Source organism: Butyrivibrio sp. MC2013, from assembly GCF_000424585.1.
Lineage (GTDB): Bacteria > Bacillota > Clostridia > Lachnospirales > Lachnospiraceae > Butyrivibrio.
This window is the reverse complement of record NZ_AUKE01000005.1, coordinates 1-57,671: the sequence shown is the minus strand read 5'-3', so window position 1 is coordinate 57,671 and position 57,671 is coordinate 1. Positions and strand designations below refer to the sequence as shown.

Annotated in this window: 49 protein-coding genes, 2 pseudogenes and 1 riboswitch (1 of these 52 running past the window's edge); of the genes and pseudogenes, 41 read left to right on the top strand and 10 right to left on the bottom strand. The window is 44.6% G+C overall.

What is annotated here, in order from left to right; all coding sequences use genetic code 11:
- The 6 genes and pseudogenes from hxsB to hxsD form a co-directional block, all read right to left on the bottom strand.
- Positions 1–685, bottom strand: the beginning of a protein-coding gene (hxsB, locus tag G636_RS0102885; RefSeq protein WP_051226437.1) for a His-Xaa-Ser system radical SAM maturase HxsB. 710 nt of this gene lie to the left of the window's left edge; the window shows 685 of its 1,395 coding nt (coding positions 1–685); its start codon is at positions 683–685; the stop codon falls past the left edge of the window.
- Positions 682–1,785: a His-Xaa-Ser system radical SAM maturase HxsC gene (gene hxsC, locus G636_RS17085; RefSeq protein ID WP_051226435.1), complete on the bottom strand. Its 1,104-nt coding sequence runs from the start codon at positions 1,783–1,785 to the stop codon at positions 682–684. Before hxsC ends, hxsB begins: the two co-directional genes overlap by 4 nt.
- Positions 1,782–2,090 (bottom strand): hypothetical protein, encoded by a 309-nt coding sequence (locus G636_RS20800; protein WP_242826906.1) that lies wholly within the window; start codon positions 2,088–2,090, stop codon positions 1,782–1,784. Before G636_RS20800 ends, hxsC begins: the two co-directional genes overlap by 4 nt.
- A 402-nt stretch (positions 2,091–2,492) precedes the next feature.
- Positions 2,493–2,813, bottom strand: a pseudogene (locus G636_RS21245) (prepilin peptidase); the annotation flags it as partial.
- Positions 2,810–3,013 carry an HxsD-like protein gene (locus G636_RS0102870; RefSeq protein WP_026506794.1) on the bottom strand — a complete coding sequence of 68 codons (204 nt, stop codon included), beginning with the start codon at positions 3,011–3,013 and terminating at the stop codon, positions 2,810–2,812. The gene G636_RS0102870 and the pseudogene G636_RS21245, both read right to left, overlap by 4 nt.
- Entirely contained in the window at positions 3,003–3,353 is a 351-nt protein-coding gene (gene hxsD / locus G636_RS0102865) for a His-Xaa-Ser system protein HxsD (protein ID WP_035778629.1), read from the bottom strand. Before hxsD ends, G636_RS0102870 begins: the two co-directional genes overlap by 11 nt.
- Positions 3,354–3,514: 161 nt before the next feature.
- On the opposite strand from hxsD, the gene G636_RS17080 reads away from it, so the two are divergent.
- The 6 genes from G636_RS17080 (at position 3,515) to G636_RS0102835 (ending at position 7,499) form a co-directional block, all read left to right on the top strand.
- Complete coding sequence (locus tag G636_RS17080; RefSeq protein ID WP_155832306.1) at positions 3,515–4,504, top strand: hypothetical protein; 990 nt, start codon at positions 3,515–3,517, stop codon at positions 4,502–4,504.
- A 135-nt stretch (positions 4,505–4,639) separates the two neighbouring features.
- A complete protein-coding gene (locus G636_RS0102855; RefSeq protein ID WP_026506792.1) occupies positions 4,640–4,933 on the top strand; it encodes a DUF4298 domain-containing protein in 294 nt (97 codons plus the stop codon).
- Positions 4,934–5,142: 209 nt separating this feature from the next.
- Positions 5,143–5,475: a helix-turn-helix domain-containing protein gene (locus G636_RS0102850; RefSeq protein WP_035778625.1), complete on the top strand. Its 333-nt coding sequence runs from the start codon at positions 5,143–5,145 to the stop codon at positions 5,473–5,475.
- A 12-nt stretch (positions 5,476–5,487) separates the two neighbouring features.
- Positions 5,488–6,306 carry an ImmA/IrrE family metallo-endopeptidase gene (locus G636_RS0102845; protein WP_026506790.1) on the top strand — a complete coding sequence of 273 codons (819 nt, stop codon included), beginning with the start codon at positions 5,488–5,490 and terminating at the stop codon, positions 6,304–6,306.
- Between the two features lie 8 nt (positions 6,307–6,314).
- Positions 6,315–6,965 (top strand): PIN domain-containing protein, encoded by a 651-nt coding sequence (locus G636_RS0102840; protein ID WP_242826905.1) that lies wholly within the window; start codon positions 6,315–6,317, stop codon positions 6,963–6,965.
- Positions 6,966–7,115: 150 nt separating this feature from the next.
- The gene (locus G636_RS0102835; protein WP_026506788.1) at positions 7,116–7,499 is read left to right on the top strand and encodes a hypothetical protein; all 384 of its coding nucleotides are present in this window, start codon (positions 7,116–7,118) and stop codon (positions 7,497–7,499) included.
- A gap of 95 nt (positions 7,500–7,594) precedes the next feature.
- On the opposite strand, the gene G636_RS17075 is transcribed toward G636_RS0102835, so the two are convergent.
- Entirely contained in the window at positions 7,595–7,987 is a 393-nt protein-coding gene (locus tag G636_RS17075) for an ABC transporter permease (protein WP_330363886.1), read from the bottom strand.
- Between the two features lie 204 nt (positions 7,988–8,191).
- Positions 8,192–8,617: a MarR family winged helix-turn-helix transcriptional regulator gene (locus G636_RS0102825; protein WP_026506787.1), complete on the bottom strand. Its 426-nt coding sequence runs from the start codon at positions 8,615–8,617 to the stop codon at positions 8,192–8,194.
- A 279-nt stretch (positions 8,618–8,896) separates the two neighbouring features.
- Between G636_RS0102825 and G636_RS0102820 the strand changes: the two genes are divergently transcribed.
- The 23 genes from G636_RS0102820 (at position 8,897) to G636_RS0102700 (ending at position 43,349) form a co-directional block, all read left to right on the top strand.
- On the top strand, positions 8,897–10,075 hold the full coding sequence (locus G636_RS0102820; RefSeq protein WP_196803019.1) for a GGDEF domain-containing protein: 1,179 nt from the start codon (positions 8,897–8,899) through the stop codon (positions 10,073–10,075).
- 221 nt (positions 10,076–10,296) lie between these two features.
- Positions 10,297–12,729 carry a toll/interleukin-1 receptor domain-containing protein gene (locus tag G636_RS0102815; RefSeq protein WP_026506785.1) on the top strand — a complete coding sequence of 811 codons (2,433 nt, stop codon included), beginning with the start codon at positions 10,297–10,299 and terminating at the stop codon, positions 12,727–12,729.
- Between the two features lie 80 nt (positions 12,730–12,809).
- Entirely contained in the window at positions 12,810–14,636 is a 1,827-nt protein-coding gene (locus G636_RS0102805) for a hypothetical protein (RefSeq protein WP_026506784.1), read from the top strand.
- Between the two features lie 718 nt (positions 14,637–15,354).
- A complete protein-coding gene (locus G636_RS0102795) occupies positions 15,355–16,059 on the top strand; it encodes an ABC transporter ATP-binding protein (RefSeq protein WP_026506783.1) in 705 nt (234 codons plus the stop codon).
- Positions 16,060–16,123: 64 nt separating this feature from the next.
- On the top strand, positions 16,124–17,779 hold the full coding sequence (locus G636_RS0102790) for an efflux RND transporter periplasmic adaptor subunit (protein WP_026506782.1): 1,656 nt from the start codon (positions 16,124–16,126) through the stop codon (positions 17,777–17,779).
- A 27-nt stretch (positions 17,780–17,806) separates the two neighbouring features.
- Positions 17,807–19,015 carry an ABC transporter permease gene (locus tag G636_RS0102785; RefSeq protein ID WP_026506781.1) on the top strand — a complete coding sequence of 403 codons (1,209 nt, stop codon included), beginning with the start codon at positions 17,807–17,809 and terminating at the stop codon, positions 19,013–19,015.
- A gap of 79 nt (positions 19,016–19,094) precedes the next feature.
- Positions 19,095–20,303, top strand: a complete 1,209-nt coding sequence (locus G636_RS0102780) for an ABC transporter permease (RefSeq protein ID WP_035778623.1) — start codon at positions 19,095–19,097, stop codon at positions 20,301–20,303.
- Positions 20,304–20,376: 73 nt separating this feature from the next.
- Positions 20,377–23,568 (top strand): glycoside hydrolase family 2 TIM barrel-domain containing protein, encoded by a 3,192-nt coding sequence (locus tag G636_RS0102775; RefSeq protein ID WP_026506779.1) that lies wholly within the window; start codon positions 20,377–20,379, stop codon positions 23,566–23,568.
- Between the two features lie 756 nt (positions 23,569–24,324).
- Complete coding sequence (locus tag G636_RS0102770) at positions 24,325–25,053, top strand: queuosine precursor transporter (RefSeq protein ID WP_026506778.1); 729 nt, start codon at positions 24,325–24,327, stop codon at positions 25,051–25,053.
- A 14-nt stretch (positions 25,054–25,067) separates the two neighbouring features.
- Entirely contained in the window at positions 25,068–25,832 is a 765-nt protein-coding gene (locus G636_RS0102765) for a hypothetical protein (RefSeq protein ID WP_026506777.1), read from the top strand.
- Positions 25,829–26,317 carry a QueT transporter family protein gene (locus G636_RS0102760; protein WP_026506776.1) on the top strand — a complete coding sequence of 163 codons (489 nt, stop codon included), beginning with the start codon at positions 25,829–25,831 and terminating at the stop codon, positions 26,315–26,317. The genes G636_RS0102765 and G636_RS0102760 overlap by 4 nt, the downstream gene beginning before the upstream one ends.
- A 153-nt stretch (positions 26,318–26,470) precedes the next feature.
- A complete protein-coding gene (locus tag G636_RS0102755) occupies positions 26,471–26,905 on the top strand; it encodes a hypothetical protein (protein ID WP_026495089.1) in 435 nt (144 codons plus the stop codon).
- Positions 26,906–27,266: 361 nt separating this feature from the next.
- Positions 27,267–29,357: a DUF4118 domain-containing protein gene (locus G636_RS0102750; RefSeq protein ID WP_026506775.1), complete on the top strand. Its 2,091-nt coding sequence runs from the start codon at positions 27,267–27,269 to the stop codon at positions 29,355–29,357.
- 5 nt (positions 29,358–29,362) lie between these two features.
- Entirely contained in the window at positions 29,363–30,265 is a 903-nt protein-coding gene (locus G636_RS0102745) for a hypothetical protein (protein ID WP_026506774.1), read from the top strand.
- Complete coding sequence (locus tag G636_RS0102740) at positions 30,262–32,070, top strand: DUF2194 domain-containing protein (RefSeq protein ID WP_026506773.1); 1,809 nt, start codon at positions 30,262–30,264, stop codon at positions 32,068–32,070. The genes G636_RS0102745 and G636_RS0102740 overlap by 4 nt, the downstream gene beginning before the upstream one ends.
- Before the next feature lie 6 nt (positions 32,071–32,076).
- Positions 32,077–33,486 (top strand): GT4 family glycosyltransferase PelF, encoded by a 1,410-nt coding sequence (pelF, locus tag G636_RS0102735; RefSeq protein ID WP_026506772.1) that lies wholly within the window; start codon positions 32,077–32,079, stop codon positions 33,484–33,486.
- Positions 33,487–33,551: 65 nt separating this feature from the next.
- Complete coding sequence (pelG, locus tag G636_RS0102730; protein WP_026506771.1) at positions 33,552–35,003, top strand: exopolysaccharide Pel transporter PelG; 1,452 nt, start codon at positions 33,552–33,554, stop codon at positions 35,001–35,003.
- Positions 35,000–36,805, top strand: coding sequence for a CotH kinase family protein (locus G636_RS0102725; protein ID WP_026506770.1), 1,806 nt, complete (start codon positions 35,000–35,002; stop codon positions 36,803–36,805). Before pelG ends, G636_RS0102725 begins: the two co-directional genes overlap by 4 nt.
- A gap of 2 nt (positions 36,806–36,807) precedes the next feature.
- Positions 36,808–37,536 carry a polyphosphate polymerase domain-containing protein gene (locus G636_RS0102720; protein ID WP_196803018.1) on the top strand — a complete coding sequence of 243 codons (729 nt, stop codon included), beginning with the start codon at positions 36,808–36,810 and terminating at the stop codon, positions 37,534–37,536.
- Positions 37,533–38,204, top strand: coding sequence for a DUF4956 domain-containing protein (locus tag G636_RS0102715; protein ID WP_026506768.1), 672 nt, complete (start codon positions 37,533–37,535; stop codon positions 38,202–38,204). Before G636_RS0102720 ends, G636_RS0102715 begins: the two co-directional genes overlap by 4 nt.
- 81 nt (positions 38,205–38,285) lie before the next feature.
- Complete coding sequence (locus G636_RS17070; protein WP_051226429.1) at positions 38,286–39,653, top strand: DUF4832 domain-containing protein; 1,368 nt, start codon at positions 38,286–38,288, stop codon at positions 39,651–39,653.
- Between the two features lie 123 nt (positions 39,654–39,776).
- Positions 39,777–40,622 (top strand): GIY-YIG nuclease family protein, encoded by an 846-nt coding sequence (locus tag G636_RS0102705; protein WP_035778621.1) that lies wholly within the window; start codon positions 39,777–39,779, stop codon positions 40,620–40,622.
- 282 nt (positions 40,623–40,904) lie between these two features.
- On the top strand, positions 40,905–43,349 hold the full coding sequence (locus tag G636_RS0102700; protein ID WP_026506766.1) for a leucine-rich repeat domain-containing protein: 2,445 nt from the start codon (positions 40,905–40,907) through the stop codon (positions 43,347–43,349).
- Between the two features lie 5 nt (positions 43,350–43,354).
- Here the strand turns inward: G636_RS0102700 and G636_RS0102695 are convergent, their stop codons facing one another.
- Positions 43,355–44,230, bottom strand: a complete 876-nt coding sequence (locus G636_RS0102695) for a LysR family transcriptional regulator (protein ID WP_026506765.1) — start codon at positions 44,228–44,230, stop codon at positions 43,355–43,357.
- 461 nt (positions 44,231–44,691) lie between these two features.
- On the opposite strand from G636_RS0102695, the gene G636_RS19290 reads away from it, so the two are divergent.
- The 12 genes from G636_RS19290 to G636_RS17055 all read left to right on the top strand — a co-directional run bounded on the left by G636_RS19290 (position 44,692) and on the right by G636_RS17055 (position 57,447).
- Complete coding sequence (locus G636_RS19290) at positions 44,692–46,203, top strand: carboxylesterase/lipase family protein (RefSeq protein WP_196803017.1); 1,512 nt, start codon at positions 44,692–44,694, stop codon at positions 46,201–46,203.
- Between the two features lie 13 nt (positions 46,204–46,216).
- Positions 46,217–47,269: an AbrB family transcriptional regulator gene (locus tag G636_RS0102685; protein WP_026506764.1), complete on the top strand. Its 1,053-nt coding sequence runs from the start codon at positions 46,217–46,219 to the stop codon at positions 47,267–47,269.
- 74 nt (positions 47,270–47,343) lie between these two features.
- Positions 47,344–48,114: an SDR family NAD(P)-dependent oxidoreductase gene (locus G636_RS0102680; protein ID WP_026506763.1), complete on the top strand. Its 771-nt coding sequence runs from the start codon at positions 47,344–47,346 to the stop codon at positions 48,112–48,114.
- 26 nt (positions 48,115–48,140) lie between these two features.
- Positions 48,141–49,742 carry an extracellular solute-binding protein gene (locus tag G636_RS17060; protein ID WP_051226424.1) on the top strand — a complete coding sequence of 534 codons (1,602 nt, stop codon included), beginning with the start codon at positions 48,141–48,143 and terminating at the stop codon, positions 49,740–49,742.
- Positions 49,743–49,762: 20 nt separating this feature from the next.
- Positions 49,763–50,659, top strand: a complete 897-nt coding sequence (locus tag G636_RS0102670; RefSeq protein WP_035778619.1) for an ABC transporter permease — start codon at positions 49,763–49,765, stop codon at positions 50,657–50,659.
- Between the two features lie 9 nt (positions 50,660–50,668).
- Positions 50,669–51,538, top strand: a complete 870-nt coding sequence (locus G636_RS0102665; protein WP_026506761.1) for a carbohydrate ABC transporter permease — start codon at positions 50,669–50,671, stop codon at positions 51,536–51,538.
- Between the two features lie 442 nt (positions 51,539–51,980).
- Entirely contained in the window at positions 51,981–52,901 is a 921-nt protein-coding gene (locus G636_RS0102660; RefSeq protein WP_051226422.1) for an alpha/beta hydrolase-fold protein, read from the top strand.
- 216 nt (positions 52,902–53,117) lie between these two features.
- Positions 53,118–53,705 (top strand): type IV toxin-antitoxin system AbiEi family antitoxin domain-containing protein, encoded by a 588-nt coding sequence (locus G636_RS0102655; protein WP_026506759.1) that lies wholly within the window; start codon positions 53,118–53,120, stop codon positions 53,703–53,705.
- On the top strand, positions 53,702–54,598 hold the full coding sequence (locus G636_RS0102650) for a nucleotidyl transferase AbiEii/AbiGii toxin family protein (RefSeq protein ID WP_026506758.1): 897 nt from the start codon (positions 53,702–53,704) through the stop codon (positions 54,596–54,598). Before G636_RS0102655 ends, G636_RS0102650 begins: the two co-directional genes overlap by 4 nt.
- A gap of 134 nt (positions 54,599–54,732) precedes the next feature.
- Positions 54,733–54,807, top strand: a riboswitch (cyclic di-GMP riboswitch).
- Between the two features lie 151 nt (positions 54,808–54,958).
- Entirely contained in the window at positions 54,959–55,549 is a 591-nt protein-coding gene (locus G636_RS0102645; RefSeq protein WP_155832304.1) for a hypothetical protein, read from the top strand.
- Positions 55,550–55,650: 101 nt separating this feature from the next.
- Positions 55,651–56,277 carry a hypothetical protein gene (locus tag G636_RS0102640; protein ID WP_155832303.1) on the top strand — a complete coding sequence of 209 codons (627 nt, stop codon included), beginning with the start codon at positions 55,651–55,653 and terminating at the stop codon, positions 56,275–56,277.
- A gap of 363 nt (positions 56,278–56,640) precedes the next feature.
- The gene (locus tag G636_RS17055; protein ID WP_051226421.1) at positions 56,641–57,447 is read left to right on the top strand and encodes a hypothetical protein; all 807 of its coding nucleotides are present in this window, start codon (positions 56,641–56,643) and stop codon (positions 57,445–57,447) included.
- A gap of 38 nt (positions 57,448–57,485) precedes the next feature.
- On the opposite strand, the pseudogene G636_RS20720 reads toward G636_RS17055, so the two are convergent.
- A pseudogene (locus tag G636_RS20720) lies at positions 57,486–57,671 on the bottom strand (hypothetical protein); the annotation flags it as partial.

Below are 57,671 nucleotides of genomic sequence, written 5' to 3'. Positions count from 1 at the left end.
GCGCTCTTAGCTTTTCAATACCTTTTTGAACGGTTGCGAAACTACCTCCTCCTAAACGAAAAGGACGATTGCTGTCATGTATAAATTCATTTCCGTCCAATGAGACAGAAACTTGAACCTTGTGATCTGCAAGGTAATCAGCTATTTCGTCAGTTAACAGTGACAAATTGGAGACAAGGCTATAAGTAATATTTTTGTTACTATTGTTTGTATCGACATAATCGATGATTTTTTTAATTATATGGAAGTTGATTAGGGGTTCTCCACCTTGAAATTCGATATTAATAGATGGAGATGGGGATTGTAGTACTATTTCTGCACCCATTTCAGCAATTTCTTCTGTCATTGATCCTTTGATGGCGCTATTCTCTGATTGGGCTTGGCAATATACGCAGTTGAGATTGCACGTATTGGTTAATACAAAAATAAACAGACTGGTAGGTTGAAGAAGGTGATTTTTTATATCTCGTATATGTGGAATGCTTTTTTCAAGATAACTTTGCCTCGGTTCGTCAATAATAAAGAAATCCGTAGAGAGTCTTTGGATAGCGCTATCTGAAATTTCATGTTCATTTCCTTGTATAAGCTTTTTGAGGGTAGGTAAATCAACAAAGCTATATCGCCCAAAATCATTAGTAATAAGGTAATCATTTTCAAATCTTTTAAAATTGAAATAATTGATCATAATGTTATTGGTTGCACTTTATCAGATAAATATTTATCTGTTCCAGTGAACATTCCTCCACACGCTTTTTTTTCGATGCAATCATTACAAAACGTTGAATACTTGATTTTGTGTTTTGTTATACTATTCATGCATATGTGCCAGTATGGGCGGTCAACAAAGCAAAGCGGGAAATTATAAATAGCAACATCTATGGCGTTTGATATAAGAAGATTAATAGCTGGTTTAATGTATAAAAAAGCATCTTTATAATCTATCCATACTTTGTCTGAATTAATAATTGCATTTCCTAGCATTTCCATACCCATGAATTTGATGCTGTGTATTGAAGGAAAATTAAGAATTATAAAATGAGCTAGTTCTAAAAGGTATGGGGCGTTGATTTTGTTTACAACAATTCTGATTTCAACCGACATCATTTGAGTTGATAACAAATTCTTAATTCCATTTGTTGTTTGTTCAAAACTACCTGGGGTTTGGGTGATTGTGTCATGAATTACAGGATTTGGACCGTGTAGCGGTATGCCAACTAGGAAATCTTCAGGGACACTTCCGGCTAGCATGTGACAATAGTTCTGATTTGCAAATATACGACCATTTGACAATAATAAATATGAGTGTGCCTTATTTCCTGACTTTAATTTTGTTAGTATATCAAACATTTTTTCTCTGATATAAAAAGGCTCACCCCCAGTTATTGTTAAATGCTCCATGTTGCAAGGCATATACTCTATCAACTCATCTAGTATTTCAAATGGTGTTGATTGTCCATTTTTGCGTGCAGGCTCCGCCATTGGACACATTATGCAGTTTGAATTGCATTTATCAGTGATATACAAAGTGTTATCGTTGTTTTTTCCAAAAGTACTGCAGATTTTTCCGTGCGTATCTAGTTCTATGCACGCACCTTCTCCTAACTCGTTTAGAATTGAATAACTATTGTAGTCAGTCTCAAAACGAAGCTGCTCATGTGGAATGACTATATGGGTTCCTGATACTAAAAGAACATTATAAGAAGGACTTATAACATTGGTGTTACTGCTGAATGATATCTTGTATATATTATTTTTTCCATTAAAGCCAAGTATTGAAGTATTCAATTACTAATCCCCCATATAGTGGAATAGATAAGAAGTCCCAAAAAGATAAAAATAGCAAAAGGCATCTTGCGGACAATTTGAATTGTCTTGAGACTGCCTTTAGTTTTACCCCATTGTATTATTGCATCAGCTTCTTCTTGCGTTAATCTGCTTCTCATGTCCTCGTGTGATATTTGTGGCAATCCTTTAATTTTTGAATTTGACATTACTATTGATGAAAAGCTTGATATAATCATTCCTTTTTTGACTTCGGAAGTAGGAATAGTGGTATAATTGTATTCGCTGATTATTATTTTGATTATCATAATAATGCTTATTATGATAAAGTACTGCAATCGGTTATGGCTGAAAAACCAAACATTTGTTATTGGCGATAATATAATTGAAAACAACAATACTCCGATTACAAAGACTTTATTTTGAGTGATCTTTAATGAGGATATAAGAAGTATAAAACTTAAGTTGATAGCTAAAATGGCCCATTCGTAATGATCAATCCACTCTCTGAAAAAAAGTGTTTCTATTTTGATTGCTAATGAAATATAAATCATATTTATGATATATGATTGAATAAACTGTTGAATCTTGTTTTTGACATTTTGAATAGAAAACGAGCCTTTATGATTTATAAACATCCATATCGATTCTACGAATAAATATAAAAAACTTATAGAAAAACTTAGCGAGACTACGATTATGCTCCAAGGTATTATTCGGCCAAATAACATACAGTAATTGCCAGGAATTAAAATTCCTAGGATGATTAGAAGCTTGCTGTCTCCAGCTGCCCAAATATGTAAAATATACAATGTGATTGAAAAAACGAACACTAATGATAAATTAAATAAATAAGCCTCCCATAAAAGATTTGTTTTTAGAATGTATTGGATAAATGTAAGACACACCCCCAATGTACCAAATAGCAATAAAATACTGTTGGTGATGCGGTTGTATTTTATATCTGTTATGGATGCGATGATACCTAGAACATGTGCAAGTATTACAGATAATAATGGCCAAATAATCATGTATTCATTAATCCTATAATGTAGTTTTCAAATTCACATAAAACTTGCATTGGTTCATAGATCGATGACAGTACTACACATAAATAATATTGTTCGGTCTCAGATATTTTAATTTTTGCAATATCTTCATAAGCTGCTTGAGCAGCTGATATTTTAGTGTAATCAAAAAAACTTTTGAGCAGCTGGATTTCATTGTTCATCTTCAAACCAATCCTTTAGTATTTCTTCAATATTATCAAAATTGTCTGCCTCATTGTTGATGGAGGGATTCTCTATGATGGTTGAAGCTAAAGCTCTTCCTAATGTGATTTCACGTATATTTTTTGTTCGTTGTGAAATAATGTATCGTGCACTTTGCGCTATCATTTCATTATCAAAATCATCCGCAGAGATAGTGGAGTTGCTACTTTTTTCTTTTATGTTTACTATATAGTTCGTTCCTTCTTTGTCAATATGAATATACACCTTATCCAAAAAATGATATGCTGCTTTTACGAGAACTTCTTTGGGGTAGATATCTTCAGGATATTTTATAATCATGTTGAATCCTCTAAAGAACGATATATTGTTAATCTGTATACTCTATTATATATCATTCGTGCAGAATGGCCAATGGATTGTTTTAATATTATTATTTACAACTATCGTTTGATTTATGAGGCTATTTAAAGATAAAAGCATAAGTATATGTGGTGATGATAATGATTCCTAAAAAAAGAATTCCTGTTATGCGAGGCGTTAAACAAGTATTATTTTTTACTTTTTTTATAATTATAGTGTCTTTTGTAATTTACTCTATAGAAGTCCGTGCGGATAATGGAGGTACTATAGTCCATATCACAGCAACGGGGAAGTGTTATCACAGAGAAGATTGTTATCATTTACGTAGTGATTATGAGATTACTTTATATGAAGCGGTGATAATAAAGGGATATAATCCTTGTCTAGATTGTGATCCTCCTATATATGATGGGTCAGAACCTTTACATGAGAAGATGGAAAAAAGCCAAGGTGGCTCATCAAGCGGAAACAGGAGTCGTCCGTCTGTATCTCAGAAGAAAAGCTCTCCAACAAAGTCGCTTTCTACTGATAAAGATTCCGGGGAAGTAATTAAAACTAAGGAAGAGGGGAAAATTGAAGAGAAATCTTTATCTACAAAATCTGAAGAGAATAATAAAACGAATACATATTATGTAATAATATTAGCAGGTATTCTGCTTTGGACTAGTGTAAGGATAGTTGCTTTGTTTAAAGACAAAGATGAAACAAATGACCGGAAATCTCTTGAAAAGAATAAAATAAAGGATGATATAAAACAATCAACCGATAAAAAATTAGATGATCAAGATCCAAACCTGTTTTTCGAACTATATTCTTACAAGGATCCTATCTCACTCGTAAAAGTGCCTAAAGGCATGTTTATAAAAAACGGTTTTCCTTGTACTTTGAATAGCAATAAAGGGATTTATGGTGATTTCACTGTATATGTATCTCAAAGAAATCCACGAGTGTTACATATGAATTCTAAGTGTAGTGGAACAACACTAGTCCCTGTGAATTTTTTTCAAGTTTGTAAGCTTCCTAGGTGCAAAAAATGTGCTACAGGATATAGAATTGTCCCTGGAAACACTGATTGGTATGATGAATATTTGAAAATTGTTGAAGCAAAGACGAAGTATAACATTCCATGAGTGTAAATAAATTAAGAATGATAATACAATTAAGATGATTGTTTCCCAGTTGCATGAATAATTATAATTGAAATTATAATAATTCATAATATAATTGTATTCGCATCTCATCTAGATTGATCAAAGGAGCCCTATATGACAGGATCAAAGAATTTCAAGCGTATATCCGATATGGAGAAACTCTATGATGATGTCTTGCAGGCACAGGATTCATTGTATAAGGCTATAGAATACTATAAGGGTCTGCAGCCGGGGGTGAAAAAGCTTGAACGCTATTATTCCGGCCGGCAGTGGAAGGACGATTTTGCAGCTGATGAGATAGGGGAGATTCCTGCTGATATAAAGAGGGGAGTGCTCTCCGAGGATGGTCTCTATGACCTTTTGGAAAATGATCGGGAGATAATGAATATGCTGGGCAGAGGACTATGATCTTTGCCCAGCATATTCATCTCGTTAGTGAGCAAGAAATAGAGCCATCATATGACTTTTGCGGAAGATAACGTAGATTTCTTGAGTGTAACGCAGACATAACATATGGCTACAGCAATGTCACAAAAATATAACATATTATATTGACGCTTGTTTCGAAAATGATACAATTAAGGTAGAAATATTTTTGTTGAAATGGAGGGATTGGCATGAATGAGTTATTAGGCAGCCGAATCAAGGCTTTACGATGTGCTAAGAACTTTACTCAGGAACAAGTCGCTGATCAGATTGGAGTGAGCAGGCAGAAATACGCCCGAATCGAAAATGGGGCAAATAGCATTACTTTGGATGTTCTTACGAAAGTTGCATCGGTGCTGGATGTGAATGTCGGGGATATTACTCGCGTGCTGGATGAAACTCCTTCTGCACAATATAGATATGGTTCAGAAGATGCTTCCTCTGAAATGATATTTGATATGTTGGATCTCTTTTATGCTAATAAACATATGTATGAAAAACTTCAGCATAGAAATATGGAATAGGGGGGAAGTTAAATGCTAGATAACCGGAAGAGGCAGATCCGTATTATTGCTGATGCTTTTAGAGAAAAATGTAAGGTTGGAAGATATGGAATAATCGACTTGTTTAAGGAGTGCGAACGATGTGGATACAAGCTGGTTCGATACCCTATGGGAGACAGCGCAGACCTTGGTTTTGCCCTAAAAAAAGACAACGACATAATAGTATATACAAACAGTAGCAGTAGATTGTCTAGAGAGATTTTTACGCTTGCACATGAAATTGGTCATGTTGTATTACATTTGAATGATGTTAAATCCTTTATAGATGATTCAATGACTATAGCAGATAGAAGTGATGATGAAAGAGAACGAGAGGCCAATTATTTTGCGGCTTGTCTATTGATGCCGGTAGATGAGATAGATAAGTTTATTGATTTGGAATTACCTGACTTTGAAAAGAATAGTATTTCAGCTATGGATATAGCAAGGATGATGTCTGAGTTCAATGTAAGCTATGAAATGGTGCTGAATAGATTGGAGAGTCTGAGTCTAATAGATTCAAATAAAAGAATTCAGCTCGATACAGAGCGAAATATTACACGTGTGGGTAATCTGCTTAGGAGTATAGGAGGCAATGCAAAGCTGAACATTTGCAGTGAAGAGATATATTTGCCTTATGAATACATAGAATATGTTATTTATAATTACAATCATAATGCAGTTCCCAGAGAGACTTTAGAGAAGGTACTGTCATATTACAAACTCACTTTTGAGGATGTAATTGATCGTGTGATCGAACCCTCTGAGATGCAAGTAGACCTGGATGAATTGATGGGAGGTTTAGAAGATTGAGAGCCTCTTTGGATACAAATGTAATAATTCATCTTTATCGAGGAGGCCATCAAAATATTCTGTTTGAACTTTTTGACGAAGGTGTTTTCATTTATGAACAGATACGTAGTATAGAGCTTGAGAATCATGGAAAAGACATTCTTAACTCCTTGGATAATGATATACGTTCAGGTAAATTGGAAATATACTCAGATCAGAAGCTAAAGGATATGGCCGTTTTTAAGATTTTTGAAAACAATGTAAAGGAAAATAGATATCTTTATGGCCCTGGAGACCTTTGTGAGGTGTATGCTATTTCCCTAGCTCAGACTTTGGGAGCGTATTCACTAGTTACAAATGATACAAAACAGGGCGGGCCGTATATGTCGCTTCTTCAATTTGAAGATGATATTATGCCTTTTACATTTGCAGATCTTCTGATCATAAGATTTCTTATAGGACAGGCCGATGAAAATCAGACAGTAAGGGCCTTTGATGATATCAATTCAGCCTCGGATCTGAATTGGAGCTTTAGAAGCCAGCTTTCGAAGTTTATTAGGAGATTTTTTATCGATCCGTATAGGAAAGAAGATACGGTGTGGATCAAGAGTCTTGCAAAAAAATATGATATAAAGATAAAGACTAAACTTCAAATATTGAGGGATGCAATTGATATGTAATAAAGAAAATGGTACAGATATTTCTGATATATAACTGGCGTATGACTATCAAACAAGGATTATTATATTTTGGATTATTATAATTGAAAATATAACTTTTTGATGCATCAAGACTAATAGGATGTCATAAATGTGATGATGAGAAAAAATATGAATAAAGAATATTTGTATCATGGAAGCCCTGTTAAGGTGGACAAGCTTGTGCCAAGCCAGGCATATGATACAGGTTTTGAATCCGGATGTCAGTATGCTGTTTATGCTACGAGTAGCAAGATAATGGCTACTTGCTTTGCATTAGGATGTGTGGAGGAAAATAAAGATGCTGAGCGCATAATGCTTCCGCAATATGGAAATAAAATGTTGTTTAGGAACTGCCACCCCAACTATGGTGGGAAAGGATATATATACCTGTTGGATAAAGATAAATTCTCCCATGCTATGGGAACGCAGTGGGTATGTCATCATGAAATAGTACCGGATAAAATAATAGAAATCAATGTAGACGATTACCTGGAATATTGTATTGTGGAGTAGTGTGTATGAAATCATACCGGGCGAAGTAGTACTTCGCCCGGTATTTTGAATATTGTCACTCTCTGCAACTCACTTTATATAGGAACAGCGTTCTATTATGATGACATATCGACTTTATCAAATTTTTTGACGCAGGCTATAAATATGACAGTGCCTATCAGTACTACTACGATCCAGCTGTATATAGGCATGATGGTCACAGGCCCTGCAGATATGGCCACTCCCTGGGATATGAGATAGTCCCTGTTCATCCCGTGCATACCAAGAGTCACGTATCTAAAGGCGGCAGTGAGGTATGTAAGGGGATTGATGTAGACTATGGGGAGCAGGATGCGGGGCAGAGCTGTAATGGGCAGATAAGCTCTTGACAGATATATCATGGGCATCATGACAAACATGCTGATCATCTGAAATGTCGCCTGATTGCCGGATATCAGGGACAATAAAAGCGCAGCCGAAGCCGAAGATCTCTCCCGGGAATATATCAAAAGATATATTGTCTACAGCGATATGATCTCCGTATTTTTTGGTGAAATTCCTGATCTTGATGATGGGTGTATTCTTATCCATGGCTTTCTCCTTTCACTGATCCTGATAATATGATCCGGGTGCTGAAAATAGCTTTTGGCATCATATGAATGCAGGATTGCTAACTATATTGCTAATAGTATTAGCTAAATGGGCAAAAAATTTTACATCCAAAAGAGGCTTGATCTCATGAGCTTTCTGTGAATGCGAACATAAGCCTCAGCATCCTCTTCACCCAGATACTCCAGCATGGCTGTCATCCTCTCCAGCATTCTCTCCTTCTGGATAGCAACGAGCCTGCGGCCCTCTTCTGTGATGGTCACTACGATCTGTCTGCTGTCGCTGTCATCTGCAAGGCGCTTTATCAGGCCCTTCTTCTCCATGGAGCCCAGCATGGCAGCTACTCTTGCTGTGGTAAGCATAAGGGCCTTGCTCAGATCCTTGGGGTGTACCAGTTCCCTGCTGGCAGCTATGTAGTTTAGTGCCATGAGTTCGCCGCGAGAGTAGTCATCCACATCTCTTGTGATACGAGTCCTGGGCATGCTGGTGCGCATTTCCATAAATTCTTCAGCAAGCTTACGATAGTCCATCCTCAGATCCTTTCTGCAATGCTAATGCAATTGCTAATACTGTTAGCAATTATAATTCTTTAAATATATTTGTCAAGTACTTTTGGCAGTTTTTTATAAATTTATCTCTTAAAATATGCTCATTGCTACTAAGTCTGATGCCGATAAAAGAATAGACGACTAAGGGATGCAAATGACATAAAACTTATGGTAATGCCCTTTTTTACAGGTTCTGACAGCGTTGTGCGGGCAGCCTTAAAGAAATGGGAATCTTGCATGTTTAGTTTTTATACATCAATAATGATCATATGCTGGATGACACTGGCAGTACTGTGCATCCTGATCAATAAAAATGAACATATTCAGCCTGATGCCAAAAAGCTCCTCTATGCGACCTATATCATACTGGCAATTGCGGCTATGGCAGAGTGGTGCGGCGTGCAGCTGGACGGCAGGACTGATATGCCCATCTGGATGCTGAAAGTGGCCAAGTGCGCCGATTATATCTTTACCCCCATGGCAGGGGGCGCTCTTGTGGTGCAGATACAGCTGAGGAATCATTGGCAAAAGGCTGTAGTAGTGATCATCCTGATCAATACGATCTTTCAGCTCATCGCAGTCCCTGGTGGCTGGATGCTCCTGGTGGATGAGAATCATCACTATATTCACGGACCTATGTTCAGGTTCTATTTCTTGGTATGTTTCACGGTATATGCTGTGATCATTGCACAGTTTACCTTGTATGGCATGTCCTACAGGAAACAAAACAGGGTATCTCTGTATACCATCATGGCCATAGTCATGCTGGGCATCATCATGCAGGAGCTGGGTGACAATGTCAGGACCGAATATCTGGGCATGACCATTGGTGCAGCTCTCCTCTTCATACACTATTCCGAATTCTCGCAGATGAATGTGGACAATTATATAGAAGAACAGCAGCGTATCCTTCTGACAGATGCCATGACGGGAGCTATGAGCAGATATGCGTATTCAAGGGATCTGAGCTCCTTGTCTGAGCACGGCTCTGTGCCTGATGATCTCCTGGTATATTCTGTGGATGTCAATGGCCTCAAGCAGATCAATGACAGTTTGGGACATAAAGGCGGAGACGAAGTGATCATCCAGGCGGCAAGGTGTATACAGAGCGTATTTGGCGATGCCAGATGTTACAGAGTAGGCGGCGATGAGTTTGTAGTAGTAGCCAGGGGGCATGGCGAAGATACCGCCAAGGGACTGCTGGATAAGCTGCATGCAGAATCGGCTAAATGGACAGGTTCCGGAGGACAGAAGCTGACCATGGCAGTGGGCTATGCCATCTCAGGTGACAACAAGGGCCTCAATGCAGAGGGGCTGGTACGAAAGGCCGACCTTGCAATGTACGCCGCCAAGTCAGAATACTACAGAAAGACGGGCAATGACCGCCGTAAGCGCGACTACTTTGCAGAAAGCAAGGGCATCGGTTCCGCACATAATTGAGAATTATAATAGCGCTGCTGCATATGAGGAAAATACTTATGCAGCAGCGCTTATAAATTACTAAAATTAGTGAACATTTGAAGCAAAATTACGCTTCCATATATATGCGGTAGACAGTATACTTATTATGTAAAAAAACACACATATGACATAATGTCAGAATACATCCATGTATACATGACATAGAAGTGCATCTATCTACCCACTATTAAGGAGCGGTTATGTCTGATCGGAATGATCTTCATTACGATGCGTTTATCAGCTACAGACATAATGAGTTTGACAGCTTTGTAGCTGAGAATCTGCACAGGAAGCTTGAGAATTTCAGGCTCCCCAAATCTGTTATTCCCAAAGTGTTAAATGGCAAAAAGAAAATAGAAAGAGTCTTTCGCGATGTGGATGAGCTGCCCCTGTCCGACAATCTCTCAGATCCCATCAGCAAGGCTCTCCTTAACTCTGACTACCTGATCACCATATGTACGCCCAGGTACCCGGAGTCTCGCTGGTGCATGAAGGAGATCGAGGTTTTTTTGCAGAGTCATCCCAGGGACCATATTCTGGTGGTGCTGGCTGAGGATGAGCCTGCAGCTTCTTTTCCGGAGATCCTCTGCTACGACGAAGTGGAGACTAGAGGTGATGATGGCAGGATAGTCAGGGTGAGGCGGGAGATAGAGCCCCTGGCAGCTGATGTGAGAGGAGAGAGCAAAAGGGAAGTATTAAAGGCCATGGACACAGCTGTGATGAGGCTCTGCGCAGCCATATTCGGGCTGAATTATGATGACCTCAGGCAGCGCCACAGAGAGCAGAGGATGAGGAGGCTGACTGCCATATTTGGAAGTATTGGAGCCGCAGTCCTTGCTTTTGCCATCTTTGCCACAGTGATGCTGGTGAAGATCAGCAGGCAGAATGTGACCATCAGCAGGCAGTATGATGAGCTGCAAAACAGTTATGCATCCTCAATGGCTATAGCCTCCGATCATCTCTATGAGGATGGGCGGAGAAAAGATGCTGCATATGCAGTGAGAAATGTCCTGCCATCTGACATAGAGAGCGGCTATAATGCCGAAGCTGTCAAAGCTCTTTATAAAGATATGGGAATATACAAGCTCTCAAGGGACTACGCCCCAGCATGCAGCTATGATGCGGATTCCTGGCTATATTATTTCTGCGTATCCCCGGACAGGGAGCATGTGCTTATAAAGGCAGGCCAAAAGGCATATCTCTGCGACGGAGAAAGTGGAGAAGTCATTGATATCATTTCTGCCCACTCAGATAGTATAGACTGCGCCTTTGCTTCTAATGAGCTCATAGTATATACAGACGGCGAGGAGAGTGCCACATATGATATAGGGACCGGTGAGAAAGAAGAAATAGAGCTTCCCGAGTTTTCCAGCTTTTATTGTCCCGATGAGGGAGAATGCCTTATAGCATATGGGACTGATAGCAGGCTCTGCCGTATAGGTGGGAACGGAGAGACAGTATTTGAAACGGATCTGAGCAAGCATTTTCAGACGGACAGCCATGCGCTTACTGCTATTGTCTTTGATGGAGAGCGCATGGCTGCCAGCTTTCAGGGAGATGGCGAGCATAATATCCTGATCATAGATGGAAGTGACGGGACGGTGACAGGTATCTATGCAGATAGGGACGATTCAGAGCCTATAGCCTATCTTAAGGGTGATATCCTCTATACAGCTTCTACTATACATGATATGGAAAATGGAGGCATGACTGCTCATATCACTGCCACAGACCTGTCTGATAACAGGCAGCTCTGGGAGTTTGACGCAGATGATATAGATGTAACAGGCGGAGAATTTGTAGACGCAGGAGACCAGCTCTTTTTCCGCGGGGCTCAGGACGTACTGGTGATAGATCAGCTTAAGGGAGAGCTCTTAAAACTCTGGTCCTATAATCAGGTGATCATAGAGTGCTGGGCGGCAAACGAGGAGCTGTATATACTCACAGCTGACGGAGCGATATATGCCTGCGACAGCTATATGCAGGGTGAGTATACGGACTCCTGGTATGCGGCAGCACCTGCTGAGAAGGTCACTGACGCGGAGTATCTGGGCGGCGACCTCTACTGCATATATAATGAAGCCTCTTATGCGGTGAGATATTCGGCTGACATCAGCCCTCTGGCAGAGGCTGCAGATGGTGAGTATGAATGGGCAATGGCAGATGAGCGCCTGCCTGAGGATGTCTTTACAGACAGTGATAGCTACGATGTGGATCTCAGGCTGGTGGACCGTGTGTATTATTCTGATGATGGCAGCAATATCCTGGTGATATGCACAGATCATACACTGCGTATCCTTGATGCTGCCACCGGTGCATCTATATCCTCCTATGACACCTGGCTGGAGATGGCAGACAGCTTTCGCTATAGCAGTGTCACAGGCAGCTATATCATAAGCGGCGACGCGGGCGGCAGAAGTCTGTCCTATATCCTTGACAGTGATATGAAGATCATATGTGAGTGCGCCTATATAGTATGCGATGAAGAAGGCAAGTTTATAATGATGGATCCTGATCTGAATTATTACAGTATGCCCTTTGTAGATATAGCAGGTCTACAGAGCATGGCAGATGATTATCTGGGAGATCATGAGCCGTCTTTTGGAGTAAAGCAAAAATACGGACTTAATTAGTTGATAAATGAGTCAGAAGGTGCTGTATTTGAAGGCGCCGGCATCTACTCTGACAGAGATATAAAGGGGAGAGGGTCTATATGAGCAATCTGATGATCATACTAATCGCAGCTGCTGTATTTCTGGCACTGATCATATGGTTTACTGTGGACACCAGGCATGTGAAAAAGTGGACCGGGATATCCTTTCTGATAGCCATAGGAGGCGGCCTTATCATCTACGGCTCCATAGATGCCGACCAGTTCAGGGATATGCCTGTAATAGCGGTGCTGCGCACGGTGGTACATGTGGGCCGTATGTTTGGCAATGCGGGAGATGGCGCTCATGATTCCTTTGTTGGCGTTGTGGGTGACAATATCTTTACATCGGTTTTTTACTGGCTGGTGCATTTCTTTGCATACTATTCTGTGGTCAGTGCATTGGTACTGGCTATAGGAAAGGATATAGTCAGGGGCTTTCGCACCTGGCTCCTGCGATTCCGTGATATAGAGCTGATATATGGCATAGATGACAATACCATAGGGCTGGGAGCCTCCCTTATAGCCGGCAGGCGTGTATCTCTGGTATTTGTAGGTAAGGGGCAGATATCGGACAGCTTTGTGAGTCGCACAGGAGCCCTTGTATATGATGACCCGGATGCCATGGGAGCGACGCCTGCTTTTCTAAAGAGGCTATCTGTCAGGGCAGGTACCGGCAGGATCAGGGTCAGTGCCATTTCTGATGATGATGAAGCTAATTATAGCTATGCTGCCGGGATGTTGGGGAGCCTTGAGGAAACAGGTATAGCTTCTGATAACACTGAGCTGGTGCTCTTTGCCAGATCAGCTATGCTGGGGGCGGAGCTTCAGGCAGCTCCTGACCATTATGGATATGGTGATGTCAGGGTATACAAGAGGGAAGAGCTATCAGCAAGGCTCCTGACTCGCAGCTATCCTCTCTCTGATACCGTGGCCTTTGATGATAAGGGCAGAGCCTTGGGAGATGTGGATATCCTGATGGTGGGCTTTGGCAATATAGGACAGGAGATACTCAGAAGGCTTGTGGCCTCCGGGCAGTTTGAGGGGAGCTCGTTTCATGTACGGATCTTTGACCCTGCATGCGAGAGGACGGACGGCTTCTTTCGCAGCCGCTACCCGGGACTGATAAACGCTTATGATATAGAATTTGAAGCTGCAGACGGCAGGAGCAGGAAGCTGACAGAATATATCAGGCAGCATGCAGATAGTCTTAGCCTGATAACTGTAGCTGTGGGAAGTCCTGACCTTAGCAGGGATATCAGCTACGGCATAATAGACGTGCTGGAGAGCTGCGGCGCAGACCTCCCTGTATATCAGTGCTACAGTGACAGGATAGTCCGTAATCACAGAAGAGATATATGTGTGACTACGGGAGTCTATGACAAGGACATCATCTATGGCAATCATCTGGATGCCCTGGCCAAAGAGATCAACCATTACTACTACGGTGAAGGCTCTGTAGATGAGCAGTGGAAGAGCTGCGATTATTTCAGCCGCATGAGCTGCAGTGCCAGTGCCGATTATCTATCCTGCCTCTTTAAGCGCCTGGGGCTTGATAGTAATAGCCTTGGCAGTATAGATGGCGAGCTTATGGAGAATCTGGCAAAGTCAGAGCATCTGCGCTGGATGGCTTTTCATTATTCCATGGGCTATCAGGCTATGAGTAATGAAGAGAGGCAGGAGAGGGCTGAGAGATACAAAGAGGATCATAGCGTACGCATTTGCAAGGATACTGTAAATAAGCGCCATGCCTGCCTGATCCCCTGGGATGAGCTGGATGCACTCTCTGAATATGAGAATGCCCTGACAGGCAAGAATATTGATTACAAGCAAATGGACAGGGAGAATATCAAGGCGGTAGCTGCCATCATAAGCCGGATGATGGAGTGACGGGAGTCACGAAAGAGTCATGAGAACCTTGTGACCGAGAATGCATTTGAGGCTACATGCACAGACTGATAGGCAGTGGCTTGATCTTATAAGCCGCTGTCTATCAGTTTTTTGTTTTGACCTGATCTGAAACGTAGACGGCGGAACGCACAAATATGGATGAAGTGGCAGCTTCTGCCCAGTCCAGCATAGAGATAAGCCGTGCCTGCGAAGAGGATATGGCTACTACCCAAAATATCCTTGATGAGATCCTGGATATCAGTAGGAGTAAATGAGCTCTTGGAACAGGATTATGACCTCTAATTCTCTGTTATTGCAGTATATTTATTAAAAGTATATTATTATAATGCATATGTATATAAAGAAGCTGTTGCACCTGCTGATGATGCAATAGCTTCTTTTATGAGTGAATGCGATCATGGAGTGCCGCCCCCGCCGCAAAATGGCTCTGGTGCTGGATTTTTTACATGTTTTTTACTTTCTTTTAATTTTACTTCACAGTGGAAAAGTAATAAAATGTAACTGTTTAGATGCAGTGGCGCAGTTATGCATTATATAGATGTTACTGCTTGATCACAGCTATGCGTTTATGCACTAAAAATGATATTTTGGTTGTTAATTTGATATATTTCTCATAGTAATAATATTAAGATAAGTAATCTTCTAAGTATATCTACAGCTACAGTCACAGGCATGATAAAGGGAGAATTCATCTGTAATGAAGAAACTGGTAGAAATAAGGGATGTATGCAAGGTGTATAACCCGGGGGAAAATGAGGTCAGGGCTCTGGATCATGTGAGTCTGATCATCGGCGAGGGCGAGTTTGTAGCCATCATCGGCCAGTCAGGCTCGGGCAAGTCTACACTTATGAATATGCTTGGATGTCTTGATACCCCTACAAGTGGTAAATATTTCCTGCATGGGCAGGATGTGTCTCATATGACTGACGATGAGCAGTCGGATGTGCGAAATAGAGAGATTGGCTTTATCTTTCAGGGCTTTAATCTGATACCGTCTCTTACAGCTCTGGAAAATGTGGAGCTGCCGCTGATATACAGGGGAGTGGGCAAAAAAGAAAGGGACAAGCTCTCAAAAAAAGCCCTTGCCAGTGTGGGACTGGCTAATCGTATGGACCACAAGCCCAGCGAGATGTCCGGTGGTCAGCAGCAGAGAGTGGCTATAGCAAGAGCTATAGCTCAGGCACCGCCTATACTACTGGCAGACGAGCCCACGGGTAACCTGGATTCAGGATCCAGCAAGGAGATCATAAACATTATCAAGAGGCTCTACCGGGAGGGGCGCACAGTCATTATCATCACCCACGATCCCGGTATTGCCAGACAGGCGAGGAGAATCATCACCATATCAGACGGGCGCATCGTAAGCGATATCATGAACCCGGATTATCAGCAGAGCAGCTAGAAAATCAGATACATATGACTATTCTAATGAACTGAGCATGATCACGACATAAGCGGAGGACTATATGGAAGGGAAAGACACAATCGTAAACAAGAGCAGCAATAATGAAAAAGAAGCTAGCATAAACCAGAGCGCAAATAAAGAAAAAGAAACAACTAAGGATCAGACTATCAATACCCAAAAAGCTGATACACAATCAGCACAGGTGACAAATAATGAGAACACTGCACCTGTTTATGAAGATTATGAGGCGGATGAGATAGCACCAAAGCCCAAAAAGAAGTTCAAGAAAAGATATATAGTGCTGGGACTGGCTGTGCTGGTCGGGGGCTATATGGTATGGTCCGGGATAAGGGGACCAAAGCAGCAGATCATAGAAGTGGAGACCCAGGCGGCAGCTTTGGGATCAATTGAGAATATCCTGTCGGTGTCAGGTACAGTACGAAGTGCCGAGTCAAAGAGCTATTTTTCTGATGTGACTGCTCCCATAGCAGAGGTGAATGTCAAAGTGGGAGATAAGATAGCAGCGGGGGAGATCCTCTACAGCTATGACACTGACGCGCTGAACCTGAGCAAGCAGACTGCAGAGCTGGCTATCAAGCAGGCTGAGAGTGGTTACAAGGCTATCTATGACAAGAGCCCCACAGTAACAGAGGAGCTCAGATATGGACAGGGTATGACAGCAGCCCAGATACAGGACAGGCTGGATGCCATAGATGTGGAGATAGAGAATATACAGCATCTCAAAGAGGAAAAGCAAAACAGGATCCAGCAGACCTTAAACGATCTGGACAAGGTCCTGATGGATTATAACGAAAACGGCGTCAGTGACAGCGCAGAAGGCTATCGTGCCACCGATAGAAAGGACGATGACGGAGAGGAGCTTTATCTCCAGACTCAGGAAGCCAAAATAGATGTGGCTTATGCCAAGACCAATGACCCTGAGATCATAGCATGGGATAGACAGATCGAAGATCTAAGTGACGAAAAAGCGCACCTGACATCTGCCAAGTCAGCTCAGGGAAGCACTTATGTCAATCCTGACAATGCAGCTTCCACCAAGGCTCAGATGGAATCCACCACTTTGAATCAGGAAGATACAATAGCAAAGCTTGAGAAGGCAATGGAAGGTGTTAAGGCAGATTTCAATGCTGTAGTGACAGGAGTGGATATAGTGGAAGGCGGTACTGTGACTGCAGGCGGAAGGACTATTACCCTGGAGAGTACAGACAATGTGGAAGTATCCGTGCAGATATCCAAAAGTGACCTCCCCAAGATAGCGCTTGGGCAGCAGGTAGATATCACTATCGGAGGCAAGGAATATAGTGGAAGCATATCCAAGATCTCCGGCACAGCTACCAAGAATACCAACGGCGTGGCTGTAGTAGATACCACTATCACCATCTCCAACCCTGACTCTGATATCATCCTGGGGATCGAAGCAAGTAATAAGATACATGCCCAGAAGGCTGATAATACACTTGTACTGCCCTATGAATATGTACAGACAGATTCCGAGGGCGATTATGTACTCATAGTGGATAACGGTCTTGTAAAGAGAAAAAATGTGACAATAGGAATAGCATCCAGTACCCAGGCTCAGATCATAGACGGACTGGAAGTAGGGGATGAGATCATCACAGGTAACTATGATGAGCTTGCAGAGGGTACTGCAGTACAGATAAAGGAAGAAACAAGCAGTGAGGATATGAATCAATAAATACCATATGATACAAGTCAGGATACTATGGGACAATTCGGCGAATATATTAAAAATGCAATTAAACATATAATCGGTAATGGCTACAGGACTCTTATGACCATGCTGGGTATCGTTATAGGTATTGCGGCTGTTATAGCTGTAGTGGCCCTGGGAAATGGCATGTCTTCTTTTGTGACCAGTCAGCTCAATGATATAGCAGGTAATTATGGTCAGATATATGTGGACGGCAGCAAGTCCTCCCAGACGCTTTCACGTGACGATATTGAGATGCTGGAGGCTGCTCTGCCTGATATAGATGGTATATCTCCCGGTATAAGTGCCTATGGCAAGGTATCTGCCAAAAGAGATACGTACAACGCTAATGTTGTAGGCGTCTCACAGATATATGAGAATGCCATGAGTAACGGTATCAAAATGGGACAGTATTTTACCAGGCAGCAGGTGGACAGTGCCCAGAGGGTATGTGTCATGCTCCAGGATGATGCCAAAAAGATCTTTGGTACAGAAAATGCCATTGGCATGGAGCTGGATATAACAGTATGGGGCAAGACTGCTAGCTATAAGGTAGTAGGCATCAGGGAAAATATGAATGAGATGTACTCTTTTCTCATGGAAGGCCAGGACTATTATGCCAATATTGAGATTCCCTACACAGCTCTTGGCGCAGACTTTGATTACAATGTGGATAACATGGGGACGCTCCTTCTTTTTGCAGACCAGTCTATTCTCTCTGACAGGGTGGAAGAGGCCAAGAATCTCCTTCTGAATGCCCACGGGCTTAGGGGCACCAATGCCATCACCGCATACAGTATGGCGGATATATCCGAGCAGCTGGATAGTATACTGGGCTATGCCACAGACTTTTTGCTCCTGGTATCTGTGATATCACTGGTGGTAGGGGGCATAGGCGTAATGAACATCATGCTGGTATCTGTTGCAGAAAGGACCAGGGAAATAGGTATCAGAAAGTCAATTGGTGCAAGGACAGGAGCCATCATGGCGCAGTTCCTTGCAGAGGCGGCTATACTGACCTTGCTGGGAGGCATAGTGGGAATTATCCTGGGAATAGTCATGGCATTTTTTATCTGCAGCGCCATAGGCTTTGATGTGATCATCACTCCCGTATCGGTAGTTGGAGCAGCCCTTTTCTCCATACTCATAGGACTCTTCTTTGGACTGTATCCAGCCAGAAAGGCTGCCAGGATGAAGCCGATAGATGCGCTAAGACTATAGGGCGGGGTATATATAGTCAGGATACAAGGTAGAAGATGATGCATTACTGGTGAGCAAATAGCAATAACGGAGCATATCAATGTATATTGAATATATAAAAAGTGCTATATCCAGCATACGTAATAATAAGGGACGATCCTTTCTGACCATGCTGGGTATCATAATCGGTATATCAGCTGTGCTGACTGTCCTGATCATAGGTGATGGTATGAAGGCTACGGTCAATGGCGAGATGGATTCCATTGGAGCTACTACAATCTCGGTCTCCCTGGATACCACAAAGACCGAAAAGACCTTTAGTAAGGAAGAACTGGACATTATAGAGTCAAATATCAGTGACATTATGGGCATATCGCCGGAACTACAGTTTGGCGGCTATTTTGTGGCGGGGCAAAAAGAGTATGACGCCTTCGTTACAGGCTCTACGCCTGCTCCTGAGCTATCCGGCTCTGTGACTATGGAGCACGGCAGATTTCTGACTAAGGCAGATGTGGATGATGGCAAAGGCGTGATAGTGCTGAGCCAGTCAGCAGCCAATATCATATTCGGTTATGAGGATGCAGTGGGAAGGACCGTGACCCTGGATTCATACGGTGAAGAGACAGAGCTTACTGTAATAGGCATACGCAAGGACAATTCCATGGATACTGCCTATGCCAGTTACGGGGATGAACCTACTCTCATGGCATCCATACCCTATACTACTATGGCGGATGCCTACGGCTTTAGCCTGGATGAATTTGTAGACAGCTTCTCTATTTATCTGGACAGCGAGGACAAAGACAAGGTGCTGGCCCAGACCCGTGCGGTAGTTGAGAATGTTACGGGACTTAGGGGGGAGAATGCTGTAAAGGTATCATCGGGCTACGGCTTTGATCAGACTACTGATACTATACTGAGCATCATCACGGCGGTAGTAGCTATCATCGCTGCAATATCGCTTCTGGTGGGAGGCATCGGTGTCATGAATATCATGACTGTGTCAGTTACCGAGAGGACCAGGGAGATAGGCATCAGGAAATCTTTGGGTGCCAGGACATCCTCCATACTCACACAGTTTTTGGCAGAGGCTTCCATACTCACATTTACAGGGGGAATCATAGGCATTATCCTGGGGCTGACCCTGTCTTATACCATATGCACACTTATTGATTTTGAATTTGTAGTCAATCCGCTACTGGTGGCGGTGGTGGTAGTCATCTCCACGTCCATCGGACTCTTCTTTGGTATCTATCCTGCCAGGAGAGCGGCAAGGCTGGATCCCATCGAGGCGCTGCGTACAGAGTGATCAGGCTGCATCATCATATTGCTAATAGAAAAGGGTTACTAATAAGGGTTACAAATTTAGGGGGAAAACAAAAATGGATAATTTTGACTACGCAAAGCTGTCAGATTGCAGCTTCTACGAGGAGAACAGGCAAAAGGCCCATTCTGACCATGTATGCTTTGCAAACAGACAGGAAATGGCTCTGGGTGTTAGCAGCTACAGATACAGCCTGGACGGGGTATGGAAATTCTCTTATGCAAGGAGTATAGGGGAAGCAGTTGAAGGCTTTTGGAGGCTGGATCATGACTGCCACGGCTGGGACAGCATCAGGGTACCTTCTCACATCCAGATGGAGGGCTATGGGAATCCGCAGTATGTGAATATTCAGTATCCATGGGACGGTCATGAGAATGTGGAGCCGGGAGCCATACCGCAGCTATTTAATCCTGTGGCAAGTTATGTAAAATATTTTAACCTTCCTGAAAATATGAAGGACAAGAGAGTGTTCATATCCTTCCAGGGAGCTGAGAGCTGCGTCATAGTATGGCTCAACGGTTCATATGTGGGATATAGCGAGAACAGCTTTGATCCTGCGGAATTTGAGCTCACACCATACCTTCTGGAAGGTGAAAATAAGCTCTCTGTCAGGGTCATCAGATTCTGCAGCGGCAGCTGGACTGAGGACCAGGACTTCTTTCGCTTCTCAGGGCTATACAGGTCGGTGTATCTTTATGCCTGTCCCAAGGTCCATCTAAGGGATATTACTGTGAGGACTGCCTATGACTCTGCCCGGGGCAGTGCCAGGGTCAGCATACTCAGCTCCCTCCAGGCAGCTATCCCCTGCAGGATAAAATACAGCCTGAAATATCACGGAGAGCTTGCAGCCAGTCAGGTCATGGATATAGAAGAGATAATAGGAGATGAGCAGGAAGTAAGCAGCGTTTTGGAGCTGTCAGATCCTGCCCTTTGGAGTGCTGAGAAGCCTGAGCTCTATGACTTATTCATAGATATCGAAGATATGGACGCCGCGATCCTGGAGTGCAGCAGGATAAATGTGGGCATCAGGAGCTTTGAGATCAAAGACGGTATCATGCAGCTAAATTGTAAGAGGATCGTGTTCAAAGGAGCCAACAGGCACGATTTTAGCGCTCTCAGAGGCAGGGCTATCAGCGCTGATGAGGTGGAGCAGGATATCATCAACATGAAGCGCAATAATATCAATGCTATCAGGACCAGTCACTATCCTGACATCTCCTACCTCTATGACCTCTGCGACCGCTACGGTCTCTATCTCATCGCAGAGAATAATATGGAGAGCCACGGCGCCATGGATATGGCAGCAAAGAATGGAATAGGCGACCCCTTTAAAGTGCCCGGAGACAGGCAGGACTGGAAGGCACTGATGCTGGACAGGGTAGATTCCTGCTATCACAGGGACAAGAATCATCCATCTATCCTGATATGGTCCATAGGCAATGAGTCATCAGGCGGCCTAATTCCTTATGAGATGAGCAGGCGCTTTAAAGAGCTGGATCCTGCAAGGCCTGTACACTATGAAGGTATCAGCTCTGACAGGAGATATAATGATACCAGTGATATAGAGAGCAGGATGTATACCCACGCAGATGAGATAGAGAAATATCTGACGAGGCACAGGGACAAGCCCTATATCTGTTGCGAATATACCCATGCCATGGGCAATTCCTGTGGTGCTATGGACAAGTATACACAGCTGGCATACAGGGATGAGCTCTACCAGGGCGGTTTTATCTGGGATTATATCGACCAGGCTATTACTGTCAAAGACAGGTATGGCAGGGAGTACGAGGGCTACGGCGGAGACTTTGGAGACAGGCCCTGCGACTATGATTTCTCAGGAAACGGGATTGCCTTTAGTGCAGACAGGAAGTCCTCTCCCAAGATGCAGGCTGTTAAATACAATTATAGAAATATAGAAATAGAAATTAATTGTGACAAGAATGATAAGGCTGCCCTGACAGCCCTTGTCAGAAACAGGAATCTCTTTACTTCCACAGGAGAGTACGACTGCATAGTCATCCTGGAAAAGGAAGGAAGAGAAATAGAAAAAGTAAATATGGATACAGACATTGCGCCCTTTGAAGAAAAAAAGTTCAGCCTCCCTCTAAGGCTCCCTGAGGATATATCTGTCTACAATATGGGAGAATATACTGTCACAGTATCCTTCAGGTTAAAAGAGGATACAAGCTGGGCAAAGAGGGGTCACGAGGTATCCTTTGGCCAGGCAGCGTTTTCACTCTATCCCGCAGCTGACAGGAGAGATGCTATAGGAAGGGCTCTTGATATGAGCGGACGCTACAGCCCTGACCTGCAGCATTCATACGCCGGCAACGAACTGATATACAGCTGCGGAGCAGATGATGATAATCTCACCCTGGCACCTATGGAGATCGTAAAAGGCGCCTTTAACCTGGGCGTCAGGGGAAGGGACTTTGAGGTGCTCTTTAATCATCAGTACGGAGGCCTTAGTTCCTACAGATATGCAGGAGTAGAGCTATTTGACAAAATGCCGGGTGTCAATTTCTGGAGGCCTGCTGTTCAGAATGATACAGGTAACAGGATGCCCCAGAGATATGGACAGTGGAAGCTGGCAGGAAGCTACGCGGCATATGATCAGCCAAAAGGATATTTCCCCAAGATCAGGGAAGATGATCACAAGGTGGAGGTGACATATGCATACGTATTGCCATCATCCCCTGAGGGAAGAGTGGAAGTAACCTATACGGTATATGCAGATGGCACTATCAGAGTAAGGGAGAGTATGAAAGCAAACAAAGCCCTGCCTGATATGCCTGAGTATGGCATGATACTCAGGATGCCTGCGGATTATGATAATATCTCCTGGTATGGTCTGGGACCCGATGAATGCTACGCAGACAGGATGCAGGGGGCAAGACTTGGTATATACAGCCAGAAGGTCAGGGACGCCTTTGCGCCATATCTGGTCCCTCAGGAAAGCGGCAACAAGATGGGAGTACGCTGGGCCAGAGTGACAGATAAGAGGGGACGGGGCCTCATGCTGGCAGGAGATGCCATGAACGTGTCAGCGCTGCCCTGGTCACCTGAAGAGATCGATGCTGCAGGCCATCCCTATGAACTGCCGCCTATCCATCATACATGGATCCGCTGCGCTGCCGCCCAGATGGGAGTAGGCGGAGATGACAGCTGGGGCAGCAGGGTACATGATGAATTTCTCCTCCCGAAGGGGCGTGACATGACCTTCGAATTTGCCTTCAGAGGAATATAAAGGTGTGCGGCAAACTGTTACTCGCTGATATTGCTTAGTACGGCGTGGCTGCAGAAGTTATTTTCCACGTTCGCGGTACTTCAAATGGCGTTTTACTAAATTCTTCATTGCAGCCTTTTAATAATGCGCTGCACTCGAAAAAACTCGCCGGGGCAGGGGAAGGGAAGATACTAGTCTTCAATGGTCATTAAGCTCGCTTTGCGACCTTAATTAAAGAGAATATAATACCACTCTTTCAGGCAAGCCTGAGAGTGGCATTACATTCTCTTTATTTGCCGGCAAGCCGTCAAATGACCATTGAATGGGCTTGATCTCACTCCCTGCCCTGCTCAGACAGTTTTCTCGTGGGCGCTAAAAGGCTGCTTATGAAGAATAAGTAAAACTGCCATTTGAAGTAAATGCTCACTTTGTAAAATAGCCTCCTGCAGCCACGCCTGCTGTCAATATTTGGTAGCGAGTAAGCAGCCATGCAGGGCACGTGATCAATATGAACAGTTGACAATGCAGTTTAAAGAGAGTAAAGTGTACTAGCTGATTAAATAAAATGATAAATATCCTAAGGTCGCTGTTAAATGTGTGATCAAGGGTTCGACAGTTCGTTTGCACCATCCTGTCGTTAAACAAAACCAGGGCTGATTAGAAATACTATGTCTATTCTGATTGCTCTGCGTAAATGTGCGCAGAGCAATTTTTGTATTATAACGTTTGCATTATTTCTAACCTGTCCCGTACTATTTATAGAAAGAGGTTAGAGTAATGAATTTATTTTTGGGAATCCTGCAGCTTATTGTATGCTTTTCGGGAGTAGTAGTTCTTGAGAAGCTCTTTGGTAAATATGGTCTTTATGGCTGGATGGCTCTTGCAGTTGTTTTTGCCAACATCCAGGTGTCCAAGCAGATCGATATCGCCGGTGTGTCCATGGGTATGGGCAATGTAATGTTTGCTTCCACCTATCTTGCAACAGATATCCTTAATGAGAAATATGGTTATAAGTCAGGCAAGAATGCTGTCAAGCTCTCAGCTGCGGCACTGATTGCCTATATTCTTTTTGCCCGCTTCACAGCGCTCTTTGTGCCTAACGAATACGACGTGGTGGATGCAGGCATGCAGACTCTCTTTGCTATGTCCATCAGGATCACTACTGCTTCCGGAGTGATGTTCCTCCTCTCTAACTGGTGCGACGTGCTCCTCTATCAGAAGCTCAAGTTAAGGACAGGCGGCAAATATATGTGGTTTAGAAATAACGTATCTACCATTCTTTGCAACTGTTCTGAGAACTTTGGCTTTACCATCATGGCTTTTGCAGGGACCTTTCCCCTTAGCTATTGCCTGGAGGCAGCTATAGCAGGCTCTGTTATCGAGATGATCATCGCTGTATCAGATACTCCCTTCCTCTATCTGGCCAAGGCCTCTAAGGGCAGAAGCGGTATCCTCCTTGAAAAGGATGATGAAGAGGCAGAAGACGGCCTTGAAAATGTAGCCTGAGCATGAGGTAATATATGATACACGATCTTGTAAGATATCAGCTTGATAATAAGAGCTCATTAAAGAGAGAAAATGTACTACTGGTATCTCTGGGCTGCTCCTGGGGGAAATGCGCATTCTGCGATTACCAGGAGGATAAGTCATCTTCAGTCCTGGCCTGTGATACAGTAAATAAAAAGGTCCTGGAAGAGGTCAAGGGGACAAGTGCAGGAGTGAAATGTCTTGACGTGACCTGCTCGGCATCCTATACAGAGCTTCCCTTTACCACGCTCTGTTATATCAGGGAGACCTGCAAAATGAGAGGTATCACCAGTGTGATCCTGGAAGGCCACTATATCTATAGAGAGAGCAATCACTTTTTTGTAGACTTCTTCGGACAATATGGTATAGATGTGATCTTTAGATGCGGCGTGGAGACCTTTGATGAGCATATCAGAGAGGACGTCCTTCGTAAGGGCCTCCCTCATGTGACACCCGGGGATCTGGCAAAGTATTACAGCTGGATCAATCTGATCTATGGCATGGAAGGTCAGAGCATGGAACAGCTAAGGGCTGATATAGCCATAGGCCTTGAGCATTTTGACAGGATCAATCTGAGCATATATACATCAGTAGCAGGTGGACCGGCAAGAGACGAAGCAGCTATCAGGGCTTTCTATGATAGCGAGCTCTACCGGGAGCTTATGGAGAATCCTGCAGTTGATATTTTTGACGAATGGGATGAGAATAACGGTCACAACGTAGGCCACGATATAAAGGAGCGAGAGAAAAAGATATGAATAGTAATAACATTAAACGGCTTACTCAGGGCGCAATGGTCGCAGCCCTCTATGTGATACTGACCTGGCTGGCCAATATAATGGGCCTTGCCAACGGAGCTATACAGGTCAGATTCTCCGAAGCTCTCTGCATCCTGCCTGTATTCACACCTGCAGCTATCCCCGGGCTCTTCGTGGGATGCCTCATTTCCAACATCATAAATGCATGTGCCATCTGGGATATTATCTTTGGCAGCCTTGCTACTCTCGTTGGAGCTATTGGTACCTACTATCTTAGAAAGACCAGGTTTATCTTTACACTGCCTCCCGTTATCGCTAATATGCTGGTAGTACCTGTGGTACTGATCTATGCTTATGGAGCAGAGGATGCGTATTGGTTCCTGGTGGTAACAGTGGGTATCGGAGAGATCATCAGTATCTGCATCCTGGGATATATACTTAAGAAAGTCCTTGACAGGCGCGGGAAAGCAATCTTTAATCCCTGATCTGTCACAGGGGTTAAGAACTTTTCGGGTAGTCTGGTTTTGTTGTTGGAGTGGGTGAATTCACGGTATAATGATTACAGGAAAAGCTGATTTTTATATGGATATCTTGTTCATACAGATTCTGTTCATCGAAAATGAAAGAGAGGAATTGTTATGAAGGGTAGACAGACGATTGTAATCAACAAGACAATGACACTTGAAGATGTGCTTAAGTTCATGGAGGAGCACTGGGACAGGGAGAACATGTCCGAGTTTGGAACCAGGAGAAAGAGCAGCGGAGAACTCGAGTATGTCGTGCTTCCGGCTACGGAGAACTGGGATATTATCATCTACCCCAAGGCAGCAGGAGGTCTTTTCAATAAAGAGAACAAGCTTGTCCTGTCAGCAGCCAGATCTTTACACGCCATCGATCCGTCAAAAGTTAATTACGCCAGATTTTTCAGGGATAAGGACACCTTTGACAGGATCAAGGACTCAAAAGAGGCCATCGATCTCAACAAAGAGATGATGGGCCCCTGCGAGGATGCACTCCAGGAATACACCGGTTTTATGAAAAAGCTTCTGGAAGAAGCAGGGTATCTTAAATAAAACAGGTGAGTTTCGTAATCGCTGGTTATCCGTTCAAGAAAGATTTTGTTTAGTTGCATAAACTATTTTTACAGCAAATGCCGGGCTTTTCGAAGCTCGGTTTTTGTGTTTCGCAGACATTTCATAGACAGCCCCACTCTTTATTTTTGTCGGTAAGCCGGCAAATGTATATTCCCTTTGCCCTGCGAGCCGGATTCATGATCATATTAACGCGAAGGGCAATACACCAATACACCAATATACCAATACAAATATTTTAAGGGGGTGGCAAAAGGGCGGGCTTATACCGATAAAAGACTATATGGCACTATGGATCATTATGTGCCGGCGGGATGGGATCGCGCCGGCATGAAAGGATGTTATGGATACTATTGTTACCGGTAATACTGCGTATTGGACAAAAGAGCTCCTTAGGGATGCCTTTGGTGACGGCAACCTGGTGGTCTGTGGCAGGGATGTTAATGATGCCAAGAGTGAGAATATCAAATGGTTTCGGGCAGAGAGTTCTGATGAGAGGTTTGGGGAACTCTTTTCAACGTACTCATTTGAAAGGGCGGTCTATATTTCTGACTTTGTCACTTACCAGGGTGAGAGGGGCAATGAAGCGGAGCAGCTCAGGGATTTTTTGAAGCTCTGCATTGGCTCTGATATCAAACAGTTTGTCTATGTGGGATCTGACCTGGTTTTGGACAGGGAAAAGAGGGGCAAGGATATTATCCTTGGGACTTCTGAAGAGCTGATCTCATATTATGGCAGCAAGTCTGATATTGAGATGAAGATCATATATATTCCTTTTCTTGCCAGCGGCAGAGTGAAGAGGGATTTCTGGTTTAAAGTCTTTAACTCACTGGAGATGGAGGGTGAGTTTACTTTTCCGTGCCTTGAGGATTCCGTGGGACATTTTATTGAGATGTCCGATCTGGCAGATTTTCTTTACAGGCTATTTGATAAATGGGATAGCGCAGATAGGTCTGTGATCCTGGAGGCCAATGCCCATACCAGCTTTAAGAAGGTCAGTGAATTTATTACGGATAAATATCCAAAGGCCAGGGTCACATATAAGGATAATTCTGAGCATATCACTGACATAGAAGAGAGCGATACAGCCAGGAAAAAGTACGCCTGGTTTGCCAAGGTGGATGTTCTGGATAATCTTGATGAGCATTATGAGGAGTACAGATCCCTGAATCTGGTAAAGCCTGACCTGAAGGAGAAGATCAGGTCAAAGCTCCACTTAAAGAGCAGGAGCATGATGCTCATAGAGCTGGTACTGGGCGCAGCACTCACGGAGTTTTTGGTCCGTATATCTACCAATACTGTCCAATTCAGAATGGTGGACTACAGGCTGCTCTTTGTAGTGGTCATGGCCAGCGTATATGGTACCAATATGGGTATCTTATCAGCTGTGATCGAATGCCTGTCCCTGATATATGCCTATTATCAAAATGGTACAAATGCCATTCTCCTATTCTATGATCCCGGTAACTGGCTGCCCTTTATTCTCCTTTTGATAGCGGGAGCGGTGTGCGGATATGCGAGGCAAAAGAAGGATGAAGAGCTGGATATTATCAGAAAACAAAATGAGAGCCTGACAGACAGGGTGGATTTTATCACTCAGCTCTATAACGAGGCTATGGATTACAAGAACCGCTACAAGAAGGACCTGATCGGCAGCAGAGATGGCTTTGGCAGGATCTTTGATGTGGTCAAAAGGCTCAGTACCACTGTACCTGAGCGTATTTTTGCTGAGTCCATTCCTGTACTTGAGGATATCCTGGATAACAGGTTTGTCGCTATCTATACCATCAATGATGGCAACGCCAGGTTTGCAAGGCTGGAGGTGTGCTCCGGCAAGCTGGGCGGGAAGCTTCGAAAATCCATTAGCCTTGATGATTACGGAGAGGTGCTGGATACTATCAGGACAGGTGAAGTCTGGTTTAACAGGGCCATGGAGGAGAATAAGCCTTCATATGTGGCAGGCATAATCAATGAGGGCAATGTGTCTGTACTGGTCATGATCTATAATGCCAGGTTCAATCAGACGGGTACCTATTATGTCAATCTCATCAAGATCCTTACAGGCCTGATGGAGAACTTTATAGTCAAAGCCTGGGAGTATGAGAAGGCTATCACCAGAGATATCTATATAGAAGGAACCAATATTGTTAATGACAGATACTTTGTAGATCAGCTGACCATAGTCCATGATCTGGCAGAGAACCAGAGGACCAGCTTTAGGCTCTTCAAGATAGAGAGCGAGGGCAGGAGTGTCAGCGAGATGGACGAGCTTCTATCTACCAGGGTCAGAAATAATGACCTGATAGGACTGGGAGAAGATGGCAACATCTATCTTCTGGCAGCACAGGCTGATGCCGAGAGCCAGAGTATCATCCTGGACAGATTTGAGAAGCTGGGTCTTAAGATAAAGGTTGTAGATGGAATAGGAGTCTAGATCATATGAGCCTTGGAATTGATATTCTGATCATCCATTTGCTTATAGTGGCCATATTCCTCTTGTTGTCATATCTGAAAGTCTTGAAGATAGAGAAGGAGATGATGGTCATAGTGCTGTTCATACCTCTTTTTGGGGCATTGTGCGCTCTTATGATCCACTTCATCATTGTGACCGGGGAAAGCGGCAAGGCCGGTGGAGACCTGGAAGCCATGAGCAGCCCCGATGCTGACCAGAACAGGATTCCCATGCCGGAAGCGGAAGGGAGCCTGGTGGTACCCCTGGAAGATGCCCTTATCATGGATGATGCCAGTACCAGGCGTTCTGTGATCATGGACGTACTTATGTCAGATACGGGCAAGTATACCCATATACTGAATCAGGCCAGGATGAACGAAGATGCGGAAGTAGTGCATTATGCCACAACGGCCATGGCTGAGCTGTCAAAGGAATACGAGCTGGGCCTGCAGGAATACAGCATCAGATATGCTGAGGCTCCTGATGATATAGAGCTCATAGGAGAGTATATAGCTTATCTTGGCCGCTTTTTGGAAAGCGGTACAGGACAGGGCCAGGCCCTGGAGATACAGAGGAATATCTATCATCAGCTCCTGGCCAGAAAGATAGACCTGGCACCTGCTTACGAAGATTATATGGCGCTGGTGGGAAGCTATCTGGGAGCAGGAGAATACTCAGCTGCAGACCAGGTGCTTGGCCGTATGGAAAAAGCTTATGGCATGGATGAAGAAATATGGATCCTCAGATTCAGATATTATTACCAGACCAGATCTGTAAGATCCATAAATGAAATGATAGACAAGGCATTATCCTCTGGAGAGTTTATCAGCAGCCGTATGCGAGAGATCATAGATTTTTGGCATAGAGACCGTGAAATGGAGCAGAGATGAAGAAAAGGTTCCGGGTAATTATACGTATTCTCATATGCATGATAGTGATCATGGGACTGCTTCTGGTGGAGAGAATGGGCATCAGGTACGATGTGAAAAGGAGCAGTATAGAGCTACTGCCTGTGTCTGCTGCTATCAGAAATAAGCCCCTGCAGGAAGAAAAGACCTGCCTGTTTATCACGGATTCTTCTGAGACCAACAGTATCGAAGCCAGGCTTCAGTTTGAGCAGATCCTTATTGACATGAGGGTGTCCTATGATGAAGTGGATGTAGTGGCAGACGAGATCCCTGATTTTGCAGCTTATAAGACAGTGCTGGTAGGATGCGTCAACCTCTCGCCTATAGGTGATAAGATACTGGACCTCACAAGCTATGTATATAAGGGCGGCAGGGTCATGTTTGGCCTGCCTATGGAAAAGGATACCACTCTTGATGTTATCGCCAGCAAGCTGGGGATAATAGAGCATTCCTACAGCTTTCATGATGTTGCGGATTTTAAGTCTTCGCCTGATTTTATGCTGGGCTGGCAGAGAGTGTACAGGATAGACGACTCCTATGAATCCTCCATGGAGGTAGCCTTATCATCCTCCTGCAAAGTCTATGCGTCCACTGCAGATGACAGTGTGCCTCTTATATGGAGCAGTGATTATGGTGAGGGACGATTTGTAGTATGCAACTTTGGCTATTGCGAGAAGTCCTACCGAGGAATATATGCCTCTGCTTATTCACTGCTGGAGGATGTGTGCGTATATCCTGTGATCAATGCGGCAGACTTTTATCTGGATGATTTTCCTTCACCTGTACCCTCAGGCAATTCGGAATATATCATGAGGGATTACAGGATGGATACCGCCGAATTCTACTCCTATGTATGGTGGCCGGATGTCTTGAAGATTGCCGGAGAGCACGGCTTTCCTCTTACCGGAGTGGTCATAGAGACCTATGAAGATGATACCTCTGAAGATATAAAGAGTAATGGCAGTACTGCGGATTTTTATTATTTTGGAAATATGCTCCTAAACAGGGGCGGCGAGATAGGCTATCACGGCTACAATCATCAGCCTCTGTGCGGACCGGATTATGAATATCTATATGACGAAGGCTACAAGGTCTGGGAAAGCGCTGAAGCAATGAAGAAGGCCATGGAGGAAGTGACCCGATTTGTGGGGAGCCTGTATCTGTCCCAGGAAGCATGCGTATATGTGCCTCCGTCCAATGTATTGTCTGAGGAAGGCAGGCAGCTTATTGTCAGCTCTTTTCCGGGGATCAGGACCATAGCCAGTATCTATTTGCCCGGCGAAAATTCTTATCCTCAGGAATATGAAGTAAAAGAAGACGGAATGGTAGAAGCTCCCAGGATCATATCAGGCTGCGAGATCGGTGATTACATGATGATGACCGCCTTTTCCGAGCTGAATATGCATTTTGTCAGCTCACACTTTATGCATCCCGATGACCTTCTGGATGAGGACAGAGGTGCAGCCATAGGCTGGGAGACATTAAAAGAAGGCTATAACGGATATATGGACTACCTGGATGAAGTAGTCCCTGATATCAGGAAGGTGACAGGCAGAGGCTTTGCCGGAGCTGTCCAGAGATACAGTAATCTGTGTGTTGAAAAGGAAGATGATGATGAGGGCTGCAGCGTGCATCTGGACGGCCTTATAGATGATGCCTATATGATCGTCAGGATCAATAAGGGCGTATCTGCAGGTATAAAGGGAGCGGAAGTAGTGCAGCTGGCTGGTAACCTCTACCTGATCAGGGTAAAGGATGAGAATGTCAGGATCAATACTAAAAGGTAAGTGATCATGAGAGTATGTATGATACTGGAGGGAAGCTATCCCTATATCAACGGCGGCGTTTCCTCATGGATGCACAATTACATAAAGGCCTCACCTGACATAGAGTATGTGCTCTGGGTGATCGGAGCCCATGAGAAGGACAAGGGACGCTTTAAGTATGAGCTGGCTGATAATGTCCTTGAGGTTCATGAGGTCTTTTTGGACTCAGCTATAAAGATGGCTCCTGCTGGCAAAAAGGTGCGACTTACAGTCGAGGAAAAGGAGGCTGTATCTGCGCTCATAGACTGCGCAAGGCCTGATTGGGGCGTGCTGGTAAGTATGTTTCAGGACAAGAAGATGAATCCTCTTGACGTACTTATGAGCGAGGATTTCCTGGATACCATGACAGCTCTGTGTATGGAAAAGTATCCATATGTAGCATATGCAGAGACCTTCCACACTATGAGATCCATGCTCCTGCCGGTGCTATATCTCCTAAGTATGGAGGTGCCCGCAGCTGATATGTATCACACAGTATGTACAGGCTACGGAGGGCTCCTGGCGGTGCTTGCAGCTTATCAGACAGCTAGGCCTGTGATGCTCACTGAGCATGGCATATATTCCAGAGAAAGAGAAGAAGAGATAATCAGGGCAACCTGGGTCATACCGGCTTTTAAGAAGCAGTGGATCAGCTTCTTTTACATGCTCTCTGATGCTATCTATAAAAAGGCAGCCAGGATCACGAGCCTTTTTAACAATGCCAGAAAGACCCAGATAGAGCTGGGTGCTCCCAGGGAGGTCACAAGAGTAGTGGCCAATGGTATCTTCTACGACAGGTTCAGCTCTATCCCTCTTAAGGAGGAGGACGGCATTGTGGATATAGGAGCGGTTATCAGGCTGGCGCCTATCAAAGATGTCAAGACTCTGATCTATGCCTTTTATGAGCTCACGAGAAGAGTGCCGAATGTAAGGCTCCATATCCTGGGAGGCACAGATGATGAGGAATATGCTCAGGAATGCTACAATCTGGCAGAAAATTATGGGCTTAAGAATTGCATCTTTGCAGGGCAGGTCAACGTGATCGAATATATGGAAAAGCTGGACTTTACAGTGCTGTCCAGCATTTCCGAAGGTCAGCCCCTGAGCGTACTGGAATCCTTTGCCGCAAGGCGGCCTGTGGTGACTACGGAGGTGGGCTGCTGCAGGGATCTCATAGAAGGCGGCGAAGGAGATAAGCTGGGCAAGGCAGGATATCTGGTACCGCCTATGCACAGAGAAGCCTTGGCGGAGGCTATGGAGAGGATGTGCTCATCCTTTGCCAGGCGCCTGAGAATGGGCGAAGTGGGCCAAAAGAGAGTCAGGACCTATTATATCCACGAGTCCATGATGAAGAATTATATGAGTATATATAAAGAGATTGAAGAGGAGTGTTTATAAGGCTGGTAATCCATTTGGATGGCAGCTGTGACATTGTCGGCAGCATTGATTGAAAGAGAGCGGATATGGCAGGAATAGGATTTGAGCTTAAGAGGCTTTTTAAAGAAAAAGGCGTCATAGCTATATTAAAGGCCTATGGTTATACAGGTGCTGTAACTACAGGCCCTATGATACTGGGCGTGCTGTTCCTTCTGAGTATCAGCTATATGGGGCAGTTTTTTGGCCTTGTTCCGGCAGACAGAGATCTGATGGTATCCATGATCACCTATGCTCTCCTTGCATCGCTTATTTATTCAGGTCTCTTCTCCATGGTGATGACCAGATATGTGGCAGATATGCTCTATCAGGAGAGGAACGGCGACATACTGCCCTCACTTGAGGGGCTGTGTATTATCATGCTCCCTTCGGGAAGCATATTCTTTGGCATATTCCTGGGCTTTTCGGGCATAAGCTTTAGCCTCATGGTGATTGAGTACATACTCTTTGTAGAGCTCCTGTTGGTATGGACACTTATGAACTACCTGACGGCAATCAAGGATTATAAGGGGATATTCGTATCCTATCTCTTGGCAGCACTGCTTGCCATAGGTCTGTCATACCTCTTGTGCCGCTTCGTGGGCGTATCCATAGAGTCCCTTCTCTTATCTGCCTGCAGCGGCTACGGGATCATGATATGCATGGATATGGTATTGCTCTTTAGATATTTTAAGAGCTCGGGTAGGCACCATTTTGCATTCCTATCATGGTTTGACGAATACAAGGATCTGATGATCATCAGCGTAGCCATGGATATAGGTCTTTTTTCCCATCTGGTGATCGCGTGGTTTAGCAAGGTTGGAGGCCAGGTGGGCGGACTCTTTTACTCGGCGCCCAAGCACGATATAGCAGCGATGTTTGCATTTTTGACCATACTGATCACCAGCATCAATTTTGTGGCATCTGTGGAGGTGCATTTCTATCCAAAATACAGGAAATATTATGACCTCTTCAACGGGTCGGGCTCCATCACTGAGATCAGGCAGGCCGAGGAAGAGATGATGACGGTACTGGACCATGAGCTGGCATATACCGCCAGAAGGCAGTTCTATATGACGGCCATATCTCTCTCCCTGGGGCTGGTAGTACTCACCAAGCTCCCGCTGGGCTTTGATGCTCTGATGGAAGGGTATTTCAGGATCCTATGCGTAGGCTACGGAGTATATGCCATAGGCAATGTTATGATGCTGATCCTGCTGTATTTCATTGACTATGACGGAGCCAGGAGGGCTTCCCTTATATTTGCTTTTTCTACTACGGGAGCCTGTCTTTTGTCCCTCTTTATTGATGTCAAATACTACGGCTTTGGCTTTGCTCTAGGGAGCCTATGCTACTGCTTTTACTGCTGGCTAAGGCTTCGCAAATATATGAGCAAGCTGTCCTATCACATACTCAGTACTCAGCCCCTGATGAAAGAGAACAGACAGGGCTTCTGGGGGAGACTGGGTGAGAGTCTTATGAAGAGAAAGGGCGTGTCATGAAGAAAAAAGCTGATCTGTCTATAGTGCTGATACTGCTGGCGGCAGTCCTTATGATCCTGTGCTCCAGGATATATACAGAATACATCTCACCGCAGCTTATGCCTGAAGAAGAGACTGTTGAAAACGAAGCTGCCACTGAGGATACGAGGGCCCGCAAGAAGGTGCAGATAGGAGCCGATCATCTAAGGGATAATGATACCCTATACGACTATGATGAGACAGGAGTCGTCTGCATGTATCTCACTGTTAGAAGGGGAAACGGACCTGAAAACAGTGATCACAGCTGGGAAGAGATAAATCACTATTCTGCCTATGACTACGATGAGATGAATGTAGACAGGTACAAGGTGGAAGCGCTCCTGCAGGTGGGCGATGAAAACGGGCCTAAGAAGGGCGAGCTGGGCTATGGGCGCACTGCGTCTAATGCTACTGTCCAGATAAGAGGCCAGACCTCCACCAGATACAGTCAAAAAAATTATAAGATCAAGCTGGATGACAATGTGGGCCTCTGGCATGATCAAAAGACCATAGCCCTTAACAAACATATGGCTGAGGGCCTCAGGTTCAGGAATATGCTGGGATTTTCACTCCTGGAGGATGTGCCGCAGCTTATGAGCCTTCGCACCAATCTGGTACATCTGTATGTAAAGGATGAGACCAGTGGCAGCGGCGAAGAAGCTCTCTTTGAAGACTATGGCCTTTATACACAGATAGAGCAGCTAAATAAACGCGCATTGCAGTCCCACGGCCTTGATAAGAATGGTTATCTCTACAAGATCAATTTCTTTGAGTTCTTTAGAGAAGAGGACATTATCAAGAATCTGGATGATCCTGACTATGATGAAGACCTATTTACTGACAGGATGGAGATCAAGGGCGAAAAGAATAATGCAAAGCTCATAGCAATGCTGGATGATGTCAATGACATGTCCCTGGACATAGAAACGGTCATAGCAAAGCATTTTGACAGGGAAAATCTCCTATACTGGCTGGCCTTTGAGATACTGACAGGTAATATCGATACTCAGAGCAGGAACTGCTATATTTACAGCCCTCTTAATGAAGACTGCTGGTACTTTATCTGCTGGGATAATGATGATTTCTTCCAGTTCGATGAGGATGAGATCAGGGGCAACGTGGACTATGCGGGCTGGTGCAGAGGTGTGAGCAATTACTGGGGCAATGTACTCTTTTCGAGATGCCTGAAATCTGAGGCTTTCAGGACCGATCTGGATAAAGCGATAGATGATCTGAGAAGCGGCGCTCTGTCCAAGGAAAATATCACTAAGAAGGTGACCAAATACAGAGAGAAGGTAAAGCCTTATGTATTTACCAGCCCTGATGTCACCTATGCTCCTCTGACACCGGAGAGATATGATGAGGTGGCTGATGCCCTTCCTGATCTTGTGGATTTCTATTATGACAATTACCTTGAGACATTAGAAGCGCCTATGCCTTTCTTTATAGGTGTACCTACTGCTTCAGGCGGCAAGATACATTTTGCCTGGGATGTGTCCTTTGATTTTGCCCAGCAGGATGTGACCTATCATATGGAGCTATCCGACGATCCATACATGAATCATGTGATAGAGCGCTACGATGGTATATGGCCGGGCTATGAATGCGAGATGCCTCAGGGGGGCAAGACCTATTATGTAAAGGTAACTGCAGAGGATACAGACGGCAATATCACAGAAGCCTTTGATTATCACGTAGATATAAATGGCAACAAGTGCTATGGCGTGAAGGAGTTCTACATAGGTACTGACAATGAGATCTATGAGTACGAGAGGGTGGAATGATCATGACAGGCAAGGTTAATCAGTTCAGGCACGAACTCAAATATCTGATAAACGAGCCTGAGATGGCTGCCATCATGGCAAGGCTAAGGGGCTTTATGACGCTGGATCCAAATGCATCAGAGGATGGATATATGATCAGGAGCCTGTATTTTGACGACGTGTGGAACAGTGCTTATGAAGAGAAATACATGGGCATATATGCGCGCAGGAAATACAGAATAAGGATCTATAACTGCTCTGACAAAGGGATCAAGCTGGAGAGAAAAAAGAAGGAAGGCAATTATATATTCAAGGAGTCGGCAAGCTTGACCCGGGCTGAAACAGAGGCCATCCTTGATGGTGAATATGATTTTCTCTTAGAAAAGGATAATAAGCTCTTAAAGGAATTCTATTACGAATGTGTGAGCAATTTTCTAAGGCCCAGGACTATAGTGGATTATGACAGGATACCATTTATCATGGATGAGGGAACGGTGAGGGTGACCTTTGACAGGGATGTGAGGGCAGCTGTACTATCCTATGACATATTTGACCCGGAGCTTCCCACCATGGGGGTCCTTGACAGCGGGTATCTGGTCATGGAAGTAAAGTATACGGAGTTTTTGCCCCAGCTGATAAGAGATCTTTTGCCGCCAAAGTCCAGAGAAATGGTGGCGGTGTCCAAATATGTACTGTGCTGCGATAAGACGCAATATCTGTTTAACGAGAGTTATTATGGAGGATCAGTATGAGCGTAAGAGACGTTATCAAAAAATCTATTCTGGAGTCGGAATTCTATACCAAGTTTGATGTGGGTCAGATCGCCATAGCACTGATATTCGCCGTAGTACTTGGATGCTTTATCTATCTGGTCTACAAGAAGTATTACGCAGGCGTCATCTACTCCAAGAGCTTTGCAGTGACACTGGTGGGCATGACCATCATGAGCTGCATGATCACCCTGGCCATCAGCACCAATATCGTGATATCCCTTGGTATGGTGGGTGCGCTGTCTATTGTCAGATTCAGGACAGCTATTAAGGATCCCCTGGATCTCTTGTATCTGTTTTGGGCTATCACGGTAGGTATCACTTCCGGAGCATATATGTATGTCCTGGCACTGATCTGCTCTGTGATCATGCTGATTGTGATCCACATATTCTATCATAAGCAGACAGAAGGTTCTATCTATGTGGCTATCATCCACTACACCGGCGACAAGGCGGGAGATCAGATCCTGCAGTCCTTTGGTAAGAGCAAATACTATATCAAGTCCAGGACCTTTAGGAAAGAAGTGACAGAGCTGGCTGTGGAAGTAGCTGTCAGGAAAAACGACCTGTCCTTTGAAGAGAAGATAAGGGATATCGATGGCGTAAAAGATGTAACATTGATACAGTATAACGGAGAATATCACGGATAAGAGGTGTTATTGATCGTGAGTGCATTGCAATAAGGCAAAATTGCGCTTGCGTGATGATATCTGCGCAAAGAGGAAGGATAAGTGTCAGATAAAAGGGCCGGTAGGTATTTAGTGATCATACTTACAATTATCATACTGGGAGCATCTATTGTGTTGTGGAGATTTCTAACAGGGACCGATGTGATTCATTATAATGACAGCGATGAGATCCTCATCAATCCCTACATCGGCTACGTGGTATGTGCCGATGATGACAGGAATATAGTAGACAGCAGCCTGGTCTATATAGATATCACCTGGGCTGAGCTGGAGCCTTATGAAGGTGTATATGCACTGGATGAGATAGCAAAGGCTAACCATATAGCAAAGTGGAAAGAGGAGGGCAGACATGCCGTCCTCCGCTTTGTGTGCGATATACCTGGAAAAGAGCCTCACAGAGATATGCCTGACTGGCTGACCGGGAAGATAAGCGGGACGGACTATGATATGACCTATGGCAGGGGCTATTCTCCTGATTACAATGATGAAGTCCTCATAGAATATCATGCTAAAGCCATAAAAGCTTTGGGCGACTACTTTGGCGCTGATGATTTTGTCAGCTATGTGGAGCTGGGAAGTCTGGGCCACTGGGGAGAATGGCATGTATATTATCCTGCAGGGATCAGCAGGATCCCTCTGATTGATATCAGGCGACTGTATGTAGAACCGTATCTGGAAGCTTTTCCCCATGCAAGGCTTCTGATGAGGCGGCCCTTTGCTGAGCTGCCTGAGGCAGCAGGTGTGTACAATGACATGACAGGAGCGGAGGAAGATACCCTGGTTTTTCTGGACTGGATAGAACACGGCGGAGATTATGATCAGACAGGAGAAAGGTCGGCTATCCTGCCACGCCCTGAGATATGGAAGAAGGCTCCTGTAGGCGGAGAATTTACCAGCAGCATCCCTATGAGCGAGATGCTTGGGAGTAAGTACGAGAGGACTCTGCGCCTTATAGAGGATAGTCACATGTCCTTTATAGGTCCCAAGGTGCCTGAGGTAAATGAGGACGACGCTGCATATGCAAATAATGCATATGACCTCTTAAACCATGTGGGTTACAGATATGCTATATCCCATTTGTCCATAGCAAAGCATGGAAAGAATAGAAAAGTGAGTGTGACTGTGAAGAATACCGCTAGCGCACCCATATACTGGGAGAGGGAGCTATGCTTGTATGTGACAGACGCAGGCGGCAATATCATAGAGAAATATCCTCTGGACGTAGATCTGACCCACCTTTGCGGCGGGGAAGAGACGACCTGTCATACAGTTCTTTCGGAAGAATATCTGACAGAAGATTATGAACTGTGGGTGGGAATTGAGGATCCGCAGGCGGAGCTTCCTGACGTCTATTTGGCTATGGATGCCCCGCGGAATGGATACTTATCAAGACTCATCCCTTCGCCCTGATCTGATAACCAGAGAGGATCTTAGTGATAAGCGCAGCGCAGGGATAAGGAAGCGGCCATTTTTGACCGATAAGAGAAATCGAAGCATTGGATACATAGGAAGATTTTTTCACGGAGGAAGAATATGTTAACATTTATTGACATTCTGAGAAAAGCAGGCATTGACCCCAGGAAGACCAAACTCATACGTCTACCCATGACAGACCCTGTTTTTAAGGAATGCTATGACAGGGGGATGATATACGAGTATACCTGTCATCAAAAGGAAGGCTTTAGCAAGGGATATGACTACTGGGCTGTGTTCATAGGCGGCAATGGCAGCAAGGCACAGTTCTATGCGCTCTATCGTGTTGGCGATGCAATGCCGGATGACAGGAATAGGGCAGCAAAGAAACTACCTGAAGCTGAGGCAGACCGCTACTGCGGAGAAAATCTGATCTACGAGCTGGAGCACCAGGACATCCTGAAGGAATATGAGTACAGGCTGACCATAGAATGGGGCAAGTCCAGAATGTGGCACCAAAGGGCTGTAAATGACAAGGAGATCGTCAGCATTAGGGCTGACAGGAAGAAGGTATTTTCCGGCTTTGAAGACCTGGTCATCAGTTATGATGAACTCAAAGAGATCATAGAAAACGAAGCTGTATACGCTGAATGGCATGCGGCCTTTTCCGCGATATACGCCATTTATCTGATAATGGATACAGAGACCGGAATGCAGTATGTGGGCTCCGCCTACGGCAATGAAGGTGGGCTCCTTGAGACCTGGTCCTGCTATGTGAAGACCCAGCGGGGCAATACCAAGCAGATGAGGAAGCTGATCTGCTATCATCCCGACAGATATCACAGATTCAGGTTCTCTGTACTGCAGATACTGCCAAAGACGTTGACGGCCGAGGAAGTAAAGGCCATAGAGCTCCGCTATAAAAGAAAGCTGATGAGCCGGGAATTTGGCATGAACGAAAACTAAGAGAATGGGAGACTTGAAGACTATTCAAAGGCAGTACGGGATTCGGCGTATAGAGATCAGCTGATCAAAGAACTGATCCCGGATCAAAATGCAGATTAAAAGCTATATTCAGTGGAGCTGTGATCATCTCACAGTTCCTTTTATTTTGATCTATTTTGCTGATATTACTGCAACATTTTGAGATGAAAATCTGTATAATAAGTGAGTCGCTTTTGAGCATTGCTTATGGTAGCGCTTGCTCACAGGTGATCAAAGGATAAATGCTAAGCATGGAGGAGATGTATGAAGAAAAGAATAATAGCTGCGTTAGTTGTTTTGACGCTGATGACGGGATGCGCCACAAATTTGAGCCCTGCCGGATCGGATGCTCAGGATAAAGCAGCTTTTAAGACAGAGGATGATAGCAAGGAAGAGCTGTCTGATTCTAAAGAGGAGGGAAATGGCATAAAGGCTGATGCAGCTCTTTTCCCGGATGAACTCTTTCGTAAATATGTAACGGGACATTTTGACACAGATAAGGACGGCTGCCTCAGTGACGAAGAGATAGCTGCGGTGCAGACCATCAATCTGAGGTCAGATGAGGATGGAAAGTATAAGGATATAGCTTCTGTAAAGGGTATAGAGACATTTACGGAGCTGACGAAATTATCAGTTAAAGGCACTGCTGTTACAAGTCTGGACCTCTCTGGCAATACAAAGCTCAAATATCTCCAGTGCTCAGAGACAGATATAGTAGCTGTCGATACATCTATGCTGCCGGAGCTGGCCAATCTGCAGCTGGCAGGAACTAATGTACAGAATATCAATCTCTCAGGCAATCCCGAACTTCAGACTCTGGATATATGTCAGACCGATATCAAAGAAGTGGATCTGACAGCAGTTCCAAAGCTGAGACAGTTATTTTGCAGTGATTGCAACAAATTGACCGAGCTTGTTCTTGCATCTAACATTAAGCTCCAGGAGGTCAGTATACAGGGAAGCGGCATCCAGACTCTGGACCTTAGAGGTCTTACCTGGCTTAACAATGTGACCTGTGATGCTGATGATGAGATCATAGGCTGCGACAAGAAATGGATCAGCAGAGTGGAAGCTATCGCTGAGGATGGCATGGAGGCAGATCTTGCTGATGATGAGAAGGACGCAGCTAAAGCCGTTCCCGGAAACGGTGGACATTTTGTATTATTTGATAAAAAGCTCTACTTTAGGATACCAAGCGAAAAAGCAATGAATGAAACTGCGGCAAATGCAGATTATGAAAGCCTGACCATGGATGGTTCTTGCAGTATCGTAGCTTTGGATACAGAGAGCATGGAAACCACTGAGCTTTTTGAGGATTCATCAAAAGGACCTATTGTGATATCAGGTGGGCGTCTTATATTGTCTGAAACAGACAGCACCGGAAAAGAGTACGTAGAGGCAATGTCTCTGGATGGCAGTAATAGAGAAAAGCTGCCTGGAATCAGGGTATATGCTTCGTCTCCTTCAGGTGATCTTGTCGTTACAGGGGGAATAGAAGATGATGGCAAAATGCATTTTTACCTTATAGATGATAAGGGTGAAAGTGTGGAAGTTAAGAGCAGCCGAGAGCTCTATGATTATGCCGGCCTGACTGAGGACACATTCTATTACGTGACTTTGTCCGAAGATTGCGACTATGGCTCTTTTGCCGGCTATGATCTGGCAACCGGTAAGGAGATGATCTATGGAGATTTTGATGCAATATCGGATTTCCAGACAGCTCCTCCTGTGGTGGACCAGCTGCATACCTATAACGCATGTGTATATCTGCAGGTGTCCTTGAAGAAGGGCGCATATGGCAATTATGGTGGCTGCAAATTTTATGATGCTCAGTGCGCTACGGAGAACAGTCTGAGAGAGTCTATCCCTGTGGGACAGCCCATATATTTTGGTGACAGAATGATGACTCCTGCTGCCAATCTGTCGCACACGATAAACAATACTGGGCGTTATATGTATGTGGAAGGTGTTACAGGAACAGCAGGTATAGATGAAGAGGGAAATGCCGGATACTTTGCAGAGTGGGGACGATTTGTAAAGGTGACAGAAGATTACCCCTTCAACACTGATGGCCTTCACGATGTAGAGGAAAAAACGCAGCTGTGCGAGCTTGTAAATAACCACATTTGCATAATAAGAAATACCCAGGCTGTAGTGCCTGATAAAGACATTGCCTGGGGAACGGCTTACAGGAGGATAGAGACCAGTATCGACTATATTGATACATCAAGCAAACAGACAGTAACCATCGCCAGGGTAGAGAATCCCTATGCGGATGCAGATCCTCTCAAGGGAATGGTGAGAAAAGATATACTGGAAAGATTTCGTGCTGAAAATCCTGTGGTAAATCCCTGGTCTATCCACGCTGAAGCCCTGGCCCTTGGAACCTGGGTCCAGTCTTCTATAGGACAGGACTCTATCCCGGAAGAGATCAGAGAGATGGGTGATCATATCGGTTATGGCAATGAATACTGCTTTGGAACAGATATCGGCAATAATTTTGACAACAATCTGCCCTATATGTATGCAGTGTATTTTGCCCTCAAAGACTATTACACATCAGGTGGAACAAGAAATAGCGACTTCTATTATGCGCTTGTAGATGATAACGATTATTTAGGCAATGGCGATCCCGAGAATATCAGGGAGATGTACCAGGATCTCAGAAAGCTGATCACCGCCTGCAACAATGTATTAAGAGAAAGATGAAATCATCACCCAATCTTGGAGAAGAAGTCGGTGCAGAAATCCATGAAGATCCTGGCGGCGTCGCCAAGGTAATGGCCTTCCTGATAGGAGAGGAAGATGGTGCGCTTGCACTCCGGGGAGGTGATGCGTACCGGAGTGATCAGTGAATTGAAAAAGGATTTCTGAGTCTGGTAAGGCAGCAGGGCGATGCCCATCTGCGACTGGACGAAGCTCTTGAAGGTGCCGGGGCTATCGCTCTCCAGGATGATATTGGGGGCAAAGCCTGCCTGCAGGCAGAGCTGGTCTGTGAGCTGCCTGATGCTGGGGCCAATTGAATATGTGACGAATTGATAAGGAGCAGCTTCTGCAAGATTGATGCTGCTCTTTTGCGCAAGGGGGTGGTCCTTGTGGGCAGCGATCACTATGTCCTCTTCCAGGAGCTTGATATTCACAAGGCCCCTGTAATTGCCGGGAGTGGCTGATATCACAAAGTCAAAGTCTCCGGCCTGCTGGAGATTGTGTGTGGCCTGCTGCTTGAGATTCAGGGAGATGTTGGGGTAGAGCTTATGAAAATTGATCAGCATATCAGGGGCAATATTTGAACCCGCCAGGATGATAAGGGTCAGATGGCCGAAGGGGTTGCTGCCAAAGTCCAGGAGCTCATTTTTGGCATTGTCGATCATATTCAGGGCTTTGCTGATATTGCGATAATAGATCTCGCCGTTATGATTCAGGCGGATATTGCGGCCCTCTCTGTCAAAAAGCCTGGTCCCCAGTTCCGCTTCCAATGTGGAGAGGGTGCGGCTAAGAGAAGGCTGGGATACATGGAGGACTTCACCTGCCTTGGATATATTCTCCTGTCTGGCTATCTCGCAAAAATATCTGAGCTGTAAGAGTTCCATAAGGGCTCCTCCCTAAAAGGTTAAAAATACAAATAACGCTACGGCTGTCAAAAGTAGCTTCCGGCTTCCGGGTCTTATATTCGGTTAAACTCGCAAACGCTTCGCTTTTTGCTCGTTATAAAATCACTGCTGACGCAGTTCTACGGGTACGGGGCTTATAACCCCGCACCCGTAATCAAGATATTTCCACCACCTAAAGGTGGTGGGTTATCTTGATTATTTTATATATAACATCTATGTTATATATTCTATTATAAATTATATATTAGACGACATATGTAATCAATAATATAATGGTTTCATGAGCAAGAGGAATACAAATTATATAAATGGTATATATAGATACTGCATGAGGAAAGTGAACCAGTCAGGGATTTGAAGTTTTTGTATTTTAGATTTTGCTTAATTGATAAATGGAAGAGTTGGGGATCTGAGTGGTAATGACCGGAGAAGAGAGGGCAATGGAAGCAAATATTATAGTAAATACATCCTGTGGAAGGATTGAAGGATATGAAGAAAATGGAATGATAGCCTTTAAGGGTATCCCGTTTGCCAAGGCACCTGTAGGTGAGCTAAGGTTCAAGCCGCCGGTGGCTGTTGAGCCCTGGGAGGGCATTTATAAGGCTGACCACTTTGGAAAGAGGAGCCTGCAGACAGGAGAACAGGAATATAGTGATGATCTGGGCTTTTCTGAAGACTGCCTTGATCTGAACATATGGATCCCGAGAGAGAAGTCAAAGTCGGGGCAGCAGGCAGCTGACGAAGGAGCTTTAAAGGAGGGCGGCCTTCCTGTGATCTTTTACATACATGGAGGCGGGCACTGTTCGGGTGCCAATTCGGATCGCTTTTTTGACGGACCACATCTGATCAGGAACAGGAAGGCTATTATGGTGGCTCCGGCTTACAGGCTGGGAGCTCTGGGATATCTCTATCTAAGGGATTATCTGGGTGAGGAATATGCAGACTCAGGTAATCTGGGACTTTTGGATCAACTGCTGGCCCTTAAATGGGTGCATGAGAATATAGCAGCCTTTGGCGGGGATCCTGATATGGTGATCCTCATGGGACAGTCAGCAGGAGCAAAGTCAGTAGCCAATCTCATGGTAACACCAGCAGCCAAGGGACTCTTTAAAAGAGCAATCCTGCAAAGCGGTGCCTGTCAGTGCATCAGAGATACACAGACAGCATCAAAGCTGACCAGGATTATCCTGGAAGAACTGGGACTGACCAGGGCAACAGCCTCCCGGATACTGACTATAGACGGCGAAGAGATCATAAAGGCCCAGGAGAAGGCCTACAAGCGTATCAACTTTGGACATATCTTTGGACCGGTGCTGGATGGCAGAACCATATCAGAGTCCCCGGAGGATTATATAAGAGAAGGCAAGCTGGGCAGCATAGAAGTCCTCATAGGCTACAACAGAAAGGAGCTCTACTTCAGCGACCCTGCCAGGGGTAAGAGCAGGGAAGAGGCTGCAGAAGCCTTTAAGATGTGCTACGGCTTATATGCCAAACATGCCATGGATGCTTATGAGGAGTATCTCAAAACAGAGGATCCTGTGGAAGCCTTTGACCATGTGCAGAGTGAGTTTATCTATGGCAATGGTACACTGCGCCTGACACAGCTCCTGGCTGATAACGGAGTCAGGACCTGGTCCTATCTTTGGAACTTTGAAGGCAATACCATACCTTATCATTTTACGGAGATGCCCTATATTTTTGGATATTCGGAAAAGGATGCTCCGGGAAGGGGATATGCCATGGAGGATATGAACTACTCCCTTCTTATGAATGAGACTTGGATGAGCTTCATACTAACAGGGGATCCGGAGAATGTGCTATTGCCCAAGTGGCCTCCCTGTGAGACAGGGGAGATGGGATACAGGATGTATTTTGAGGAGAAGCCTCATCTGGAGCAGTTCAGGCTGCATTCCTACTGGTCAGGGATGCCTATGCAGGTGATAAAGCTATGAGAAGGGAGCGGCTGTGACGACATCTTTTTGCTGCGCGGCAACTATCCTGGTGGGCCTCATTGGAAGCTATACAGGCAAAAAACTAAAGCTTCCATCAGGAGCCATGGTGGGCTCGATCTTGGCTGTGAGCATATTTAACTGCAGCCTGGGAGCGGCAGTTCTGCCGCAGGTCACTAAGCCCTGCCTGCAGGTCCTGGGAGGTGCTCTCCTGGGACATGGCATCAGCAGGGGAGAACTGCAAAAGGCAGGCAGTATCATAAAGGCTGCACTGGTGCTGGTGATGACCATGCTCCTGCTGAATCTGACCACGGGGACAGCTGTTAATCATATATCTGACATTAATCTTGTCACCGCTCTGCTTGCTACAGCACCGGGAGGAGTCTCGGACATGGCACTGATTGCTGAGGATCTGGGAGCGGATATGAGGATAGTATCAATTCTTCAGCTCTTTCGCATGTTTGCCATATATCTGATCTTTCCCCCATTACTAAGAATGGTGAATAAAATGCCTCTTATGAGCAGCGGCGCAGACGAATGCGCTGGGGGCTCTATGGGTAAAGCCGGCCTTAAAAAGGGGAAAAGAGGGGACTGCCTGATGACTTTGGCAGTAGCGTTTGCAGGCGGGCTGGCCCTGGAGATGCTGGGAATGCCTGCAGGTTACATGGTGGGGAGCGTATTTGCTGGAGCTGCCTGGAATATAGTGACAGGAAGGGGCTACATACCTGAAGACTGGCGCTTCTATATACAGTCTCTGACGGGGGCTCTTATAGGCTGCAGGATGAACAAAGAGAGCCTGGGATTACTTGGAAGCCTGGCGGTACCTGTATGCTGTATGGTGACCGGGATGCTGATATTTACCTTTATCTGCGGACGGGTAATGGCAATGATCTCTGAGATAGACCTTAGGACCAGCCTCTTATGTCTGACACCCGGAGGAATACAGGAAACGTCGCTGCTGGCAGCGGATATGGGCTGTGATGTATCAGCGGTGGTGGTGATGCATACAATCAGACTCATCGTGGTGATATGTATTTTTCCGCTACTCTTGTCGCTAGTGACTGCGTGAAAACTGTATGCGCAGATAATGGCAAAATCATGACTAATAAAAAAGAATATGACTAATCACAGGGGGATAAGCTTATGAACATACTGGTTACGGGAGCAGACAGGGGACTGGGATATGGTATGACAAGGATTCTCTTGGAAATGGGACACCATGTCTGGGCAGGGCGATATATGCCTGAATGGACAGAGCTGGATGAGCTTAAGGAAAAGCACGGGAAGAAGCTGGAGATCATTCCACTGGATGTAAGCGATACTGAGAGTGTGAAAAGGGCCGGTGATATTATACTTCGGGATATTTCATATATAAACGCAGGCTCTGATGATGAAACAGAGGCCGGAATAGGTATCAAAGAGAGCGGCTGCCTTGACATGATCATCAGCAATGCGGGCATTAATGGGAAACTTAGCGGAGAAGTGCCTATGGAATCTGACTACGATTATATGATGCGCACATATAATATCAATTCCCTGGGAGCTGTCCGTTTGGTTGAGATATTTTATCAAATGATGAAAGGAAGTGATGTCAGGAGATTGTGCTTTGTATCCTCGGAGGCAGGGAGTATCACCCAGGCCTGGAGGAACGATAATTTCAGCTATTGTATGTCCAAAGCGGCATTAAATATGTATGTGAAGCTGATCTACAACCGCCTGCATCCCGAGGGCTACAGCTTCAGGCTCTATCATCCGGGATGGATCCGCTCATACATGGGCGGCAAGTTGGCAGAGAAAGGTAACCTGTCCATAGATGAGGCAGCAGACATAGCGATCAGATATTTTATGGATGATCATGTGGATGAATCGGAGCTTGTCATGTATGGATATGACGGAGAAAGATTTCAGTTCTAAGAGAAAGGGTTATAAGAGGGGGCATTATGAAAAATAAGATGAGGTCAAATATTGGAAAAAAAGCTCTGGCAGCTGTGATGTCAGCGGCTATGGCGATGAACATGGCTGCCTGCGGAGCGGCAGATAGTCAAAAGATAGAAGATGGGAAGACGGCAGCAGCAGACACTGCAGGTGCAGAAGACGACGGCAAAGTATCCTTCTCCATAGCTATCATGAATGGACCCAAGGTAGAGGATACCTGGATCGAGCATCAGATCGAGGAGAGGTTTAACTGCGACGTGGAGCTGGTATTCCTACCTGGCTGGGAAGACCTGAACACCAAGGTTAATCTCCTGATGAGCGATGATGCCCAAAGGCCCGATGTCATCTGGTGGAGCGGCCTGCAGGAGGAATACGAAGAGTGGGTAGAATCCGGACTATTGGTAGACCTGGTACCCCTGCTGCAGAATATCGATAACAGCAATATCCTGTCCTACTATGATGACAGGAAGATGTTCTCCACCTATACAAATGGCAGTATCTACAGTATCCCCGGCGATATAGCTGAGGTCAGCTGCATGGGTACCTTTGTGAGGAAGGACTGGCTGGACAAGCTGGGCATGGATGAACCAAGGACCATGGATGAATACGTGGATTATCTCCTGGCCTGTGTAAATGATGATCCTGACGGCAACGGCGTGGATGATACTTACGGCTTTGGCGGAGATAGCGGCGACTGGAAATTCCTGGCTCCCTTTATCTATTCCTATAAGGCTGATGTGAATCACTTTGTAAAGGCTGATGATGGCACCATAGTCCACGGCTCCACTCAGCCTCAGGTCAAAGAGGCCCTGGCTCTTATGGCAGACCTGTACCAGAAGGGAGTATTTGAGCCTTCTATATTCTCTGCTTCTGAAGGTGAGACACTTTTTGCAGAGGGCAAGGTAGGCTCTTTTTACAGGTATCTGGTATCTCTCAATCCTTCACAGCAGTATCTGCAAAACTTCTATCAGAATCACCCGGATGGCAAGTATGAGGTCATAGAGCCTATCGAAGGTCCTACAGGCTGGGCAGCTGATGAGAGGGAAAATGGCAGGGGCTGGTGCAGCTATGCTATCACCAAGAACTGCAAGAATCCTCAGAGAGTCATGGAGATCATGGACGGCATTGCATCCGGAGAATTCTTTATCCTGGATAAATGGGGCGTAGAAGGCGAGACCTATGAGCTTACAGAAGATGGCGCGGTGAACTTCATTGTAGATGAAACCAAGCGTAACGAGATGGGACTGAGCACTTTCACGGGCTTTGTCAACAGAAAGGATTCCTACAATATCCAGAACAGCAAGGAGGTAAATGATCTCTTTGCAAGAGCTGAAGAGACATCCCTTCCCTTCGTTGACTACCGCGTGGATCTGGGACAGAGCGGCGAAGCCTGGAAAGAGTACAGCCCTGAGCTCTTAAAGCTTAGAGATGAGTATTTCTACGGTATCATCATGGGCGAGAGACCTGTGGATGATTTTGATGAATATGTGGACCTCTTCTATAGTCATGGGGGAAAAGAAATAGAAGAGGAAGCAAATCAGATCTATGCTGAGCAGGATAAGAGCTATCAGGAATTCAGCGAGAAATATCAGGAGTGGTTCCACTAACAGACAAAAGGGGTGACATCATGGCAAAGCTGTGGAAATATCGTTATCTGTACCTGCTGATACTACCTGGGATACTGTACTTTGTCATATTCCGCTACATACCTATGTACGGCGTAGTGATAGCATTTCAGGACTTTAGTATCAACAAGGGCATATGGGGGAGTAAGTGGGTAGGTCTGGAACAGTTCAGGAGGCTCTTTTTGGGCCTCTCCTTCCCGGCAGTATTTCGAAATACGGTGATCATATCTCTGTGCAAGCTGGTGATGGGCTTTCCTGCGCCCATCATCCTGGCACTGCTCCTTAATGAAGTCAAGAGCAGGAAATTCAAGAAGATCACCCAGACCATAGTATATCTGCCGCACTTTATATCCTGGGTCATACTGGCAGGGCTGATATCCATGTTCCTACATCCGGATACGGGACTCATTAATGAGATAGTGAAATTCTTTAACGACGGCAAGGGCATAGACTTTCTTGTAAGCAAAGAATATTTTCGCAGTATCCTGGTCATCACGGATATATACAAGGGAATAGGCTGGGGGAGCATAGTCTATATCGCAGCTATATCCTCCATTGACTCCACTATATACGAGGCGGCTATGGTAGACGGCGCAGGGAGGCTGGCACAGATCTGGCATATCACGCTGCCTGCGCTAAAGTCCACTATCGTGGTGATGTTCATACTGAATATGGGCGGGATACTCAATGCGGGCTTTGAACAGATACTGCTCCTGTACAATCCCAGAGTATATGACGTGGCGGATATCATAGACACTTATGTGTACAGAAACGGTATCATGAGCAGCAATTATTCCATGTCTACGGCGGCAGGCCTCTTCAAATCAGTGATATCCATGGCGCTGATCATATTCACCAATAAGATGGCCCATCTGCTGGAAGAAGACGGACTATGGTAAGGGGGAGCTATGAGACGAAAATATGACGTGGTAGACTATGTGATAATACTGATCTTGACCTTGCTGTCCCTGATCATGATATATCCCTTCTGGCATGAAATGATGTATTCTCTCTCTGATCCTGTAAAGGCTGCAAGCGGCGGGATGTTCGCAGTGCCAAAGGGACTGAATCTAAAGTCTTACTGGTCGGTACTAAGGAATAAGTCGGTATGGACGGGCTTTAGAGTATCAGTGATAGTGACCCTTGTGGGTACTGTCATGGGAGTATTGGTATCAGCTATGCTGGCATATCCTCTTAGCAAAAAAGATATGCCGGGGAGAAAGTTCTTTATAGGAATGATCTTTTTTACCATGCTCTTTGGTGGAGGCATGATACCCAATTACCTCTTGGTCAAGGAGCTGCATCTGATAGACAGCTACGGGGCGCTGATACTGCCTGGACTATTATCTGCCTGGAATATCTTTATATTAAAGAACTCTTTTGCCGGCATTCCTGCCAGCCTTGAGGAATCTGCAAGGATAGACGGGGCCAATGACCTGACTATCTTCTTTCGCATAGTGATGCCCCTGTCCAAGGCAGTACTGGCTACCATAGCTCTCTTCACAGCAGTGGGCTATTGGAATGACTATTTCTCTACGATCCTCTACATCATATCCAAGGATCACTGGTCATTACAGGCGGTCCTGAGGGAGATCCTCTCCAATGCCCAGTCTGCCATGTCCTCCAGCGGCATCTCAGTCAGGGCGGAGGAAGCGATCTCCAGTGAGACGGTGAAGGCCGCTACGGTGATGGTGGCGACGGTGCCTATACTCATGGTGTACCCCTTCGTCCAAAAATACTTCATAAAAGGTGTACTCATCGGCTCCGTGAAGGGGTGAAATATTACGCCCTCGGCGGTGGTATAAGGACGCCTTCGGTGTGATATTATCATAAATCCTGCTCGCATGGCTGGACGCTGCGACGAGCCCAAAGCGCAGATCATATCGTGCATAGGCACTCATGATCTGCTGGTCTCGTCTACGCAGCCATGAAATCGCAGGATCCATGATAATGATCACAGCCGAAGGCTGTTTTATGTCTACAGCAAGAACAGCGAGATCCATGAAGAATACCACCGCCGAGGGCTGTTTATGTCTACCGCAAAGACAGTATCGTTCATTGACCAAAAACTATAACAAGATATAACATAAAATCAAAAATATAACAGACTATAACAAGATATAACAGACTATAACAAGATATAATAGACTATAACAAGATATAATAGACTATAACAAGATATAACAAAGGCGAAAAAACAGATAAAAGCGAGGGGAAAATATGGGAGAGATCAAGGAAACCACATGGGATGCGGAACACAAAAAGGAGAATATCCTGCCTCCTTGGGCAGGGGATATAGACCCTGGTGAATCCATCAGCTACAGGCAGTCATATGAATTTGGAAAATACTTTGATAGATTTGAGTACTATGAGTTTCCCAGCGAAAAGACAGGGCGTATCAGATACTATCTCTACAATCCCTTGAATCACGGGGCAGATAAAAGTGGTAAATATCCCCTTCTTGTATGGATACATGGCTTTAACTGTGCGGATGGTATCAATACCGTGGGACATAGTGGTGGAGAGCAGTTTGCATCAGAGGAGTATCAAAGGTCGATTGGAGGCGGAGCGTTTATCCTGGTGCCACTTGCAAATGAAAAGTGGGTGAATGGTGAACTGGAAGGCTCCTGGTCTCCGGAGTATTTTGAGCCTTTGGCAGATCTTGTGAGGAAGCTTAAGGCAGATTTCAAAGCTAATCTGTCAAAAACAGCCATCATAGGCGGATCCTCCGGTGGGTGGATGTCATGGGCGATGACAGAAAACTATACAGAGCTGTTTGATATAGCTGTGCCAATTGCTTCCGGCTATATCCCTGATAGAGATGAACTGATGCGCATTGGAGGCTTAGGTGTAAAAGTGCTGGTAATGCATGGCAAAAGGGATGAGCTGTGCAGCTTTGCGGAACATATTGTACCCAGACTAAAGGACCTGGAAGACATGCCCGGATGTGAGATGTATTTTCCCGAGTGGGTGAAGAATGGCGACGGAGGCGTAGCATCTGTGAATTTTGGATTTGAAATGGGTCAGCACTGCGTCATCGTACAGGTTCAGACCAACCTGATCTATCTGGACGGGACTCCTTATGATGAGCGCTTTCCTGAAGGCTTTACAGGCTGGATCAGAAGGCAGTGTGAGGAATGAAGGAATGTATTTTGATGACGTGATAGATGGGAGCTGGCGACAGCTCCCTTAATTTATTGAGATATAGCTGTGAATGGAAACGGATCTGTGGCACGCGCGCTGGGGGCGCTTCAGATTTTGATTGACAATCAGCGGTTTTTGATTGTATTATTTAATTGAAATTCGGCAAAGAATCAAAATGCCGTAAATAAACCAAATAAGGCTGAGGTGGAAAAGATGGCATGCACAACAATGCTCCCTGAAGATCAGAAGATATTTTCCATGCAGGAGCTTAAGGAAAAAGGCTTTTCACAGTATAAGGTCAGTAAGCTTGTCGATGAGGGAAAACTTATAAAACTGAATAAGAAATATTATGAGAATGCAGAATATCACGGAGAGGAATCGGACTTCTATTATGCGGAAGCTTTTGCACCGAAAGGCGTGATATGCCTGCTAAGTGCAGCGGTGTATTATCATCTGACGACATTCATTCCAGATGCTGTGGATGTTGCTATTCCGAGGAAAGCGAAGGTGTCCACTATGCCGGATTGGCCACAGATGAGTGTTCATCATTATACTGATAACAGATATGATCTTGGAGTTACTACGGTTAAAGAAGGCGGGAATGAATTCCGGATTTATGATATAGAGAAGACCGTTGTTGATATCGTATTTTATAAAGAAAAGGTCGGTATTGAAGAAACAAAGGAAATTCTTGTGACTTATCTAAAGAGAAAGGATCGTAATCTGAACCGACTGCTAAAATATGCAGAGCTGATGAAATGCGATAAGGTAATGCGGCAGTACCTGGAGGTTCTCGTATGATAAGTGCAATTTCGGTAAAAGATAGATTGAAGAACCAGGCTTTTTCAAGTGGAAAGACATTTCAGGAAGCGCTGACGGCGTATGGGTTGGAGAGAACCGTATACAGACTATCGATGTCAGAATATAAGGAACGTTTTACACTTAAGGGCGGTATTTTTCTCTATGCTCTATTCGATGGCGAGTTTGCCAGGGCTACAAGAGATATTGACCTTCTAGTAGAGAATATTCCGAATAATGTGGAAGATATGAGGGAGATTTTTGAAAACATATTTTCTTTTGAGTGTGATGATGCGCTACGGTTTGATCTAGACACTTTGGATGTCAAGGATATCACAGAGTTTAAGGAATATCATGGTGTGAATATATCTATAATGGCATATTTGGACAGGACTAAGATCCCGGTATCGATAGATATCGGATTTGGTGATGTCATTTATCCTGAAAGAGTGAAGATGGATTTCCCAGTGATGCTCGATATGGAAGTGCCTCAGATTTACGCCTATTCAATCTCATCGGTTATATCCGAGAAGTTTGAGGCTATTGTTTCTTTGGGGGATGCAAATAGCAGATATAAGGATTTTTATGATATCTACATACTTGCCAGCCGATATGACATTAATGGGATAGAACTGAAGGAAGCGGTCAGAGAAACTTTTGAGCATCGTGGTACTGGATTTGATGATATATTTGCATTTTCGGATGATTTCTTAGAAAGTGAGATCCATCAAAGCAGGTGGAAAGCATTTCTGAAAAAGAAAAAAGCATTGGTGAATGTAGAGCTGGAAGAGGTTGTGGGGGTGCTTAAGACTATGCTGCTTCCAATTGTAGACAGTATAGCAAGAGATACGGAATATTTAACAAATTGGGATCACACATCTCGGAGTTGGAAATAAGGGAACAGAGTAATGGAGATGCAAAACTAAATGCATAAATTTGCGGCAAAATATCATGGCTATCACGCAGAAGTAACTGTGTATTGAATGTGGCTGCTAAAATATAATAAAATTAGTTAATAGCATTTGACAAAAGAATATATGGGTAAAACCGGAGTGATCCGGCGACACAAAGCTATAGGGACTCAATGAGTCAGCCAGTTGCGATCGTGATAGATGGGAGCTGGCAACAGCTCCCTTTATTTATTGAAAGAAGCTGGCACTTTTTATTGGACGCATAAGAGAGTAATTTATCCTATATAAAGGACGGAAGCTCCGGTCAGATGATCGCAGCAGTCACGTACAGGGATGGTGAAGATTATGAAAAAGGATAGTTTCTTTTCCAGGCTTTTGAAGCTTAATGTATTTGGAGTAAATGTAGTTGGTGCTTTGTGGGTGGTGCTGATTATAGCCATAAGCATATGTGGTTGGCTGTATTTTTATGGCCTCATGGCACCGTATATAAATAAGTGCGATTTTCCCGGCTGCGAGGCGGGAAAGCTGATAGGTAGAAAATACTGCAGGGAACATCAGGAAATATATGACATCTATGAGAAGATCAAAAAAGAAGAGGATAAAGCAGGGAAAAGCGCGGCTCAATCACAAGAGAGTTCTGAAGAAGAGGGCACCGGATCGGGCAGAAGGACAAATTATCACAGGGCAGCAGGTAAAGTGGGCTCAAAGAGTAATGCGGGTCAGAGCAACGATGGATCTGGTAGCGGCAGCAAGACTTCTACAGCTGGCAAGTCGTATTCTTCCAAGGATTATGATCCCTATGATGTTCATGACTATGGCAGCTCGAAGTCTTTTGCAGATGATAAGTATGACGAATTCTATGACTTTGAAGACGAGTTTGAGGATGAAGATGATGCTTATGATGCAGCCGAAGATTATTGGGATGATAATCATTGATTGTGATCAAAAGAATAGAAAGTCTTTTGTAAAAAAACGTATTATGGAGTGCTGATCTGCAGATTGCAGGCAGATAGTCATGTACAGGGATGGTGAAGCTTATGAAAAAGGAAAACGTATTTAAAAGAATAATAAAATGCCTGAAAAAAAGAAGCGACATATTTGTGGTTTTGAAATGGACTCTTATAGCGAGCGTGGTCATGTATGGGGTCATATCCATAAACAACGTGGTATCACCGCGTATCAATTTATGTAAATATTGCGATGAGAAAAGGCTAAGAGGTAAAGAATATTGCGAAGAACATCAGGCGCTTTATGACCGTATTGCTGAACTGGATAAAGAAATTGCAAGGTCATTAAAAATGGCAGAACTGTCACACCGTGCATCTGAAGAGCGTTATAAAAAACTGAAAGCTGAATTTGGTAATAGCTCTAAATATAAAGCTAGTGGCAAGATTACAAGCTCATATAAGAAGTCTGGCAAGGGAAGTAGTAGCTCTTACTCAGGAAGCCGTAGCTCTAGCGCTTCATCGAGTGGTAGCAAAGCTTCTACAGGAAGCAAGTCCGCTTCATCCAAAAAGTTTGATCTGTATGATGTTTACGATTACAACAATGCAACTGACTTTGCCAATGACAGGTATGAGGATTTCTTTGAATTTGAGGATGATTACGAGGATGAGGATGATGCCTATGATGCGGCAGTAGATTACTGGAATGAAAATCACTGAAATAAATCGCTAAATTGGATGAATAAAATAGGGTGTGGTATTATATAATCTACTCTGACTAGCACCGGTGTCAGAGGCGAAGGTTAATGTCAATATGATATTATACAGTCTGCGTGTGCGATCACACGGGACATGGTATAAACTATATGAGATTACGCAAGCTAATAGCAGCGCAATTGCGAATAGTGATATCATTGCGATATGATCCTTTCTGATAATTATATAATAATTATCACTTAAGAATTTCATAGGCAGTTCACTTATAGCGCTATGGCGCTAAGGTGAAGTGAAGAAACATACCCGCTGTGAATTAGGCATACTGCCGCCACCACCAGCGGGTATTGCTCTTTTTAGGGAGAAAATATGGCTGATAATGATTTTGTGAAGAAGTGGGAAGAGAAGAAGCCTGCCCACTATGCACACTTTGATTACCCTGTATCCCTGGATTCATGTCTAGATAAGATACAGGATCCTGATTATGTGGCCCACTATGCCTTTTATCCATTTATTCATTATGAGATGAAAACAAGGAAGCTCACAGATGAAAACGGAGCTATCAAAGCTGGCGAGCCAAAGGTAAGGAATATCAAGTATGCAGCTCATATGGACAGCTGGATCTATAGATATTATTCGCATCTTATAAATGAAAAATATAATGAACGGGTGATCAAGGATGGTCTTAATGACGTCTCGGTAGCTTACAGAAATAATCTTGGTAAGAATAATATCCATTTTGCACATGAGGCATTTTCTTTTATAAGAAAAGAAGATGATTGCCTTGTGATAATCGGGGATTTCAAAGACTTCTTTGACAATCTGGACCATACATATCTCAAGAAACAGCTAAAAGCCCTGCTTGGTGTAGAGAATCTGAGCAAGGACTATTACAACGTATTCAAGTCTGTAACCAGGTACTCCTACGTAGAACTTGATAAGATCCTGGAAATGAAGGGCCTGGAAAATGGCAAAAAAGGGATAAAAGAGCTAAATGCAAGCGGCAAGCCTGTAATGACAAAAGATGAACTGAGAAAGCTGGTAGGGAAAAAGGATGGCAGCATAATAAAGAATGGCTCCAAGGGAGTGCCTCAGGGATCTTTATGTGGAGCTCGGCATAATCCACCTTATGCCGAGCGAGTTATTATGCCAAGTAAAGTATCAATCTATGAATGAAACATGGGGCTTTGCTTCAATAACTCGGCATAACACACCTACTTTAGAGAATTCAGGAATGACAGTAGATCCTGATCTTTTGTCCAGTCCTGAAAATCGGCATCCTCCGTGACCTTCGGCGCAAGCTTGTTAATTGCTTCGTTTTTAAGCCTGTTGTCAGCACGGCTGTAAATCATCGTTGTGGAAATATCCTCATGTCCGAGGAAGTCCCTGATATAAACGAT

What these genes read in the sequence shown, in the direction of transcription:
- G636_RS17080 (WP_155832306.1), top strand. Translation starts at nt 3,515, where the DNA reads ATGATTCCTAAAAAAAGAATTCCTGTTATGCGAGGCGTTAAACAAGTA.
- G636_RS0102740 (WP_026506773.1), top strand. Translation starts at nt 30,262, where the DNA reads ATGAAGAAAAGGTTCCGGGTAATTATACGTATTCTCATATGCATGATA.
- G636_RS0102790 (WP_026506782.1), top strand. Translation starts at nt 16,124, where the DNA reads ATGGAAGGGAAAGACACAATCGTAAACAAGAGCAGCAATAATGAAAAA.
- pelF (WP_026506772.1), top strand. Translation starts at nt 32,077, where the DNA reads ATGAGAGTATGTATGATACTGGAGGGAAGCTATCCCTATATCAACGGC.
- pelG (WP_026506771.1), top strand. Translation starts at nt 33,552, where the DNA reads ATGGCAGGAATAGGATTTGAGCTTAAGAGGCTTTTTAAAGAAAAAGGC.
- hxsD (WP_035778629.1), bottom strand. Translation starts at nt 3,353, where the DNA reads ATGATTATAAAATATCCTGAAGATATCTACCCCAAAGAAGTTCTCGTA.
- G636_RS0102815 (WP_026506785.1), top strand. Translation starts at nt 10,297, where the DNA reads ATGTCTGATCGGAATGATCTTCATTACGATGCGTTTATCAGCTACAGA.
- G636_RS0102700 (WP_026506766.1), top strand. Translation starts at nt 40,905, where the DNA reads ATGAAGAAAAGAATAATAGCTGCGTTAGTTGTTTTGACGCTGATGACG.
- G636_RS0102845 (WP_026506790.1), top strand. Translation starts at nt 5,488, where the DNA reads ATGCTAGATAACCGGAAGAGGCAGATCCGTATTATTGCTGATGCTTTT.
- G636_RS0102755 (WP_026495089.1), top strand. Translation starts at nt 26,471, where the DNA reads ATGAAGGGTAGACAGACGATTGTAATCAACAAGACAATGACACTTGAA.
- G636_RS0102770 (WP_026506778.1), top strand. Translation starts at nt 24,325, where the DNA reads ATGAATTTATTTTTGGGAATCCTGCAGCTTATTGTATGCTTTTCGGGA.
- G636_RS19290 (WP_196803017.1), top strand. Translation starts at nt 44,692, where the DNA reads ATGGAAGCAAATATTATAGTAAATACATCCTGTGGAAGGATTGAAGGA.
- G636_RS0102795 (WP_026506783.1), top strand. Translation starts at nt 15,355, where the DNA reads ATGAAGAAACTGGTAGAAATAAGGGATGTATGCAAGGTGTATAACCCG.
- G636_RS0102870 (WP_026506794.1), bottom strand. Translation starts at nt 3,013, where the DNA reads ATGAACAATGAAATCCAGCTGCTCAAAAGTTTTTTTGATTACACTAAA.
- G636_RS0102655 (WP_026506759.1), top strand. Translation starts at nt 53,118, where the DNA reads ATGGCATGCACAACAATGCTCCCTGAAGATCAGAAGATATTTTCCATG.
- G636_RS0102760 (WP_026506776.1), top strand. Translation starts at nt 25,829, where the DNA reads ATGAATAGTAATAACATTAAACGGCTTACTCAGGGCGCAATGGTCGCA.
- G636_RS0102820 (WP_196803019.1), top strand. Translation starts at nt 8,897, where the DNA reads ATGATCATATGCTGGATGACACTGGCAGTACTGTGCATCCTGATCAAT.
- G636_RS0102680 (WP_026506763.1), top strand. Translation starts at nt 47,344, where the DNA reads ATGAACATACTGGTTACGGGAGCAGACAGGGGACTGGGATATGGTATG.
- G636_RS0102670 (WP_035778619.1), top strand. Translation starts at nt 49,763, where the DNA reads ATGGCAAAGCTGTGGAAATATCGTTATCTGTACCTGCTGATACTACCT.
- G636_RS20800 (WP_242826906.1), bottom strand. Translation starts at nt 2,090, where the DNA reads ATGATAATCAAAATAATAATCAGCGAATACAATTATACCACTATTCCT.
- G636_RS0102805 (WP_026506784.1), top strand. Translation starts at nt 12,810, where the DNA reads ATGAGCAATCTGATGATCATACTAATCGCAGCTGCTGTATTTCTGGCA.
- G636_RS17055 (WP_051226421.1), top strand. Translation starts at nt 56,641, where the DNA reads ATGGCTGATAATGATTTTGTGAAGAAGTGGGAAGAGAAGAAGCCTGCC.
- G636_RS0102785 (WP_026506781.1), top strand. Translation starts at nt 17,807, where the DNA reads ATGGGACAATTCGGCGAATATATTAAAAATGCAATTAAACATATAATC.
- G636_RS0102825 (WP_026506787.1), bottom strand. Translation starts at nt 8,617, where the DNA reads ATGGACTATCGTAAGCTTGCTGAAGAATTTATGGAAATGCGCACCAGC.
- G636_RS0102745 (WP_026506774.1), top strand. Translation starts at nt 29,363, where the DNA reads ATGAGCCTTGGAATTGATATTCTGATCATCCATTTGCTTATAGTGGCC.
- G636_RS0102705 (WP_035778621.1), top strand. Translation starts at nt 39,777, where the DNA reads ATGTTAACATTTATTGACATTCTGAGAAAAGCAGGCATTGACCCCAGG.
- G636_RS0102775 (WP_026506779.1), top strand. Translation starts at nt 20,377, where the DNA reads ATGGATAATTTTGACTACGCAAAGCTGTCAGATTGCAGCTTCTACGAG.
- G636_RS0102835 (WP_026506788.1), top strand. Translation starts at nt 7,116, where the DNA reads ATGAATAAAGAATATTTGTATCATGGAAGCCCTGTTAAGGTGGACAAG.
- G636_RS0102725 (WP_026506770.1), top strand. Translation starts at nt 35,000, where the DNA reads ATGAAGAAAAAAGCTGATCTGTCTATAGTGCTGATACTGCTGGCGGCA.
- G636_RS0102750 (WP_026506775.1), top strand. Translation starts at nt 27,267, where the DNA reads ATGGATACTATTGTTACCGGTAATACTGCGTATTGGACAAAAGAGCTC.
- G636_RS0102850 (WP_035778625.1), top strand. Translation starts at nt 5,143, where the DNA reads ATGAATGAGTTATTAGGCAGCCGAATCAAGGCTTTACGATGTGCTAAG.
- G636_RS17060 (WP_051226424.1), top strand. Translation starts at nt 48,141, where the DNA reads ATGAAAAATAAGATGAGGTCAAATATTGGAAAAAAAGCTCTGGCAGCT.
- G636_RS0102765 (WP_026506777.1), top strand. Translation starts at nt 25,068, where the DNA reads ATGATACACGATCTTGTAAGATATCAGCTTGATAATAAGAGCTCATTA.
- G636_RS0102665 (WP_026506761.1), top strand. Translation starts at nt 50,669, where the DNA reads ATGAGACGAAAATATGACGTGGTAGACTATGTGATAATACTGATCTTG.
- G636_RS0102695 (WP_026506765.1), bottom strand. Translation starts at nt 44,230, where the DNA reads ATGGAACTCTTACAGCTCAGATATTTTTGCGAGATAGCCAGACAGGAG.
- G636_RS0102855 (WP_026506792.1), top strand. Translation starts at nt 4,640, where the DNA reads ATGACAGGATCAAAGAATTTCAAGCGTATATCCGATATGGAGAAACTC.
- G636_RS0102660 (WP_051226422.1), top strand. Translation starts at nt 51,981, where the DNA reads ATGGGAGAGATCAAGGAAACCACATGGGATGCGGAACACAAAAAGGAG.
- G636_RS0102780 (WP_035778623.1), top strand. Translation starts at nt 19,095, where the DNA reads ATGTATATTGAATATATAAAAAGTGCTATATCCAGCATACGTAATAAT.
- G636_RS0102650 (WP_026506758.1), top strand. Translation starts at nt 53,702, where the DNA reads ATGATAAGTGCAATTTCGGTAAAAGATAGATTGAAGAACCAGGCTTTT.
- G636_RS0102640 (WP_155832303.1), top strand. Translation starts at nt 55,651, where the DNA reads ATGAAAAAGGAAAACGTATTTAAAAGAATAATAAAATGCCTGAAAAAA.
- G636_RS0102715 (WP_026506768.1), top strand. Translation starts at nt 37,533, where the DNA reads ATGAGCGTAAGAGACGTTATCAAAAAATCTATTCTGGAGTCGGAATTC.
- G636_RS0102720 (WP_196803018.1), top strand. Translation starts at nt 36,808, where the DNA reads ATGACAGGCAAGGTTAATCAGTTCAGGCACGAACTCAAATATCTGATA.
- G636_RS0102645 (WP_155832304.1), top strand. Translation starts at nt 54,959, where the DNA reads ATGAAAAAGGATAGTTTCTTTTCCAGGCTTTTGAAGCTTAATGTATTT.